General features: G+C 68.0%; 48 protein-coding genes, 4 tRNA genes and 2 pseudogenes. 21 read left to right on the top strand and 33 right to left on the bottom strand.

The features are described from left to right. The first annotated feature begins 152 nt into the window (after positions 1-152). From FGX59_RS18930 to FGX59_RS18915, 4 genes are all read left to right on the top strand, one after another. Positions 153-380: a ribbon-helix-helix domain-containing protein gene (locus tag FGX59_RS18930; RefSeq protein ID WP_138468696.1), complete on the top strand. Its 228-nt coding sequence runs from the start codon at positions 153-155 to the stop codon at positions 378-380. A 63-nt stretch (positions 381-443) separates the two neighbouring features. Next, complete coding sequence (locus tag FGX59_RS18925) at positions 444-1,565, top strand: hypothetical protein (RefSeq protein ID WP_138468695.1); 1,122 nt, start codon at positions 444-446, stop codon at positions 1,563-1,565. Continuing rightward, positions 1,562-2,668 (top strand): hypothetical protein, encoded by a 1,107-nt coding sequence (locus FGX59_RS18920; protein WP_138468694.1) that lies wholly within the window; start codon positions 1,562-1,564, stop codon positions 2,666-2,668. The genes FGX59_RS18925 and FGX59_RS18920 overlap by 4 nt, the downstream gene beginning before the upstream one ends. After that, positions 2,661-3,779 carry a hypothetical protein gene (locus FGX59_RS18915; protein ID WP_138468693.1) on the top strand — a complete coding sequence of 373 codons (1,119 nt, stop codon included), beginning with the start codon at positions 2,661-2,663 and terminating at the stop codon, positions 3,777-3,779. Before FGX59_RS18920 ends, FGX59_RS18915 begins: the two co-directional genes overlap by 8 nt. On the opposite strand, the gene FGX59_RS18910 is transcribed toward FGX59_RS18915, so the two are convergent. From FGX59_RS18910 to FGX59_RS18900, 3 genes are read right to left on the bottom strand one after another with little or no spacing between them, the layout of a single operon-like run. Beyond that, positions 3,748-5,130 carry a cytochrome P450 gene (locus FGX59_RS18910; protein WP_240722567.1) on the bottom strand — a complete coding sequence of 461 codons (1,383 nt, stop codon included), beginning with the start codon at positions 5,128-5,130 and terminating at the stop codon, positions 3,748-3,750. The genes FGX59_RS18915 and FGX59_RS18910 overlap by 32 nt on opposite strands. After that, positions 5,127-6,257, bottom strand: coding sequence for a hypothetical protein (locus FGX59_RS18905; protein ID WP_138468692.1), 1,131 nt, complete (start codon positions 6,255-6,257; stop codon positions 5,127-5,129). The genes FGX59_RS18910 and FGX59_RS18905 overlap by 4 nt, the downstream gene beginning before the upstream one ends. A 3-nt stretch (positions 6,258-6,260) precedes the next feature. After that, positions 6,261-7,004, bottom strand: a complete 744-nt coding sequence (locus FGX59_RS18900; protein WP_138468691.1) for a cytochrome c biogenesis CcdA family protein — start codon at positions 7,002-7,004, stop codon at positions 6,261-6,263. A 92-nt stretch (positions 7,005-7,096) separates the two neighbouring features. On the opposite strand from FGX59_RS18900, the gene FGX59_RS18895 reads away from it, so the two are divergent. Then, a complete protein-coding gene (locus tag FGX59_RS18895) occupies positions 7,097-7,348 on the top strand; it encodes a sulfurtransferase TusA family protein (protein ID WP_138468690.1) in 252 nt (83 codons plus the stop codon). A gap of 1,627 nt (positions 7,349-8,975) precedes the next feature. On the opposite strand, the gene FGX59_RS18890 is transcribed toward FGX59_RS18895, so the two are convergent. The 6 genes from FGX59_RS18890 to purC all read right to left on the bottom strand — a co-directional run bounded on the left by FGX59_RS18890 (position 8,976) and on the right by purC (position 17,615). Then, entirely contained in the window at positions 8,976-12,194 is a 3,219-nt protein-coding gene (locus tag FGX59_RS18890) for a ribonuclease E/G (protein WP_138468689.1), read from the bottom strand. Between the two features lie 415 nt (positions 12,195-12,609). Continuing rightward, entirely contained in the window at positions 12,610-13,944 is a 1,335-nt protein-coding gene (locus tag FGX59_RS18885; RefSeq protein WP_138468688.1) for a sigma-54 dependent transcriptional regulator, read from the bottom strand. A gap of 3 nt (positions 13,945-13,947) precedes the next feature. Beyond that, a complete protein-coding gene (locus tag FGX59_RS18880) occupies positions 13,948-15,726 on the bottom strand; it encodes an ATP-binding protein (protein WP_240722566.1) in 1,779 nt (592 codons plus the stop codon). 92 nt (positions 15,727-15,818) lie between these two features. Then, a complete protein-coding gene (gene purQ, locus FGX59_RS18875; protein WP_138468687.1) occupies positions 15,819-16,490 on the bottom strand; it encodes a phosphoribosylformylglycinamidine synthase subunit PurQ in 672 nt (223 codons plus the stop codon). Next, positions 16,490-16,729, bottom strand: coding sequence for a phosphoribosylformylglycinamidine synthase subunit PurS (gene purS / locus FGX59_RS18870; RefSeq protein ID WP_138468686.1), 240 nt, complete (start codon positions 16,727-16,729; stop codon positions 16,490-16,492). The genes purQ and purS overlap by 1 nt, the downstream gene beginning before the upstream one ends. 127 nt (positions 16,730-16,856) lie before the next feature. Beyond that, positions 16,857-17,615 carry a phosphoribosylaminoimidazolesuccinocarboxamide synthase gene (gene purC, locus FGX59_RS18865; RefSeq protein WP_138468685.1) on the bottom strand — a complete coding sequence of 253 codons (759 nt, stop codon included), beginning with the start codon at positions 17,613-17,615 and terminating at the stop codon, positions 16,857-16,859. Between the two features lie 158 nt (positions 17,616-17,773). Here purC and FGX59_RS18860 point away from each other — a divergent pair, with 158 nt between their 5' ends. Together FGX59_RS18860 and FGX59_RS18855 are read left to right on the top strand one after the other, a co-directional pair. Beyond that, positions 17,774-18,088: a DUF1476 domain-containing protein gene (locus FGX59_RS18860; RefSeq protein WP_138468684.1), complete on the top strand. Its 315-nt coding sequence runs from the start codon at positions 17,774-17,776 to the stop codon at positions 18,086-18,088. A 117-nt stretch (positions 18,089-18,205) separates the two neighbouring features. Further along, entirely contained in the window at positions 18,206-20,173 is a 1,968-nt protein-coding gene (locus FGX59_RS18855; RefSeq protein ID WP_171060716.1) for a phosphatidylglycerol lysyltransferase domain-containing protein, read from the top strand. Between the two features lie 5 nt (positions 20,174-20,178). Here FGX59_RS18855 and FGX59_RS18850 read toward each other — a convergent pair. Next, positions 20,179-21,018, bottom strand: a pseudogene (locus FGX59_RS18850) (PA0069 family radical SAM protein); the annotation flags it as partial. 101 nt (positions 21,019-21,119) lie between these two features. Between FGX59_RS18850 and FGX59_RS18845 the strand changes: the two are divergent. Further along, a pseudogene (locus FGX59_RS18845) lies at positions 21,120-21,272 on the top strand (ATP-binding protein); the annotation flags it as partial. 293 nt (positions 21,273-21,565) lie between these two features. Here the strand turns inward: FGX59_RS18845 and FGX59_RS18840 are convergent. The 14 genes from FGX59_RS18840 to FGX59_RS18775 form a co-directional block, all read right to left on the bottom strand. After that, entirely contained in the window at positions 21,566-22,678 is a 1,113-nt protein-coding gene (locus tag FGX59_RS18840; RefSeq protein WP_138468681.1) for a caspase family protein, read from the bottom strand. 18 nt (positions 22,679-22,696) lie between these two features. Next, complete coding sequence (locus FGX59_RS18835) at positions 22,697-25,183, bottom strand: effector-associated domain EAD1-containing protein (protein ID WP_138468680.1); 2,487 nt, start codon at positions 25,181-25,183, stop codon at positions 22,697-22,699. A gap of 18 nt (positions 25,184-25,201) precedes the next feature. After that, on the bottom strand, positions 25,202-26,035 hold the full coding sequence (locus FGX59_RS18830; protein WP_138468679.1) for a hypothetical protein: 834 nt from the start codon (positions 26,033-26,035) through the stop codon (positions 25,202-25,204). 2 nt (positions 26,036-26,037) lie between these two features. Then, positions 26,038-26,994: a hypothetical protein gene (locus FGX59_RS18825; RefSeq protein ID WP_138468678.1), complete on the bottom strand. Its 957-nt coding sequence runs from the start codon at positions 26,992-26,994 to the stop codon at positions 26,038-26,040. After that, entirely contained in the window at positions 26,994-28,319 is a 1,326-nt protein-coding gene (locus FGX59_RS18820) for a GTPase-associated system all-helical protein GASH (RefSeq protein WP_138468677.1), read from the bottom strand. The genes FGX59_RS18825 and FGX59_RS18820 overlap by 1 nt, the downstream gene beginning before the upstream one ends. A 294-nt stretch (positions 28,320-28,613) precedes the next feature. After that, positions 28,614-28,898 carry a DUF4268 domain-containing protein gene (locus FGX59_RS18815; protein WP_255471607.1) on the bottom strand — a complete coding sequence of 95 codons (285 nt, stop codon included), beginning with the start codon at positions 28,896-28,898 and terminating at the stop codon, positions 28,614-28,616. Positions 28,899-29,209: 311 nt separating this feature from the next. After that, positions 29,210-30,736: an ATP-dependent RecD-like DNA helicase gene (locus FGX59_RS18810; protein WP_138468675.1), complete on the bottom strand. Its 1,527-nt coding sequence runs from the start codon at positions 30,734-30,736 to the stop codon at positions 29,210-29,212. After that, positions 30,654-31,106: a hypothetical protein gene (locus FGX59_RS18805; RefSeq protein ID WP_138468674.1), complete on the bottom strand. Its 453-nt coding sequence runs from the start codon at positions 31,104-31,106 to the stop codon at positions 30,654-30,656. Before FGX59_RS18805 ends, FGX59_RS18810 begins: the two co-directional genes overlap by 83 nt. Then, positions 31,103-31,564 (bottom strand): hypothetical protein, encoded by a 462-nt coding sequence (locus tag FGX59_RS18800; protein WP_138468673.1) that lies wholly within the window; start codon positions 31,562-31,564, stop codon positions 31,103-31,105. Before FGX59_RS18800 ends, FGX59_RS18805 begins: the two co-directional genes overlap by 4 nt. A 43-nt stretch (positions 31,565-31,607) precedes the next feature. Beyond that, on the bottom strand, positions 31,608-32,078 hold the full coding sequence (locus tag FGX59_RS18795) for a hypothetical protein (RefSeq protein ID WP_138468672.1): 471 nt from the start codon (positions 32,076-32,078) through the stop codon (positions 31,608-31,610). Next, on the bottom strand, positions 32,053-34,479 hold the full coding sequence (locus FGX59_RS18790) for a hypothetical protein (RefSeq protein WP_138468671.1): 2,427 nt from the start codon (positions 34,477-34,479) through the stop codon (positions 32,053-32,055). Before FGX59_RS18790 ends, FGX59_RS18795 begins: the two co-directional genes overlap by 26 nt. A gap of 3 nt (positions 34,480-34,482) precedes the next feature. Then, a complete protein-coding gene (locus FGX59_RS18785) occupies positions 34,483-36,336 on the bottom strand; it encodes a hypothetical protein (RefSeq protein ID WP_138468670.1) in 1,854 nt (617 codons plus the stop codon). 65 nt (positions 36,337-36,401) lie between these two features. Then, a complete protein-coding gene (locus tag FGX59_RS18780) occupies positions 36,402-37,640 on the bottom strand; it encodes a tyrosine-type recombinase/integrase (RefSeq protein ID WP_138468669.1) in 1,239 nt (412 codons plus the stop codon). A gap of 164 nt (positions 37,641-37,804) precedes the next feature. Beyond that, positions 37,805-38,065, bottom strand: a complete 261-nt coding sequence (locus FGX59_RS18775) for a hypothetical protein (protein WP_138468668.1) — start codon at positions 38,063-38,065, stop codon at positions 37,805-37,807. A gap of 112 nt (positions 38,066-38,177) precedes the next feature. On the opposite strand from FGX59_RS18775, the gene FGX59_RS37630 reads away from it, so the two are divergent. Continuing rightward, positions 38,178-38,339 carry a hypothetical protein gene (locus FGX59_RS37630; protein WP_171060714.1) on the top strand — a complete coding sequence of 54 codons (162 nt, stop codon included), beginning with the start codon at positions 38,178-38,180 and terminating at the stop codon, positions 38,337-38,339. A 3-nt stretch (positions 38,340-38,342) separates the two neighbouring features. On the opposite strand, the gene FGX59_RS18770 is transcribed toward FGX59_RS37630, so the two are convergent. Further along, entirely contained in the window at positions 38,343-38,768 is a 426-nt protein-coding gene (locus tag FGX59_RS18770; RefSeq protein WP_138468667.1) for a SufE family protein, read from the bottom strand. A 113-nt stretch (positions 38,769-38,881) separates the two neighbouring features. Here FGX59_RS18770 and FGX59_RS18765 point away from each other — a divergent pair, with 113 nt between their 5' ends. Next, entirely contained in the window at positions 38,882-39,325 is a 444-nt protein-coding gene (locus FGX59_RS18765; RefSeq protein ID WP_138468666.1) for a hypothetical protein, read from the top strand. A 59-nt stretch (positions 39,326-39,384) separates the two neighbouring features. On the opposite strand, the gene rnd is transcribed toward FGX59_RS18765, so the two are convergent. From rnd to purM, 3 genes are all read right to left on the bottom strand, one after another. Next, on the bottom strand, positions 39,385-40,539 hold the full coding sequence (rnd, locus tag FGX59_RS18760) for a ribonuclease D (protein WP_138468665.1): 1,155 nt from the start codon (positions 40,537-40,539) through the stop codon (positions 39,385-39,387). Positions 40,540-40,609: 70 nt separating this feature from the next. Beyond that, positions 40,610-41,203: a phosphoribosylglycinamide formyltransferase gene (purN, locus tag FGX59_RS18755; protein ID WP_138468664.1), complete on the bottom strand. Its 594-nt coding sequence runs from the start codon at positions 41,201-41,203 to the stop codon at positions 40,610-40,612. Continuing rightward, positions 41,200-42,246: a phosphoribosylformylglycinamidine cyclo-ligase gene (gene purM, locus FGX59_RS18750; RefSeq protein WP_138468663.1), complete on the bottom strand. Its 1,047-nt coding sequence runs from the start codon at positions 42,244-42,246 to the stop codon at positions 41,200-41,202. Before purM ends, purN begins: the two co-directional genes overlap by 4 nt. Positions 42,247-42,362: 116 nt before the next feature. Between purM and FGX59_RS18745 the strand changes: the two genes are divergently transcribed. Together FGX59_RS18745 and FGX59_RS37625 are read left to right on the top strand one after the other, a co-directional pair. Next, positions 42,363-42,438: transfer RNA gene (locus tag FGX59_RS18745), tRNA-Ile, on the top strand. Positions 42,439-42,660: 222 nt separating this feature from the next. Next, on the top strand, positions 42,661-42,870 hold the full coding sequence (locus FGX59_RS37625) for a hypothetical protein (protein ID WP_171060713.1): 210 nt from the start codon (positions 42,661-42,663) through the stop codon (positions 42,868-42,870). Positions 42,871-42,883: 13 nt separating this feature from the next. Here the strand turns inward: FGX59_RS37625 and FGX59_RS18740 are convergent, their stop codons facing one another. After that, entirely contained in the window at positions 42,884-44,200 is a 1,317-nt protein-coding gene (locus FGX59_RS18740; RefSeq protein WP_138468662.1) for an ATP-binding protein, read from the bottom strand. 72 nt (positions 44,201-44,272) lie between these two features. Here FGX59_RS18740 and FGX59_RS18735 point away from each other — a divergent pair, with 72 nt between their 5' ends. From FGX59_RS18735 to FGX59_RS18715, 5 genes are all read left to right on the top strand, one after another. Further along, positions 44,273-45,187: an MBL fold metallo-hydrolase gene (locus FGX59_RS18735; protein ID WP_138468661.1), complete on the top strand. Its 915-nt coding sequence runs from the start codon at positions 44,273-44,275 to the stop codon at positions 45,185-45,187. Between the two features lie 70 nt (positions 45,188-45,257). Further along, positions 45,258-45,332 (top strand) — tRNA-Asn (locus FGX59_RS18730). A 104-nt stretch (positions 45,333-45,436) separates the two neighbouring features. Beyond that, a tRNA-Asn gene (locus tag FGX59_RS18725) sits at positions 45,437-45,511 on the top strand. A 440-nt stretch (positions 45,512-45,951) separates the two neighbouring features. Further along, positions 45,952-47,265, top strand: coding sequence for a DUF5930 domain-containing protein (locus FGX59_RS18720; protein ID WP_255471605.1), 1,314 nt, complete (start codon positions 45,952-45,954; stop codon positions 47,263-47,265). Next, positions 47,249-47,755: a polymer-forming cytoskeletal protein gene (locus FGX59_RS18715; protein ID WP_138468659.1), complete on the top strand. Its 507-nt coding sequence runs from the start codon at positions 47,249-47,251 to the stop codon at positions 47,753-47,755. The genes FGX59_RS18720 and FGX59_RS18715 overlap by 17 nt, the downstream gene beginning before the upstream one ends. Before the next feature lie 350 nt (positions 47,756-48,105). On the opposite strand, the gene FGX59_RS37620 is transcribed toward FGX59_RS18715, so the two are convergent. The 4 genes from FGX59_RS37620 to FGX59_RS18700 all read right to left on the bottom strand — a co-directional run bounded on the left by FGX59_RS37620 (position 48,106) and on the right by FGX59_RS18700 (position 51,793). Then, positions 48,106-48,279: a hypothetical protein gene (locus tag FGX59_RS37620; protein WP_171060711.1), complete on the bottom strand. Its 174-nt coding sequence runs from the start codon at positions 48,277-48,279 to the stop codon at positions 48,106-48,108. Between the two features lie 48 nt (positions 48,280-48,327). Beyond that, entirely contained in the window at positions 48,328-48,909 is a 582-nt protein-coding gene (locus tag FGX59_RS18710) for a helix-turn-helix transcriptional regulator (protein WP_138468658.1), read from the bottom strand. Between the two features lie 170 nt (positions 48,910-49,079). Beyond that, on the bottom strand, positions 49,080-49,733 hold the full coding sequence (gene fsa, locus FGX59_RS18705) for a fructose-6-phosphate aldolase (RefSeq protein ID WP_138468657.1): 654 nt from the start codon (positions 49,731-49,733) through the stop codon (positions 49,080-49,082). 1,244 nt (positions 49,734-50,977) lie between these two features. Next, complete coding sequence (locus FGX59_RS18700; protein WP_138468656.1) at positions 50,978-51,793, bottom strand: alpha/beta hydrolase; 816 nt, start codon at positions 51,791-51,793, stop codon at positions 50,978-50,980. 138 nt (positions 51,794-51,931) lie between these two features. Here FGX59_RS18700 and FGX59_RS18695 point away from each other — a divergent pair, with 138 nt between their 5' ends. From FGX59_RS18695 to FGX59_RS18680, 4 genes are all read left to right on the top strand, one after another. Next, positions 51,932-52,627 (top strand): DUF484 family protein, encoded by a 696-nt coding sequence (locus FGX59_RS18695; protein WP_138468655.1) that lies wholly within the window; start codon positions 51,932-51,934, stop codon positions 52,625-52,627. Continuing rightward, positions 52,624-53,544, top strand: coding sequence for a tyrosine recombinase XerC (locus FGX59_RS18690; protein WP_138468654.1), 921 nt, complete (start codon positions 52,624-52,626; stop codon positions 53,542-53,544). The genes FGX59_RS18695 and FGX59_RS18690 overlap by 4 nt, the downstream gene beginning before the upstream one ends. Before the next feature lie 80 nt (positions 53,545-53,624). Continuing rightward, a tRNA-Gly gene (locus tag FGX59_RS18685) sits at positions 53,625-53,698 on the top strand. A gap of 151 nt (positions 53,699-53,849) precedes the next feature. After that, positions 53,850-55,190 (top strand): DUF6538 domain-containing protein, encoded by a 1,341-nt coding sequence (locus tag FGX59_RS18680; RefSeq protein ID WP_138468653.1) that lies wholly within the window; start codon positions 53,850-53,852, stop codon positions 55,188-55,190. Positions 55,191-55,951: the final 761 nt, after the last annotated feature.

Here is a 55,951-nt window from a genome sequence, read left to right as displayed (position 1 = left end):
CACCTGGACGACGAGCGGCTGAAGAATTGGCCGAAACGCAGTTTCGCCCTAATTCTGGATAATGGGAGCAAGCCCATGCAAAATCATGGCCAATGCCCGTTCACACAGCCACCCCGGCTGCCGGGGAAGCCGCCGAAGGAGAAGCACGAAGTATGAGTAGTCGTCCGAAAAAGAGATCCTTGACGCTGAAAGGGCACCGGACAAGCGTTTCCCTCGAAGATGATTTCTGGTCGGCCTTCCAGGAGATCGCGGCAGAGCGGCGGCAGGCCGTCAATGCCCTCGCAGCCGAGATCGACGAGATGCGCGGCAACCAGATGGGGCTTGCATCTGCGCTGCGCCTGTTCATCCTGAAGCACTATCGAGATCGCGCCGGGAAATAACGCCCTTGCATGAGGGCGGGAAACTTGCTGAACCCCGGAGGCGAAGCTGTCCGGAACCTAGCGATGCCCGAACCCCTCTGCCTCAGTCTCGCCGGCGCGGTCCTGCCCGAGAAATCGGAGCTCCGCCGCCAGCACGTGCGCAAGCCGCCGCGCCAGAGCGAGCACTATCTCGAACGCTATGACCGGCGGACGCTGTTCTATGACTGCGTCTATCACAAGGCGGAGGGCCGCTACCTGTTCACGGCCCCCCGCTTCCTCAATCTCTGGCCGGAATTCCGCGACCGCCTGAGACTCGACGGCGAGCCCGTCCGGGGCCTGTCGCGGCACTGGTCCGGGAAATACGAGCAGGTCGCCATCGAGGCGCCGCGCGGCACGGTCTCGCTCGACTGGCCCGGCGGCTGGCGCATCGCCCCCCGCCCCGACATCTCCGACCGCTTCGCCGGGCTGAATGCCGTGGTGACGATGAACCGCGACAACGAGATCGGCTGGATCCGCGACTGGCTGGGCCACCTGGTCCGCAGCCACGGGCTGGAAGCGGCGGTGATCTACGACAACGGCTCCACCGCCTACGCGCCCGAGACGCTGGCTGCGGAAATCGCCGCCGTGCCCGGGCTGAAGGCCACGGCCGTGCTGAAGGCCGACTATCCCTACGGCCCGCGCGACAGCGGCAAGGGCTTCGAGGTCCGGCCGAAATTCCTGCAGCCTGCGCTTTTGAACCTGGCGCGCACCGACGTCCTGCGCTCCGCCCGTGCCGTGCTGAATGCCGATATCGACGAGATCGTGCTGCGCCGGGGCAAGGCGACCGTGTTCGATGCCGCCTGCCGCAGCCTGCTCGGCGCGGTGCACCTGCCGGGCAGCTGGGCCTATCCCGGCGAGGACGACCCGGCGCCCTGCGGCCACCGCTTCCATGTCTGGCAGCCCGCCGCGCCCAAGCGCTCCAACCCGAAATGGTGCGCAAGGCCGCGCGGCCCGATCAGCCGCGCCGGCTGGTTCGTCCACCATGTCGGCGGCGAGCTCTTCCGGCTGCTGCCGCCACGCCGCGACCTGGCCTTCATCCATTGCCGCGGCACCTCGACCGGCTGGAAGGGCACCGGCACGCGCTTCGCCATGCCCGAGGGCCTGGCCCGCAATCCCGAGCTGGAGGCGCTGATGCAGGCCGAGTTCCCGGCGGAGCCCGGCGCATGAGCTTCGTGCTGATCGACCGGCTGGAGGGGCTGTCCCTGCCCGCAGACGGCCCCCTGCGCCGCGATCCGATCGTGCCGCCCGAGCAGCAGAGTGCCGATTACCTGGCCCGCTATGACGACCGGACGCTTTTCTATGACGCCGTCGCGCTCGGCCCGAAGCACGTTCTCGTGACCGCGCCGGCCGCCTTCAACCTCTGGGACGGGCTCCGCCGCGGCTTTTCCTGGGAGGACGGCAGCCCGGCGCGGCTGTTCTCGCGCCAGCGCCTGCCCGCGACCGAGCTCCTGACCTTCCGCCGCCGCCCCGGCGCGCTGCGCTTCCGCCTGGGCCAGATCGACCGGCCGGTGCGGCTGCGCGAGAGCCCGGCCGCGGAATTTGCCGGGCTCAACACGCTGGTGACGCTGAGCCGGGACAATCCGCTGCCCTGGATCCGCGAATGGCTCGACTTCTATGTCCGCGCCCACGGGCTGGAGGCGCTGGTCTTCTTCGACAACGGGTCCGAGGCCTACCCGCCCGAGGCCATTGCCGAGACCGCCCTGGCCGCCGGGCTGAAGGCGGTCGCGGTCTACCAGGTGCCCTTCCCCTACGGGATCACCCTGCGCAGCCCGGACGGGCGCCGCAGCGGCATCCTGCTGCAGCCCTCGCTGCTCAACCTGATGCGGCGGGACATGGGGGCGCAGGCGCGCGCGGTGCTGAATGTCGATATCGACGAGATCATCCGCACGCCCGGCGACCGCTCGATCTTCGACCTGGCCTCGGAAAGCTGGCACGGCATGGCCAAGGTGCACGGCTCCTGGGTCTATCCCGATCCCGAGGCGGAGCTGCCCGCGCCGCAGCACCTCCATGTCCGCCGCGCCATCCCCAACGCCCGCTGCAACCAGAAATGGTGCGCCCGGCCCAACGGGCTGCTCAGCCGCTTCGGCTGGTCGGTCCATTTCATCGGCGAGCGGCTGAAATCCGTTGCCCATGCCGTGCCCGGCGCCGAGCTGCTGCATTGCCGCGCCACCACGACCGGCTGGAAGGACACCCGCCACCGGATCCCCGAGGAGACCGCGGCCGATCCCGACCTGGCCGACTATTTCAGGACCTGGCTACCCCATGACTGACCCCATCGTCACCGTCGTCCCGCTCAGCGGCTACCGCCTTCCCGAGACGGCGGCGCTGCGGCGCAACTTCACCCGCCCGCCCGAGCGGCGCAGCGACTACTACCTGCAGGCATACGACGACCGCACCGTCTTCTACGACTGCGTCTATCTCGAGGAGCAGCAGGGCTATCTCTTCACCGCGCCGCGCTTCCTCAACCTGTGGAAGCCGTTCCGCAGCGGGCTGCGCCTCGATGGCAGGCCCGCGGGACGGCTGCGCCGGGTCACCTGGCTGCGCTGCGAGCAGGCCTTCCTGAAGGCGCCCAAGGGCCGGCTGACGCTGGAGATCGCGGGCGAGACCGTCGAGATCGCCCCGCGTCCGGGGCTGGCGGCGGAATTCGCCGGGATGAACGCGCTGGTCGCGGTGTCGAAGAACAACCGGCTCGACTGGATCGCCAACTGGGCGAAGTTCCATGCCGCCGACCATGGCGCCGAGGCGGTGGCGCTCTTCGACAACGGCTCGACCGACTACACGCTGGAGGCGCTGGCCGCGGCCTTCGCCGGCACCGGGCTGAAGCGCGTCGTGGTCTATTCCGCGCCCTTCCCCTATGGCCCTGCCGACAAGTCCGGCCGGTTCGACGTCTCGCCGCGCTTCTTCCAGTCGGCGATGCTGAACCTGGCGCGGCGCGACGCGCTCGACCGCGCCCGCGCGGTGCTCTCGATCGATATCGACGAGCTGGTGCGCGGCCCCGAGGGCGCCTCGGTCTTCGACATGGCCGCGGGCCATCCGCTGGGCATGGTGACAATCCAGGGCAGCTGGGCCTATCCGGCCGAGGGCACCGACGGGCCCGCGCCGCAGGGCGCCCATGTCTGGCGCGCCGAGCCCGACCGCAAGTGCAACCGCAAATGGTGCATGGCGCCCCGCGGCGCGATGAGCCGCACCTTCGGCTGGGCAGTCCACCAGATCGGCGGCATCCTGCAGAACCTCTTCACCAGCCAGGGCAGCTTCCGGCTGGTCCATTGCCGCGCCTGCTCCACCGGCTGGAAGGCGAACCGCTTCCGCTTCCCCGAGACGATGGTGAAGGATCCCGAGCTCGTGGCGCTCATGTCCCGTCACTTCGGCGGCGGGGCGTAACCACCGCCATCAAGGGCGGCTGGCCGCGCAGGGTCAGCCGCGCCATCGGCCGCGGCGCGGGGCCTGCCGGGCGCAGCACCCAGTCGCGGCAGATCATCGCCGTCAGCAGCACCAGCTCCGCCATAGCGAGCCCGGCGCCGGGACAGGCGCGCGGCCCCGCGCCGAAGGGCATCCAGGCATCCCGCCGCGCCGCCGCCTGGGCGGGATCGCGCCAGCGCCCGGGACGGAAGGCGTCCGGATCGGGCCAATGCGCCTCGTGCCGCTGCAGATGCCAGGGCGACAGCACGATCTGCGCCCCCTGCGGAATCGCCCGTCCGCGGAACTGCTCGGGCTGCGCCGTCTGGCGCAGCAGCATCGGCAGCGGCGGATAGAGCCGCAGCCCCTCGCGCGCCACCGCCCGCGCCCGTTCGAGCCGCGACAGAACCGCATGGTCCACCGGCCCGGCCGAGAGCGCCGCCTCGGCCTCCTCGGCGATCGCCGCCTGCTCCGCCGGGTGCAGCGCCAGCAGGTAGAGCACCCAGGACAGCGCCGCGGCCGAGGTCTCGTGCCCCGCAAGAAGCAGCGTCACCGCCTGGTCGACCAGTTCCACCTTCTCCATCGGCTGCCCGGTCTCCGGATCGGTTGCGGCGAGGAAGCGCCCGACCAGATCGCCCGGCGGCTGCCCCTTCACCCAGGCGGCGCGATGGCGCGCCACCAGCCGGGCCACCATCTTGCGCAGCTCGCGCGCCGCCGCCCGCGTGGCGGGCTTCACCGCCGGCCAGCGCCCGCGCAGCCCGGGAAAGACCGCTGCCAGCGACACCAGCGGCGCGCTCGCCTGGTAGGCGTCGAAGACCGCGAGCAGCTGCCGCGCCTCCTCACCGGCCACGGGGCGGGAGAACATCAGCCGGAACATCACATCCGCGGTCAGGTGGCGGGCGAAGCCTTCGAGCGCCACCGGCGCGGCCCGGTCGGCACGCGCCTCCAGCCGCGCCAGCGCCGCCTGCCCCGCCCAGTGGAGATGCGGCAGCGCGCGGCGGGGCTCGATCTCCAGCAGGGGCGCCACCATCCGCGCCTGCCGCGCCCAGTCGGCCCCCTCGGACAGGAACAGCCCGTTGCCCAGGAGCGGCCCCAGCGCCCCGGCCAGGTGCGGTGATTTCGGGAAGTCGCCGGGCCGCTCCTGCAGCACGGTGCGGATCAGCCCCGGGTCGTTGATCACATAGGAGCGGAAGAAGGGCGTGCGGAATTCGGCCATCTTGGCACGGTAGAGCCGCGGCGACTGGGCCGAGAGGATGTCGCGGCGCAGGAGCCGCAGGAAGCGCAGCGCGCCGATCCGCCCGCCCCGCCCGTCGGGCTTCGGCGGCAGCCCGGTCACCCGCCCGCCTCCGCGCCGCGCCGCCCCGGCGAGTTCCCGCGACCCGCGAAGGTCTCTGCCAAGGTCTGCGGCCCGCAGGCCGTGCGGAAATAGTCGAAGCCCGAAGGATCGTCGAAGGCGCAGAGATACTGGTGGTGGCGGCGGAAGAAACGGAGCCTCATGGCCTTCAGCGTAGCCGCCGAGAGGCTCCGCGAATAGGCGGCCGAAAGGATCAGCGGACCGGGCCCTGCCCCCTCCGTCGCCGCCGGATCGCAGAGCGCGAAGCAGCAGGGATCGCCCGGCGCGGTGACATCGACCCAGGGCGTGCCGCCCGCCGCAACCTCCGCCAGATCCCGCCGCAGCTCCTCCGCCCCCGGCAGGAGCGCGACCATCGGCACAGACTGGCCGAGCGTCAGGAGCGCCGGGCGCGCCGCCCGCGGCAGCCGCGCCGCCAGCGAGACCGCCAGCCCCGCGCCGGAGGAATGGCCGATCAGCAGCATCTCGTCGGCCTCGCCTTCCGCGGCCGCGATCTCCGCGGCGAAACCGTCGAGCCGGGCGGACAGCTGCGGGTCCATCGCCCCGCCATCCCGGCACCAGTAATGGATGTCGGCCAGGAGGTAGGAGACATAGAGCCGCCGGTCGGCCCGCGCGAAAAGCCGCGCCTCGGCCCAGATCGCCAGCGCGGAAAGCGCCAGCCCGGTCCAGAGGCCGAGGATCCGGCAGGCCGCCGCCGCGAAAAGCGCCAGCAGGAGCGCCCTGAGCATCAGCACGGCGATCGGCCAGAGGCAGGCGAGGACCGGCCCCCGCCGCAGCCGCCACAGCCGCCCGGCCGTGCCGCTGCCCAGATAGGCGCGGAGGATCCGCAGGCTGCGTCCCGCCAGCACGCGCCAGCCGGTGGCCATTTCCGGACGCACCAGATCGGACCAGTCGAGCAGGCGGAATTCGGTCAGGGTCGCCGCGCCGTCCTCCGCGAAGCGCGCCTGCCAGCGGTCAGGGCCGGCACCCGGCAGCATCTCCAGGGCATAGCCCGCGATCGCCGCCTGGCGCGGCGCCTCGCGGCGGAAGAGCTCGCGGTAGCGCCTGGGCGGGTTCGGATCGAATCCCGGCAGGAAGAAAACCAGCCGGCGCCGGACCCGCCCGCGGGCCATGCGCTAGCCCAGGAGCGCGAGGCCCGGGAAGGTCTCGAGAAGCCAGAAGGAGAAGGCGCTGAACTGCCCCGTGAGCATCATCAGCCCGACCGTCCAGAGGAGCAGGCCCATGACCCGCTCGATCTGCTCCATGTGCCGTTTCATCCAGGTCAGAACGCCGCTCTGCGGGCCCAGGAAGGCCGCGACCAGCAGGAACGGGATGCCGAGCCCCAGCGCATAGACCCCGAGCAGGATCGTCCCGCGCGAGATCGAGGCCTCGGAGGCCGCCAGCGACAGGATCGCGCCGAGCTGCGGCCCGATGCAGGGCGTCCAGCCGAAGGCGAAGGCCAGCCCCAGCGCATAGGCGCCAAGCGCCGAGCCGCCGCGGTCCCCCGCCTCGACCCGGAATTCGCGGTTGAGGAAGGGCATCCGCAGGATGCCGAGGAAATGCAGGCCGAAGACCATGACGATGATCCCGGCGATGGTCGAGAAGATCTGCTGGTTCTGCAGGAAGAAGGCGCCGAAGGCCGAGGCGGTGAAGCCGAGGAAGAGGAAGACCGTCGAGAGCCCCAGCACGAAGAACAGCGCCGCCAGGATCACCCGCCCGCGCGCCTGGCCGAACTCGCCGACCGAGACACCGGACATGTAGGCCAGGTAGGGCGGCACGATCGGCAGCACGCAGGGCGACAGGAAGGACACCATGCCGGCGATGGCCGAGGCGAAAATGGCAGGCAGCAGCGCCGCGTCGATGATCTCGATTCCGAACATGCGACAGGTCTAGGGGGAAATCGCGAAAAGGTCACGGAGCGCGGCGTCACATTCATGTGGAATTCCGAAACACGGGGCGCTAGCGCAGGGGCATGAGCAAGCTGCCCCCGCCCGATCTCACCGTGGACGCCCTGGGACTGCGCTGCCCGCTGCCGGTCCTGCGCGCGCGCAAGCGGCTGGAGGCGCTGGCGCCCGGCCAGGTTCTGTGCCTTCTCGCCGACGACCCGATGGCGGCCATCGACCTGCCGCATTTCTGCGCCCAGGCGGGGCACGAGTTCCTGTCGGGTGAAGAGACCGCGGAGGGCCTTCGGCTTCTCCTGCGCAAGGGGCCGCCCGCGGCCTGAGCGGTCGCTGCCCCGGATGCCGGACCCCGAGGGCCGCCATCGGCCGGTGCCTGCCTCGGCCTCGGACGGCCATCCCGCCGCGCGGACCTATTCCAACCAGCTTGCAGGGCGCCGCCCGGTCCCGCCCCTCTCCGGGCAGCCGCGGAACCGGCACACGCGGCGCTAAGAGGCCGACGGGCTGTCAGGTAGCGCCCTGCCAAGCGAAGTCGCATATCAGCTGAGAAAGAGATCTTCCCGTGGAATCAGCGCTACCGGTCATGGCGCGTGCCGCCGCGCTCTCCCACGCCCTGCCGCAGGACGCACCGGTCAAGTGACAGCATGGCGCTTTCGGACCACCGGCCGGCCAGCATCTGGTGCGATCCCGAGATGCGCTGCCGAGCCAAGCCGATACGGACAGCGCTTGCCCGCAGGCACTCCCGGGGCCGCGCCAATCTGCTCCGTCCAAGCTTGAGGATGAAATTTGGCCTGACGTTTCGCCGAAGACCAATCCGCATGGCGCGTCCGGTTCGGGCCGAATCCGCACCGCCGCGCCCTCTGCGCGACATTGAGGTCGGCGGCGGAACGGAGCGGGTCAGGGCCGGAGATCAAGGTCCGCACTGCCGGGGAATGGCACCTGCGCAAGCGCCCCCCTCCGCCCGGCGTCCAGGAGAACGGTCGCTATCGCCTTGGCGAGCGGTGGCTCCACCGGCGCGGCGGGGATCACCTGCCGTCGGCAAAGGGACAGCCAGCCAAGTCCGGAATTGCCCGAGCGGCTCTCGCTAGGTCGGGAGTTTCGGCAAAAGAGGCCCGGCACGAAATCCCGAGGGCAGGATAGACGACATCCCGATCCGCCTCGCCGTCATGAACCGCATCCCGGCCCCGGGAAGGGTCGGAATCGTCCCCCCGCCCGTGTCCTCGAGGGATGGAACCCTTCAGAGATCGCAACGACTTGCGCGACAACGCCTCGCCGCGGCAGGCCGATCATCCCACCGATGGATGCAAAAGGAATGGCGGGTCACGGCCCAGCCATCCGGCAGCAGCCAGTGTCGTCATCGGAGACGGGAGGACAGTTGCCGATCTCGGAAGGTGCGAGGTCGGATGATCGACTTGCCTCCGACACGGTCCTTGATCGGGCTTGCGCGGCCCCACCGGGGCCACGGTCCCTCTCAAGTGCCCTGGATGATCTCGATCATGAGGGCCGTTTCCGGGACTTTCGCGGCCCCACTGGCGCCACGGTCCCCTTCATCTCCGCGTCGCCGTCCAACGCTTGATACGGCGTCCATCGTCCTGCTCATTGCGACATTCTCCCTTGTGGCATGCGCAGGTTGTCACTGGATCGATGCACCTCCGCGATCGGGAGAGGGCGGCGAGAACGGCCAGCGCGCTTGCGCAGACGGGCCGGACGATCGCCGATGGCAGCGCCCTTGCCGAGGCGCAAGGTCGATTGCCGCCCTTCCGGCGGGCATGGGCGCTGCATGGCGGGCACGCGGACAGCCGCCGCGGGGAACGAGCCGCCTGCGCTGACCCACGCCGCACAGCCATGCCACCTGCCTGGCGCCGGGATGCGTGGCGCCGCAGCCGGAACGCGAAGGGCCGCAGCGGTGCTCCGCTGCGGCCCTTGTCATGCTGTTCGTCCGGTCAGGTCAGGTCAGTCGACCGACCACCAGCCGCGGCGCTTCGGCTTGGCCGGTTCGGCCGACGCCGTTTCCAGCTCGGGCTCGGGTTCCGGCGCCGGGGCGGCGGGGGTCTCCGCCACTTGCGGTTCGGGCTCGGCCGGGGCCTCGGGAGCGGGCTCCGGCTCGGGCGCGGCGGGCTCTTCCGCCGCTTCCGGTGCCGCCGGTTCAGGCTCTGCCGGAGTTTCCGCGACCGGTTCGGCCGGGGCTTCGGCTTCGGGCTCCGGCGCCGTCTCGGCGACGGGCTCGGCAGAGACCTCCGCTTCCGGCTCTGCCGCAGCTTCCGCGACCGGCTCGGGCCGGGGCTCCGCCTCGGCAGGCGCTTCGGCGACAGGCTCTGCAACAGGCTCCGCAGGCGCGTCTGCGACCGGCTCGGCCGGAGCGTCCGACACGGCCGTCTCCGTCGCGGGCTCTGCCGACTCGGCCGGGGCGGCCGTCACTGCAGCAGCGGGCGCTTCGTCGTCCTCGCCGTTTTCGCCCTCGCCATCGGACTCGGACCCGTCCTCGCCACCCGGCCGGCGGCGGCCACGGCCGCCACGGCGGCGGCGGCGGCGCTTCGGCTGGTCGTCGCTGCCTTCGGTCTCGTCATCCGAGCCGGAGGCCTCGTCGTCCTGGCCGTCCTCGGCGCTGTCGTCGTCCTCGTCGCCGTCATAGGACTGGCTGTCGCTCTCGGCGCTGCCATCCTCGTTCGGACCGCCCTTCCGGCGGCGGCGGCGGCGGCGGCGGCGCTTCGGCTGGTCGTCCTCGGCAGCGGCCTCCTTCTCGGGCGCAGCAGCAACCTCCTGCTCCTGCTCCTCGGCCAGATCCGCTTCCAGCAGCTCCTCCTCGTCGATCTCCGGCAGATCGGAGGTGTCGACGGAGATCACCGGCGCGGACGGCACGGGCACGGCGCGGGTCGCGGTCTTGAACCGCTCCACCGTGAAGTCCGGATTGATCAGCGAGGGATCCGATTCCACCCGCACCGAGAGGCCGTAGCGCATCTCGATATTGGCGATATGGAGCCGCTTGTTGTTCATCAGGTAGTTGGCGATGCCGACCGGGCATTTCACCAGCACCTCGCGGGAGCGGCGGCGCACGCCCTCTTCCTCGATCTGGCGCAGGATCGACAGCGCCAGGCTGTCATCCGAACGGATCAGGCCGGTGCCGTGGCAGTGGTGGCAGGGCTGGGTCGTCGCCTCGATCATGCCGGGGCGCAGGCGCTGGCGCGACATCTCCAGAAGGCCGAAGCCCGAGATGCGGCCGACCTGGATGCGCGCGCGGTCGGTCTTCAGCTTCTCCTTGAAGCGCTTCTCGACGGCGGCGTTGTTCTTGCGCTCTTCCATGTCGATGAAGTCGATGACGATCAGGCCCGCCAGATCGCGCAGGCGCAGCTGGCGCGCCACTTCCTCGGCAGCTTCGAGGTTGGTGTTCAGCGCGGTCTGCTCGATCGAGCCTTCCTTCGTCGCCTTGCCGGAGTTCACGTCGATGGCGACCAGCGCCTCGGTGACGCCGATGACGATGTAGCCGCCGGATTTCAGCCGCACGACCGGATTGAACATCCCGTCGAGATAGCTTTCCACCTGGTGGCGGGCGAAGAGCGGCAGCGGATCGGTGTACTGCTGCACGTTCTTGGCATGGGACGGCATGATCATCTTCATGAAGTCCTTGGCGTTGCGGTAGCCCGCCTCGCCCTCGACCAGGACTTCGTCGATCTCGCGGTTGTAAAGGTCGCGGATCGAGCGCTTGATGAGGTCGCCTTCCTCGTAGATCTTGGCGGGCGCGAAGGATTTCAGCGCCAGCTGGCGGATCTGCTCCCAGAGCCGCTGCAGGTATTCGTAGTCGCGCTTGATCTCCGACTTGGTGCGCTTGGCGCCCGCGGTGCGGATGATCAGCCCCGCGCCTTCCGGCACGTCCAGCTCGGTCGCGATCTGCTTGAGCTTCTTGCGGTCAGCCGCCTGGGTGATCTTGCGGGAGATCCCGCCGCCGCGCGCGGTGTTCGGCATCAGCACGCAGTAGCGCCCGGCCAGCGACAGGTAGGTCGTCAGCGCAGCGCCCTTGTTGCCGCGCTCTTCCTTGACCACCTGGACCAGCATGATCTGCCGGACCTTGATGACTTCCTGGATCTTGTAGCGGCGGGGACGCGGCTTGGAGCGCGGACGGCGGGCCTCTTCGACCTCTTCCTCGATATCGTCGGTCTCGACGTCCTCGATGGTGTCGTCGTGCTCGGCTTCCTCGGGCTCGTTCTCGTGGAGCGGGACCTCGGACTGGCCGTCATCCTCGTCCGCGCCGGTGTCCGAAACCTCCTGGGAGGCGACGAAATCCGACGGGCCGGACGCAGCCATGTAGCTCGGCGGCGTGTCATCCGCGGGCTTCTCGTCCTCTTCGGCCTCTGCGGCAGGCTCTTCCCCGGCCGGCGTCTCCGCCTCGGGGGCCTCTTCGGCGGCGTCCGGCTCTGCCGGGGCCTCTGCCTCTGCCTCAGCCGGAGCAGCCTCTTCGGCCGCAGCCGGTTCGGGAAGCTCGGCCGGCGCCTCGGCCGCGGCTTCCGGAGCCTCGGCGGCCGGGGTCGCGATCGGGATCTCGACCGCGCCGGCAGGCGCTTCGGAGCTCACCGCGGCATCCGCGACGGCCTCGACCGGCGCTTCGGAAGTTTCCTCGGCGCTGACCACGGCCATGCCGCCCTGTTCGCCGACCGGCGACAGGAGGGGATCGTCCTCGGGATCGAGATCGACCACGTCCATGCCGGGGATGGCGCGGTCCTTGCCGGTCTCGCGGGGCGCCTCGGGCGCCTTCTCGGCGGCGTCCTTGGCCTTGGAACGCGAGCGGCTGCGGGCGGGCTTCGCCTCGTCGCCGTCCTTGGACTTGCGCGTGCGGCGGCGCGAGCGGCGCTGGCCGTCCTCGCCGTCCTCGTCATCCTTCAGCGATTCCGCATAGGCGCGCTCTTCGGCCATCAGCGCTTCGCGATCGGCCACCGGGATCTGGTAGTAGTCCGGGTGGATCTCCGAAAAGGCCAGGAAGCCGTGACGGTTCCCGCCGTAATCGACGAAGGCAGCCTGGAGCGACGGCTCTACGCGCGTGACCTTTGCCAGGTAGATATTGCCAGCCAGCTGGCGCTTGTTCTCGGACTCAAAGTCGAATTCCTCGACTTTGCTGCCGTCGACCACGACGACCCGGGTCTCTTCCGGGTGCGTGGCATCGATGAGCATTTTCTTTGCCATTATAACTCTTGCGACCTGCCGGGCACCGGAGGCTCTCACGCCGATAGGGCGCAGCGGCAGGATCTGGGGTCGAAGCAACGGCCGGAGCGGTGGATCGGGATTGCGGGTCAAGCGGCGTTTTCGCCCTCGCCTGCCCTGCCCTCAACCGATCCGGTTCCATCGCGTTTCATCCTTGGCCCCTGTCCGGGGCCGGTTCGTGGCCCGTCGGTCATGGCCGATGCGAGCGTTTGGGTCCCCGCAAAGGGGGGTTTCGACTGGCGTGACCCGGACCGTTTTTCGGCGCCAGAGGTCGAACCAGGGAAATCTATCGTCGGGACGCAGCCCGGTATCTCACTTAAACTGCACTTTGCCGGAATGACAATGGCAATTTGCGCGGGACAGGCCGCAAGGGCCCCGTCCCGCGCAAGTTCCGCGCTCAGGAAATGTAGTCGGAGCGGGACAGGCCGTATTTCTGCATCTTCTCGTTCAGCGTGCGGCGCGGCACGCAGAGCTCTTCCATGACCTTCGCGACCGAGCCCTTGTGGCGGCGCATGGTATTGTCGATCAGCATTTTCTCGAAGGATTCGACATATTCCTTCAGCGGCTTGCCCTCCTGGGTCATCGCCGGGGTCAGCGCCTCGTTGTCGGCCATCAGCAGCGAGGTCAGCGTCCCCTTCTCGCGCCGCGCCTGCAGCACCGCGCGGTCGGCCATGTTCGAGAGCTGCCGCAGGTTGCCCGGCCAGGGCGCCTGCATCAGCTGCGCGGCATCCTGCGCCGAAAGATCGGGCAGTTCGCAGCCGTATTCCTCGGCCGCGCGGCGCATCATCTGGTTGAAGAGCGTCAGGATGTCGTCGCCGCGCGCGCGCAGCGGCGGCAGCGCCAGGCGGTGGCAGCTGAGCCGGTGGAACAGATCCGGGCGCAGCCGCGCATCCAGCGGCTCGGTGCTGTCCTGCAGGTTCGAGATCGCGATCACCCTGGGCGCGGTCGCCTCGTCCTCGGCATCGAGCCAGGCGACCAGCTTGACCTGCGCGTCGGTGTCGAGCGCCTCGACATCCTCGAGGATCAGCGTGCCGCCGCGGGTCTCCGCCAGGATGCCCGGCGCGCCCGCCGCCTCGTCGCCGAACAGCGCCGCCGCCTGCTGGGCCGGGGAGATCGAGGCGCAGAAGAAGCGCTGCATCGGCTTGCCGGCCCGCGGCCCGACGGCATGGAGCGCGCGCGCCACCAGCGTCTTGCCGGTGCCGGTCTCGCCCTCGATGAGCACCGGCAGCGGCGACTGGCCGAAATCGAGGATGTCCTCGCGCAGCTGCACCATCTCGGCGCAGTTGCCCGCGAGCTGGCCGACCGGCGCCGAGCCGTCCGACAGCTCCTCGCGCAGCGCGCGGTTGTCCAGGTTGGCGCGGCGCGCCTCGACGCCCTTGCGCACCAGCTCGGTCAGGCGCTCGGGATCGAAGGGCTTCTCCATGAAGTCCATGGCGCCGATGCGCATCGCCTCCACCGCCATCGGCACGTCGCCATGGCCGGTGATCATGATGACCGGCAGGCCGCTGTCGAGATGCATCAGCCGCTTGAGGAAGGCCATGCCGTCCATGCCGGGCATCTTGATGTCGGTGACCACCACGCCCGGCCAGCCATTGCGCAGGACGGCGAGCGCATCGGCGGCGCTGGGGAAGGTTTCGGTCTCGAAGCCCGAGAGGCTCAGCCACTGGCTGATCGACTGGCGCATGTCCGCCTCGTCATCGACGATTGCGATCTTGATGACCTGCTTGCTCATTCACTACTCCGCCGCGGTGTCCGGTTGGCCGGACCTTGCTTGTGTTTCCGTTACTTCCGGATCGCCGATCAGCGGCAGATCCATCTTGAATATCGCCCCGCCGCCCGATCCGTTGCGGGCCGTCAGGCGACCGCCGAAGGACTTCACGATGGTCGAGGAAATCGCCAGGCCGAGCCCGACGCCTTCGCCGGGGGCCTTGGTCGTGTAGAAGGGCTCGAACAGGTTCTGCAGGTCCGAGATGCCCGAGCCGTTGTCGCGCACCGAAAGCGTCGCGACATCGCCCTGGCTCAGCACGATGTCGACCATCGGCTCCTCGACCGCCTGCGTCGCGTCGAGCGCGTTCCTCAGCAGGTTGATCAGCACCTGCTCGATGCGCACCGGGTCGGCCATCACCAGCACCGGATGCTCGGGCACCGTGCGGCTGACCCGCGCCGGGCTGCGGCTGAGCTGCGGCGCCATCATCTCCATGACCGAGGTGACGCATTCGCGCAGGTCGACCTCCATCAGCTCGTCCGCTTCCTTGCGGGCATGCGCCTTGAGCTGGCGGGTGATCGAGCCCATCCGGTCGATCAGCCCGTTGATGCGGTGGAAGGAGGACAGCGCCTCCTCCAGCCGCTGGCGCTGCATCAGCAGCCGCGCGCCCGCCAGATAGGTCTTCATCGCCGCGAGCGGCTGGTTCAGCTCGTGGCTGATCGCCGCCGACATCTCGCCGAGCGCCGCCATCTTCGAGCTCTGCGCCAGAGACTGCTCGGCCACCTGCAGGTTGCGCTCGGCCTTCTCGCGCTCGGCGATCTCGGCCTGCAGCCGCTGGTTCAGCCGCCGCAGCCGGTCGGATTCGCGCGCCAGCCGCGCCGAGCGGCGGTTCGACGACTGCGAAACCAGGAAGAAGACCAGCGCCAGCACGATGGCAAAGCCCATCACCTCGACCGCCAGCACCGCCGCCACGCGCTCGCGCACCTGGGCGAAGGAGGTGTAGGAGACCAGCCGCCAGCCCTGGAACGGCACCCGCGTCTCCTGCCGCATCATCGGCTCGCCGTCGATATAGCCGTCGCCGGGCGCGCCCGCGAAGCTGCGCAGGAAGCCGGTCGCGGGGCTGGCGGCGCCGAGGAAGTCGTCCTCCTGCAGACCGGTCCAGTAGGGCGTCGTCGACAGTACCACCCGGCCCGAGCTGTCGAGCACGAAGACCGAATCCGACAGCCAGGCCCAGCGGGGCAGGAATTTCCGCAGATCGACCTCGACCGCGATCACGCCGAGCGTATCGCCCGACTGCACGACCTTGCGGCTGTAGAAGAAGGCGGTGCTGCCCGACTCGGTCGGGCTCGCCGTGTAAATCGTGTCGCCCGAGCGCAGCGCCTCGATGAAATACGAGGCCGAGCGCTGGTTCTCGCCCAGGTTCGAGCGGTCCGACGAGGCCACCACCCGCCCGGCGCTGTCGAGCAGCAAGAGCCGCGCCGCGCCGATTTCCTCGCGGTACTTGATGAGAAGCTGCGAGGTCTGGGCGAAATCCTGCGAGGCCAGCGCGCCGAGGAGCAGCGGATCGCGCGACAGCAGCAGCGGCACCACCTCCTGGCGCTCGAGCTCGGAGATCAGGTTGCCCGAATAGAGCGCCAGCCGCACGTCGGAACGAGCCCGGCTCGACTCGGAGAAGCGCTGGCTGAGGATCTGGTTGGTGATCCAGATCAGCCCCATGGCCGCAACGAACAGCCCCAGCACGGCCGCGCGCAAGGCCCAGCTGCGGTTCGGGCCCGATGGCGGGCGCGGCTTGTCCTGTCTCTGTGTCACGCGGGGAAAATATGCGCGGGCGCGGGGAATGCCAAGCGCGCGGATGCGGCGCGCCGCCCGATAGGCGGAGCGCCGCGCGGCGTCCGTCCGGGTCAGGCCGAAACCAGCGACTCGGCCAGCGCCTTGAACATGGCCGTGCCGTCCGTGCCGCCATGCAGCGCGTCGACGGCGCGTTCGGGATGCGGCATCAGCCCCAGCACCCGGCGGTTCGCCGAAAGCACGCCGGCGATGCGGTCATCGGCGCCGTTGATGTCCTCCGCATAGCGGAAGGCGATGCGGTCCTCGGCCTCGAGCTGCGCCAGCAGGTCGCCGGTGGCGCGGTAGTTGCCGTCGTGATGCGCGACCGGAATCTCGATCCGCTGGCCCTTCTCGTAGCCCGAGGTGAAGATGCTGTCCGCCGTCTCCACCGTCAGGCCCACGGGCTTGCAGATGAATTTCAGGTTGGCATTGCGCATCAGCGCGCCCGGCAGCAGCCCGGTCTCGGTCAGGACCTGGAAGCCGTTGCAGACGCCCAGAACCGCCCCGCCCGCCTTGGCGTAGTCCACCACGGCGCGGCAGATCGGCGAATTCGCCGCGATCGCGCCGCAGCGCAGGTAGTCGCCGAAGGAGAAGCCGCCCGGAATGCCGACGATGTCGATATTGTCGGGAAGGCCGCTCTCGCCGTGCCAGACCATGGTGGTCTCGGCGCCGGTCACCTCGCGGAAGGCCACCGCCATGTCGCGGTCGCAGTTCGATCCGGGAAAGACGATGACAGCGGCGCGCATCACAGGATCTCGATCTGGTAGCTTTCGATCACGGTATTCGCCAGCAGCTTCTCGCACATGGCGGTCACGCTGTGGCGGGCGGATTCCGGATCGGTCTCGGACAGGTCGAGCTCGATCACCTTGCCCTGGCGGACGCCGCCGACGCCCTCGAAGCCCAGATTGCCCAGTGCCGTGCGCACTGCCTCGCCCTGCGGGTCGAGGACCCCGTTGCGCAGCATCACCATCACCCGTGCTTTCATGATCGTCCCTTGTGTTCTCAGTCCCGAAGCAGGCATCTGGGCCCGCGTCTAGGGGGTAGCCCGAGGGGATTCAACTCCCCTCTGAGGCTTTCCGGCGGAACAGAACGACTGTCCCGCCTCCCGGCTTTCAATTGATCAGCGTCGGCTTGATCGGGGTTGCCTGCACCGGCAGGACGCCGAGCCGCTTGGCCACTTCGGAATAGGCATCCGTGAGGCTGCCCAGATCCTGGCGGAACACGTCCTTGTCGAGCTTCTGCCCGGTCTTGACGTCCCACAGCCGGCAGCTGTCGGGGCTGATCTCGTCGGCGACGATCAGGCGCTGGTAGTCGCCTTCCCAGACGCGGCCGATCTCGATCTTGAAGTCGATCAGGCGGATGCCGACGCCATGCATGACGCCCGACAGGAAGTCGTTCACCCGCAGGGCGAGCGCGATCATGTCGTCCAGGTCCTGCTGCGAGGCCCAGCCGAAGGCGATGATGTGCTCCTCGGTCACGAGCGGATCGCCCAGCCCGTCATCCTTGAAGCAGAATTCGACGATCGGGCGCGGCAGCGGCGCGCCTTCCTCGAGGCCCAGCCGCTTGGCGAGGCTGCCCGCGGCGCGGTTCCGGACGATCACCTCGAGCGGAATGATCTCGACGGCGCGGATCAGCTGCTCGCGCATGTTGATGCGGCGGATGAAGTGAGTCGGCACGCCGATGGCGGCGAGCCCTTCCATGAAGAATTCGCTGAGGCGGTTGTTCAGGACGCCCTTGCCCTCGATCACGTCCTTCTTCTGGGCGTTGAAGGCGGTGGCGTCGTCCTTGAAGTACTGGACGAGCGTGCCGGGCTCAGGACCCTCGTAAAGGATCTTGGCCTTTCCTTCATAGACTTTCTTGCGACGTGCCATTGCGTGTTCCACCTGGGAGAGAGGCGCGCATCTGGCGCCGGGTGGGCGTCATATACGGCAAGGCCACACATCCCGCAAGGACGCCGGGAAAGGCCTTGTGCGACATCGCAAAAGACCGGAATATGTTGGTGGACGCGCACTAGGAGGGAGATGGTGCCATGACCACGTTTGACCAACGCGAAATGGGCTTCGAGTCCATGTTCGTTCGCAGCGAGGAGATGGCCTTCAAGGCAATTGCCCGCCGCGACCGCGCGCTGGCCCGCTGGGCCGGGGAACTGCTCGGCAAGTCCGGAGACGAGCTTGATGCCTACATCATCGAGGTGGTGCGTGCCGATATCGACGATCCGCGCCATCTGGCGGTGCTCCACAAGGTCCGCACCGATCTGGGCGACCTGACCACCGACGAGCAGATCAAGGAGAAGATGGTCGAGTTCTTCACCCAGGCCAAGGCCGACCTGGCCGCCGGGAACTGACGTTAACAACCCGTAAGGGCTGATCTCTTCCGGGCCGCGCCGGCGGCCCGGCGTTAGGCATTCCTTTGGATGCCCCGCCTATCGTTCCCCCGGGTCCAGGGACAGAGGGGAACGACCATGCCACCGATCTTGCCGGATGCGGCTCGGGCGCGGCTTGCCACGCCGCGGTCGCTGGGACGGGCGCTTGCCGCCCCTGCCCTGGCCGTGCTGCTCGTTCTCGCGTTCCGCGAGAAATTCCTCGACATCGACCTGGCCGCCGCGCGCGAAGCCTTCGCCCGGATCGCGCCGGCTGCCTGGGCGCAGGCGCTGGCGCTGTCCGCGCTCGGCTACTGGGCGCTCGGGCGCTTCGACGCCATCGCCCACCGGATGTTCCATACCGGCGTCGGCCAGCGGCTGGCGCGGCGCGCGGGCATGGCCTCGATGGCGATCTCGCAGATGCTGGGGCTCGGCATCCTCACCGGCGCGCTGGCGCGCTGGCGGCTGATTCCCGGGCTCAGCCCCGGGCGGGCGCTGATGCTCTCCACCGTGATGGCCGCGGGCTTCTTCGCGATCTGGGCCTGGCTCAGCATGGCGGCGCTGACCCTGCATCCAGAACTCCGTGCCGATGCCGCGCTGGCGGCGCGGGCCGGGTTCCTCGGCACCACCGGCCTCGCCGCCGTGCTGGCCTTCTGGCCGTCGCGCCTGCCGCTGCGGCTGCGGCGGCGGATGCGCAGCGCCGGGATCGGCATGCGCAGCATCGCCGCGATGACCTTCTATGCCGCGCTCGACATGCTGGCCGCGGCAGGCGTGATGCATGTCCTGCTCGACGGCGCCGCGGGCGTGCCGCTGCACATGATGGTGCCGGTCTTCCTGCTCTCGCTCGGCGCCGGGCTGATGTCGGGCACGCCCGCCGGGATCGGCGCGTTCGAGCTGACCATGCTGTCGCTCCTGCCCGCGGCGGATCCCGCGCTGCTGCTGGCGGCGATCACCGGCTACCGGCTGGTCTATTTCGCCCTGCCCGCCAGCCTCGCCGCGGTCGCGCTGGCCTGCCCGGCGCTGATCAGGCCGCGCCAGGGCGCGATCGAGCTGGAATGGCGCCGGGGCGCGGATCTGGCCTGCCCGCAGACCGGGCTTGGCCGCGCGCTGGCCGGATCGCCGCTGGCCGAGGCGCATCTGGCGCGCCAGCCGGGGCTCGGGCTGCTGTGGTCGGCCACCCGCGGCGCGGGCGCGGTGATCGGCGTGGCCGGGCATTCGCTGGTCATGCTGCGCGATCCCTTCCCCTCGGGCGCCATGGCCGAGGTCGGCGAGGAGTTCCTTCAGCTCGCCCGCGACCGAGGGCTGAGCCCCTGCCACTACAAATGCGGTGCCCGCATGGCGGTCAGGGCCCGGCGGCGCGGCCATCACGTGCTGCAGGTCGCGCGGGAGGCCTGGCTCGACCCGGCCGCCTATGACGTCGCCACCCGTGCCCGGCGGCAGCTGCGCCGCAAGCTGCGCCATGCCGGGAAGGAGGGGCTGGAATTCCTGGCCGCCGAGCCCGGCGCGCTGCCCCTGCCGCAGATGGCGCGGATCAACGCCGCCTGGGCGGAGGCGCATGGCGGCGAGCGCGGCTTCTCGATGGGCCGTTTCCACCCCTCGCTGCTGGCGCATCAGCGGATCTACCTGGCCTGGCAGGGGACCGAGCTCCGCGGCTTCGTCACCTTCCATGCCTCCGCCGGGGAATGGACGCTCGACCTGATGCGCCCGGCTGCGGATGCCACCGACGGCACGGCGCACGGGCTGATCCATGCCGCGCTGCTTGACGCCGCGGCCGAGGGCGTGCCGCGCCTGTCGCTGGCGGCCGCGCCCTTCATCGGCGGCCAGGACCAGGAAGAAAGCCGCGACAGCACGCTCGCGCGGCTGCAGACGCGGCTGGCCGGGCGGACCGGCGGGCTGGGGCTGGCCCGGTTCAAGGCGATGTTCGACCCGAATTGGGCGCCGCTCTATATCACCGCGCCGTCGCGCTGGAAGCTCCTGCGCTCGGGCGCGGAGATCGCCCGCGCCATCGCCCATCCCGAGCCATTCCGCGACCCGCGCGATCCGAAGGCCCGCCGCTTCCTGCGCCGCTGACCGGCTCAGAACAGGCTGAGCTGGTCGCCCGGGCGCGGCGGCACGCGGAACTGCGACAGGTCGAGCGGCGGCAGCGGCCCGTCGAGCCCCAGCCTGCGGCTAGCGATCTCGAAACGGCGCGCGACCAGATTGGCATGCACCCCCTCGCCCTTCATCCGCCGCCCCCAGTCGGGGCGGTAGTCGCGCCCGCCCTGGGTCTCGCGCACCCGGCCCATCACCCGCTCGGCCCGGTCGGGGAATTCCTCCTCCAGCCAGTCGCGGAAGAGCCCCGACACCTCGAGCGGCAGGCGCAGCATGATCCAGCTCGCCGCCTTCGCCCCGGCCGCCTTGCCCGCCTCGAGCACCCGCTCGATCTCGTGATCGGTCAGCGCCGGGATCACCGGCGACATCATTATGCGCACCGGCACGCCCGCCCGCGACAGCCGCGCAATGGTGCCGAGCCGCCGCGCGGGCGCGGGCACCCTGGGCTCCATCTTCCGCGCGATCGCGGGATCGAGCGTCGTCACCGAGATGCCCACCTGCACCAGATTGCGCTCCGCCAGCTTGGCGACCAGGTCGAGATCGCGCTCGATCAGCGTGCCCTTGGTGGTGATGGTCACCGGATGGCGGAATTCCAGCAGGATCTCGAGGATCCGCCGCATCACCTGGTGCTCTTTCTCGATCGGCTGGTAGGCGTCGGTATTGGTGCCGATGGCGATCGGCGCCGGCTCGTAGCCGCGCGCCGAGAGCTCGCGCGCCAGAAGCTCGGGCGCGTTCGGCTTGACCGTCAGCCGGGTCTCGAAATCGAGCCGGGGCGACAGCCCCAGATAGGCATGGCTCGGCCGCGCATAGCAGTAGATGCAGCCTGCCGTTATAACTAGCAGACTATGTCCAAAACGTATGTATGATTCAGTAAAATATCGGTAACTTTGGAATCAGCGTTAAAATTTGTTCATGTTCATCCTTCTCGATCATCGTGACGACCAACCTCGATTTCGGAGAATGGCCGTCGGTCTTCGGCGACGCCAAGATGACGACCGCGCTCCTCGATCGCCTGACCCATCACTGCGATATCGTCGAAACCGGCAACGAGAGCTGGCGCTTCAAGACCCGCGAATAGCCGAAACGCCGCTGGCCCGACGCGGCTGCGCTGTATGGTGGCTACACCGCATCGGGCCAGCTTCCGTGATGCCAGAAGGGGTCAATTTTGGACGCCGACAGGGGGTCAACTTTGGACGCCGATTGACACGCTCGAGCCTCTTCGCTGAATCCTCTTCAGATTGGGTTCATTCTTCGCGCCCCTACGCCACCCATCCGGTAAGCCAACGCCGACGTCATCCAGTTTACCCAGTCATGCCGCAACCTGCGAGTGGACGCTGTGCGCCTGCCAATTTTATGCGTAGCCGCAAAAGGTTAGCCTTGCTGCGACATTTGTGTCAGCGCATGGTGGTGAGGATAATCCTGAAGAACTGCTTGAACTAGGGTGTCCTGACTAATGTGGGCACCACCACCACCCTGTCGAAGAGTTCGAATCGCTGCGAACCAGCTGGCACGTCCCGTGCCGCTTAGACGAAGACGGGAAACATCACCCCCGGCGCGCGCCCAGATTTCTTGCTCCAAAGGACCTGCGGGGTACAGGTCGACCAGAATTTCCTCAAGCTCCCGCCAGATGCCGCCAGATACGGCGGGGTTCTGATCGGCGGCTATGCCCTTGGCTCCTCCTTGATCGAGCGCGACTGGAAAGTTGTCTTCCAGATTGCTTGCCTTGAAGATCGGGTGCTGCCGACCCGGCACTGCGCCACGGACCTTCTCGGCGACGTAGTTGAAAATCTCGAAAATGCGGATCAAACCGTCGCCATGCGTGCGAGCCGCCCCTCGCAAAGCGCCCACGAGGTGTTCGGTGAAGAGGCTGTTGCTCGCGCCTGCGAGCACAAGCGAGGTTTCGGATGCTCGCGATGATGCGATCAGGACGCGACCGATCCCCTGCGCCAATCGGTCCAACGACTTTTCGCTGAATCCAAGACTAGCAATGTTTCCGACTGCCTTGAAGCTGCCAGCACCACCGGAATGACAAGCGTCAATAAAGACGACGAGGCGTTGAACCTTGATGTCGGCTAGCAGAGAAGAGAACTCAGTCTCCAACAGAACGGTTGCCGTTACGTCGCCCGGATCGCAATCGACCGGAAGCAACGCACTCTCAGGATCGTTCGGATTGCCAAGGCGCGCACCGTGCCCAGAGAAAAAGATCATAACCGTATCGTCAGGCTTGGCGCGGTTTGCGAGCGCACCGAGTTCGCGACGGATAGCTTCAAGTGTGGCTTCGCTGTCCAGTAGCGTCGTCACGTTCTTCGGGTCGTAGCCGCAATGCGCAGAAGAGGCCAGGACGGCGCTCACCTCGCGTGCATCATTGATTACAGCTGTGGGCAATGACGATACCTTGGGGTAGGACGCGACGGCCACCAACAAGGCGTGCCCGCCCGAGAAGCCGGCCTTTTCGATTGGGTTTGATCGGGTATCGTCGCTCATATTCGCACTCGCAGCATATTACCTGTAATCGTTTCTGAGGTCGGGATCTCTAGCGAGATAGCGAACTTGGTCATTGAGTGGAAAATCTTGCCGCATCTTATCGAGCAGTTGAGCAGGTCGAAGTCCTCTGCCCTGCTTCATCTGCCCGATCGCATCCCGCCACCGGGACCGTCCGCTACCGGAGCTTTGCAGATCCGCGTCTCGTCCACCGGCCCGAGCCCAGATTTCGTTGTGATTGGGACCAGTCGGGTAGAGATCGGTGGCAAGATCCTCGAAGATTGTCCATTTCTCCTCGTAGGAAACCGCCGATAGCCCGAGCGTCCACTGCGTGAAGATGCCTATCATGTCATGGCAAACCCGGAGCGTCATCTTAACGTCGTCGCGCCCCATGCGCGCGATGCGAACAAGCTCATCCACGGTGCGGCGCCAGCGGCGATCAAGGATCAGGCGACCGAGCACCTCCGCATCACCCGACGGCAGCGATCCCCGTGCCGCCGCCCAGATCGCCAGCCAGCGGAGGAAGCGGTGCTCGTCGATCCCGGGCAGGGCGGAGGCGATCCGGACGACGGTACCGACGCCGATCGGCGCCAGCGCCTGCAGTGTGATGTCCAAGCGATCACCTGCGAGGATTGCGGCTTCAAGCTGCGGGTCCGGTGCGTAGGCGACGTCACCCGCCGAGGCAAGATCGAGCCAGCCACCGGCTGTTGCTTTCAGGAGGTTGGTCCGGGTGGGATCCGCGAGCCGCGGCCAGACCTCGGCGCGACGGGCATAGTCGCTCAGGTCGGCCAAGGGGCTCTCGGCGAGTGCGGTGATCAACTCTGGATCAACGGCACCCCCGTCGAGGTGCTTTTCAATAATCGAAATAAAGGAGCGCTGCGGGTCAGCTGGCCCCCGCCACGCTTCGGCGTTGGCGGTAAGGGCCTGAGCCCACAGCTGCTGCGCCGGCAGGGTGCTGAAATCGATATCTTTCAGGAGCTGAGGTTTTCGCGCGACCGCCTCAGCCGCGATGTGCAGGATGCGCGGCTCAGCCGTTTCGAGCGCGATCGCGAGCGCCTGTGGCGGCGTAGCGGGCCGCAACGAGGCTCTGAGCCCGTCAAGGTTGTCAGGATCGGTATCAACTGAGAGCTGTTGACGGATTGCCTCGCTTGGCGAGAGGCTCGCACCGGCAGCAGCCCCGTGTAGGAGAAGCCATCCCTTCGTGAGCGCAATGCCCGCAACCGCTTTGCCGGCGTCGAGACCGATCTTGCGAGGTACGGCGTCAGACAGGCGAGCCTCTAAACCCCCATCCTGATGGAGATGGTCGGCCAGCGTTTTCAGTGTAGCAGGTCGAATCTCAGCCCAACGCCAGAACGCTGCCGAAAACGCAGGCGAAGTCGAGCGCGAGGCAGCAGCGACTCCCGCGAGGACCGCCCTGCGCCAAGGCACGACCGCGGTCGTGGCCGAAAGGGCGTCGTCGATCGCGGACAGCATGGCCGGGTCATCAGATTGTAGGAACTTGTTTGCGCCCGTCCAGGATTCGAGGCCGGCCCATAACGTGCTCGCCGTCGGGAGTCCTGTTGTGCTCAGGTTTCTGAGCAGGAGGATGTCCGCCGCCGTGGCGCCGTGCAGTCTCGAGGCGAGCCGCCCGATCAGCTCTGCCTTGCCTGCCGTACCCATGGCGGGATCGGGCGACAGGCGCTCTACGAGCCGAAGGACGGCTACGCAGTCGTCGAAGCTCGGGCTCGACGAGGAGCCGAGCTCAAAGGCGCGTTCTAGCAAGGGTAAGTCGGCGAAACGGTCCAGCCGCGCCCCGATCTCCCGAGCGAAAGCGAGGATAGGCTCGGCCTCCGCGCTTCCGCTTAGGATCGCAGCCGCGCGCGAGACAGGTGCCGAACCAGAGGTCCCGATGATACGATGACCCATCCAGCGGGCCGTCAATACTTTGGGTGTGCAGACGAGCGACGGCTGGGGCGCATCGACCACATCATACGGACCGAAGCTCAGCCGAAACGCGAACCTGGCACGGAGTTCAGGCCAGAGGTGGAACCACAAGGCGACCACTAAGTTTTCAAACCCTTGAACGCCGATTCGCACCACGGGCCCAGTTCCCCTGCTAGTCAGGACCTCAGCTGCCGGTATCAAGTCCATGGCCGTAGGCGCCGCGAGGGTGGACTTCGTCATGTCGCACGCTTGAAGCGCATCGGGCGGCTCGGGCGCCGTGATCAGAAGCCTGATAAGCGGCCGCAGGTCAGCCGTCGTTGCCACTTCCCCGAGTGGAGCGATGATAGCATGAGACAGGACCATTCCGGCCCGAGATGCCGCCGGGTCGGCGAAGGTGCGGGCAAGGACGTAGCGGTCGCGGTGCGGGAAGCCGCTAATGAAGTGCGACCACTCCACCCCCGGAGGCGCTGTGTCGGGCAGGTCGAGGCGCGATGCCAGCTCGGCGGGAAGGCGGCTGAGATCGCTGGCCAGCCGCAAAGCATGCCCGCCGCGTACCTCACCGTATATCGCCTGCTCAACTTTCATAGATAGCGACCCTCTGCCTCAAAGTGTGTCGGCTAAGAGGCGCTGGATCGGTGACGTGAGGTCCGTGGAACGCTGGCCGCCCGGAAGAACGACGTAGCCGAATTGCTCGGGACCGCGCGCCGCGTATTCTATATCCGGATCACGGGGATTCAGTGGCCGCTCCAGCGCGGATAGGCCGAGCACGCTCGGTTCGCTCCATAAGCTATTCACGAAGCTCGAAAACATGGGGAGCCGTTGGTTTAGGACCACGGCGGGCTGATCATCGGTGCCTAACTCGTCCCAGCAACTCAGGAGAACACAGAGACGGGGGCTCTCCAACGGCTTCGTGCTAATCGCGCCCCGAATGTAGAGGAGCATCTGGAGCAATTCGATCAGCCGAGACTGGTCCGAAATCTGAACCTCGCGATTTTCAACTCCGGTGCCTTTCAGCGTGCTCAGCGGGCGCGAGAAGATGTCCTCGCTCACACGCGTTTGCTGCAGGCGGACCAACAGAAGCCAAGCAGGTGCGCCGACGACGCGCGCTTGCCAAGCCGCAGGTATGCGGCGCGTCGACGATATGGTCTTGATCTGCTCGCCGCCGTAGTCGGGCCAGACGAGCTCCGCCTTGCGTCCGTTGACGTCCACGATCGGCCAGATGCTGTCGACATAGGTGGTGGTGGGCGTGTGGCCGGCCGCCATGCCTTCGTTCAGGCTCTCCATTGCGGCCTCGAACGGCTCCAGGTTGGTGGCTGCACCGTCCATCCGCAGCTGGCCGTCGCCTTTCATCAGTCGCTTCAGGAGCTGTGCACCGTAGTGGGTCTTGCCGACACCCGACTCGCCGATGAGCAGGATAGATCTGTCGCTGGCGCTCATGATCACCTCGCCCCGAACATGAAGAGTGGGTCAGGACTTGCAGCCTCGACGGGCGGCAGGGACACGCGCTCGCGCCGAATCTCGAGCGTCCAGTTGAGGAGCTCGAGAAGACCTTGACCCGTGTCGGTGGCGTCGTCCCCGCTGGCTGTGATGCTCACCGAGAACTCATGAGCGTCCGGCATAGGGCCAAGCACGGCATCGCGGACCGCCTTCTCCATCTCGGGCGCCACTGCGACGTCCGACTTGGTCCAGACGAGCGCCACCGGACGCCCTGCGCGTTCGGCAACCAAACGGCGCGCCAAAATTTGAAGTGAACCTCGGGCCGACCCCTTGTTTGGGCCAGAAAGCGCTTCGCGATCCGCGACTAGCAAGAAGACGTCGGCGTGCTCCGCGACCCATCGAGCACCTTCGCCTTCGACAGCCTCGCGGTTTACTGCCCATTTCTGGAACCACTCGCCGGGAGCGTCGGTGAATGTATGTCCGCGAACCTCGCCGTTCGCGGTCCTGAACGCGAGGTGGAGGAGGCCAGGCGCTCGGCCGCTGCGGCTAGACGTGTGCGGTGGAAAGTTGGGCTGCTGCCCGGGTCTCCAACGTAGCGCACTTGCCACGGCTTCCCACCCGGCGAGCGAGTAAGAGCCCGCAAAGCGTCGCTCGTCGGATCCGGTCAGACCGCGGCCGACGAGCAGGTACCAGGCGGCCAGCAAGGTGGTCTTCCCCGCATTCTGCGCCCCTACGATGCCGACGACCAACGGCTTTGTTCGCCCGGCGATGAAGGCGAGGTCAACGAGACCTATGGCGCTTCCCGACCAAGGGAGCAGAAGTTCGTCGGTCTCCGATCCATCCTGCGCTGCCGCTGCCTCGTCCGGGCGCTTCCACTCTGAGCATTTGGCGCGATCCAAGAAGCCCAGGTCGCAAGTGCTTTCGGGCGCGAAGCACGTAGGTCGGGAGCACGCGGTCATCAGGATTCACTTCCTCGCTTCTTGGCCCCTGCCCCCATTTGTGTTGCACGAGCGGCCTGCAACTCTCTGAAGATCCAAGTCGCCCATTGAGGCACGGTCAGCGGCGTCGGTGCCGGAACACCGACGCGCGCACGAAATCCATCTTCATCGAGAGTCGAGCGGCCGGAGCCGTGTCCGAGAAGTGTCAATACCGGCCCACGGCCTGCCAAGTCGTGAACGAGCTGCGCCGCAGCTTCCCGCAACGGCGCGAGCTCCGGAGAGACCATGGCCTCCTCCAAAAAGCCAAGGATTGGTCGCCCTGCGGCGGGATCGAGGGAGGGAATGCTCAGAACCGCCTCATGAAGAAAGGCGGAGACGCTAGCCGGGGAGAAAGTTGGAACCTGCTGATGCAGATCGAATGCCATCAAAACTGCCGCGGTCGATGTCGGCAGCTCGCGATAGCTCACGCGAGCGCTTGGTGAAAAAAGGCTTTCCTTCCACCAGATCAGGTTCGTACGTCGCTGAAGACCAGCTGTGGCGCTGGTTACCGCTTGCAATGTTTCGGCAACATGCTCCGTCACGGCTTGAGCAAGGCTCTTCAAGGGGTCGGAGAGGTCGATGGGTTCGACATTCGCCTCCTCCCCGGCCGCATCCACCACGTCGGCGATGGCGTCGGCCAAGCGTGTACTGAACTCCTGGCTCCAATTCTGGTTACTGTTGGGCCAGTGAGGGTTACCTTCGGTCGGTTGCCCTCGGCCATTGCTGGGACCGGCAGCCGCCAAAACGTGCGTTTTGAGCGCCTCTCTATCGACTTTTTCAATCGGCGCTACCACGGAGACAGCTTTAGGAGCCTCGAAGGACAGGGCAGGCGCAGTGATCGAAGATGGCATTGCCCATTCTGCTTCGGCTCGCGCGTCGACGCTCCGTTCGATATCCGCGACCACATCGATCCAAATCCCGCGCTCGTTGCCGGCCTCCATGAACGGCAAGGCATTGCGGGCAGAGGTCACGAAGGCGACACCAATCTTGTCGTCCTCGGCCGCTGCGTGGACAAGAGCGTCGAGCAGTATCGCCCGGATCACGGCGACCGGCGTTCCCGAGAAGGTGTTGACGTAGGTGGCCCAGCGTTTCTGGAGTGCTTCGGCGGCTTCCTTGATGATCGGGTCATCTTCTGGAGCCTCTGGGTCAAAGGCTATGAGGGCGAAAGCAGAGGCCTTGAACGGCATTTTCTTAAGGGTGACCGCGAGGTCACCCACTGTTTCCTTTAGCCGGTCAAGCTTCGCGTCGTCACCACCTACGTTAATGAGACCGGCACCTAGGAAGCGTATCAGAATATCGGAGGCCACAAATTCTCCCTTGGGCAATTCTTCCGCCCAGCTTTTTCCTGCGATTCAGACATATAGATTTGAGTTACTTAGGTCAGATTTCCCCCGTTGGCCAAGTACAAACTTCAACCATAAGGAAGCGGGCTGCAATGTCTATCGCAGGAGATAGCTGCTACCATTCACTCCTCACGCCTTGACGAATGGCAGCCAGGGATCGAGGCTGGCCGGCGAGCAGCCGGAAAAAGCGCCTGTCCGACATTTACCCGCCATCGCTATGGATGGTTCCTCCTGTATGGTCGTGGACCCTGAGCTGGTTCATGCCATCTCAGTTCTGGCGATCGCTACTGTCGAAGCCTTTCTTGCAGGCCAGTTCAGCTGCGCGCCGAAGGCAGCCTCGACCTCCGCGCGGCAGGCATGCAGGTGCTGGAAAACTTCGCCGTTTCGGGAGCGGTCCGCGTGGTCCAGTCTCAGCTCGACCTGCGCGAAGGTCTTGCCGACCTCCAGGCGCAGACTGATGCCGGGCGCGCCGCACCTGGCGGTGACATGCAGGGCGTCCGAAGGCGGCACGCCCGATAACAGGGGCATGGACGCGGCCTGCATCCTCGCCAAGACATAGGTCTAGAATTCTTTCCGGAGACTGGCAATCGCCGCCGGAACCTGGCGCTGCGCGGTACCTGAGGGATGGTGCCAGGGTGTGGCGATTGACGGCGGCAGACCCGGCGGATGCTGGCGATGGCGGCGTGTCGCAGACACGGTGGCAGAGGTCGCAGGCCGAGCCGGGCCTGCCGCCGTCAACCCCTCACTACCCTAGCCCGGAGGCCTCCGCATGGCATGGAAAGCCGAAGGAATGCCCGCCGAGGCCATAAGGGCGGGATCCGATCGGGCAGCGGGACCGCGTCAGCATTCCGCCATCACGGCGGCGCCGCATCTTGGGGCTGTCGTCTGCCGGCGCCACTACAAGCCGCTCCTGATGCAATATGTGCCCTAGCAAGGGACAGCCAGTCGCCGAAGCCGACGTCCCGCCGCGCCACGACGGAGGCACGATGAACCGCCTGGTCGAGGGCGCTGCGATCCCCGAGGAAGATCACCTGCTCCTCGGCGCGGGTCAGCGCGGTGTAGATCAGCGAGCGGTCGAGGATCCGGCTTGCGAACACCGGAACTATCACCCGGCGCCACTGGCTGCCCTGCGCCTTGTGGACGGACACCGCATAGGCCAGCTGCAGACACGGCCCGTCGGCGGGCGGGAGCTCGTGCAGCACCCCGTCGAGCATCGCCGTGATGCAGGCGGGACCGATCCGCAGGACCCGGCCCATGGAGCCATTCGTCAGCCCGCGCCCGGCGTCGTTCCGGGTCCAGATCACCGGCTCGCCCTCGGCAACATGTCCGCTCTCCGGCAAGGGCCTCGCACCGCGCCGCAGGGCGATGCCGTGGAAATAGCCGTTGATCGTCGCGATCTCGCGGTTCGTGGGGGCCACGATCTGGATGTCGTCACGATCGGTGCCCGCGCCGGCGAGGGCCCGGCCGATGGCGTGGAGTTCGGCGGTCAGCCGGTCCGGGCTGCAGGGTGTGAAGGTCACGCCAGGTTCGGCCCCGGCAAAGCCGGGAAGCTCCGCGATCTCCCCATGACGCACGCCCTCGGCAAGGGCCGGAATGCCGGTCCTTTCGTCCTGGCGATGGACCCGGTCGAGGATGACGCGCGCCACGCCGCGGTCCGTTGCGAGCAGGTGGAACACGACCCCGGGGCTGACCGGGGGCAGCTGTGCGGGGTCGCCGCAGAGGAGGAGCGATGCCCCCCCGAGCCGTCGCAGCAGACGCCAGATTTCCACCAGCCCCAGCATAGAGGCCTCGTCGGCGATGAGCGCGATGCCCGCATCGAGCGGGCCTTTGGCCTGTTCCTGCTCGAGAAGAAAGCGGGCGACCGTGATCGCCCGGCGGCCCGTCGTCTCTGCGGCGCGCTGTGCGGCGCGTCCCGAGAGCGTCACGATGAGCGGGGTGCGCCCGACCGCTTCCAGCGTCTCGCAGATGCCGCGCAGCACGGTGGTCTTGCCGGACCCCGCATATCCCGCCAGAACCATCAGGCGATGCCGGTGGGCCATCCGTATTGCCTGACGCTGCGCCTCCGTCAGGACAAAGTGCCGGGCCGCGTCGCAGTAGGCAAGCAGCGAGTCCAGCGCCCTGTCAGGCGTGATGCCGGTCATCGGCGGCACGGTTGCGAGGCGCGAAAGCTTGATGGCGCATTCGGCTTCCATATGCGCGGTACCGGGCGGCTGCAGCGCACCGGCAAGCCGGACAGCGCCGCCGGAGGTGACGGCCGCCTCTGCCAGCCCCGCCATCGCCCTGCGCCCCAGCAGCCGTTCAGCCGCGCGCAGGGCGGTGCTTGCGCCCAGCCGGGTGGAGCCGCGCCCAAGGCAGGCGGCGCCGGTCAGCACAGCTTCCATCGCCGCAATGTCGCGGCGGGGGTCGTCGGCCCCGATCCCGACCGCCCGGGCTATGGCGTCGACGGAGGGCCAGCCGGATCGCCACGGCGAGCGGCATGCCGGCGCCGATCCGATGCAGCCAGTCCAGCAGTTCCGCCTCTACCTGCCGCACCTCCAGGGCGGCCGCGGCGGCGATCGCGGGCTCCTCTCCGACGATTTCGACAACACGCTCGTCCAGCGCGAGGATCGCGTCCCCGAGCCCGTCTCCGAACGCGACTGCCAGGGCCGCGGCCCTGCGTGGCCCGATGCCCCGGAATGCCTTCTCGCGGGCGATATATCCGGCCAGCAGGCTGGTCTCGCGAGGCAGGCTCGCCGGTGCGAGCTGCGTCACCGCTGCCCCGGCGGCGCGAACCGGCCCCCCAGGGCGATCAGTTCGGCCACGTCGTCGCCCCGCAGGATCTGCGCCCGGAGGCTCGCGATCTCGGCGCGCATCTCGGCCAGTCGCCGTTCGGCCTGCGCCAGCTGTCGCTGCACCTCCAGCAGCCGCGCGGCCGGGACCATTTCGGCCGTGTCGACACGGGCGGGCGGCACATCTTCTTCGGGCGCAACGGCCCCGCGCCGGCTGAAGGCGATGCCGTGCCTCCCGGCATGGTCCAGGAGCAGGGCGCGGATCGCGGCATTGCCGTCGATCTGGCCGTTGCTCAGCCCCGCCAGGCGCTTGATCTCGGCATGCCAGAGCGCGCCCTTCCTGGTCGGAAGGGTCGTGCCGCCCGCCTCGCAGGACGCGATCAGGTCGCGAACCCGGTTCTCCGCGTCCCGCGCAATCTCGGCATTGGTCTTTCTCGCCATGGCTGGCCTCCCTTGCGATCGTGTCCGGGATCTCCGGCAGCAGTCATTCCTCCGGGCGGAGAGCCACCACCGTGCCGGCGGCGTCCCTTTTCGTTCGCAGACGCTCCAGATGCGCCTTGCATCGAAGCAACTCCTTCTCCGCCTTCTGGCGTTCCAGGAGGTGCCAGGCTGCGTGCTTCCGGGCGTCGTCGCGCTCCGCCTTCAGTTCGGCATTCTCGGCGCGCAGCCGCTTGATGACATCGTTCAGGTTGCCAGGCTCGACACCCTCCTGCCCTGCCGCTGCAAGGACACGGTTGCGTAAGGCGGGGAAGGCACAATTCTCCATGCCGATCAGCGTGCGGGAGCGTCCCGCCTCCTTGGCGACATTGGCGATGTTGACCTTGACCGGCTTGCCGCGCCTGAGCCGGTCGGCAAGATCGGGGTGCCGCGGCTTCCCGGCTTCGAGGCGGGCGAGCGCGTCGAGGATGTCGCGCTCGATGATGGATGGATCACTGCTGCGCCGGTGACGAGGCATCGCGCATCTCCTGCATCTGAAGGTCGACCCGCGCGTCGAGGGCAGCGATGTCCGAGCCGAGCTTGCGGCACAGCGCAGCGGCCTGACGGGCACGGGCGTTCATGATTTCACCATAGACTGTGTGCTCTTCGAAAGCTCCGGGGTCGCGCAGCGCGACCTGGCTCTCGACATAGCGGTCTTCCCAGAACGGCAGGTGCCAGCGCGCAATGGCGAAGGACGCGCAGCCGGCGCAGAGGCCCGGCGTCCGCGTCGCGTAGTTCGGGATCAGGTCCGGGCGCCACCGCGCAAGCTCGGCGGTCCCGGCTTCGGTGTGGCACGCCATTTCCGAGGCGCTGCGCGCCCCGCAGATGCCGTAGGGCTCGAAGAACATCCGGTTCAGCCCGGCCTCCTCGACATAGGCGAAGGCGGAGCGGTACGCCTCTTCCGTCGATGCGCCCGCGATCTCCGGCCCGAGGTCCTCCCGGATTTTCTCTTCAAGCCAGTCACCGTTGCGCCCTGCGAGAGCGACACCGCCCCGTGCGATCTCCAGCGTAGCCGCGGCCAGTTTCTGGCGCTTCACGTCGTTCATGTCGTCGAGCTGGAGAACGTGGCTCAGATACCCGCCATCGGTCATCGCGATCGACACGTGATGGTAATGGGCCTGCAGGACCGGCAGCATCGACGGGTCCGTCATATAGGCGAAATGGGCGAAGCTCTTGCGCCACTGGTGGCTCTTCAGGATGCGGCCATGGCTTTCCCGCCAGGGAACCAATTCCCGGTCCATCGTCTTTCGCGCCGCCTCGTCCGGCAGGCCGGTCAGGTCCACCCGGCTGGCCACGAATGTCCGCATGTTGTCCACGAGGTACTCACTTGTGACGCGGCTGACGCCGTTCTCGGCCTTCGGCAGGCCGCGTCTCGCGGAAAGGTTGACGAACAGATCATTGACGCCGAGCATCTGCCGGTAGGGCGCGAGGAGCCGATCGACGACCAGGATCGCAGTCACCGCCGGCGGCAGCTGGCCGGACCCTTTCGGCCGGTATCCGATCGTCCATTCCGCCTCGCGCGGCGTCTCCTCCGTCTTCGAGAGATCGGTCCGGACGATGAAGACCTCGGCGAGCCCGGTCACCGAGTCCCGGACCTGCACGCAGGACGGCAGTCCGGTCCCGGGATCGACCCCGGCCTGCAACCCGCAGACCTCGCTGATCCGGAAGCCCACGCTGGCCTGGATCACGACATGCGCCGCCGATGCGATCATCTTGACCAGCCGAAGGAGCGCGTCCATCGGGCCGACGAACGGGCAGGAAAGCCCCTCGCGCCGCGCGCGCTCGTCCAGGAGCGCATGCAGTTCCGGAGAGGAGGACAGGAAGACTTCATGTCCCGGCGGACAGCCCATCGCCAGTGCGATCTTCCGGGTATCGACGTGCTTGTGTCCCCCGACGGGAATCGACGGCAGGGCGTCGCAGGCGTCGAGATAGCGTGCAAGCGCCCGCGTCATGCCGGCGCGCATGTTTTGGTCCCAGGCCGCCGGATCCAGAGGCGGATGCCAGGGCGCGCCATCCGGTTCCGAGAACCGGAACGCCTCGGCTGCCGCGCGCTGGAGCTTTTTGCCGTTATTTCGGATTGTATGAGCACTCAGACCCTCCACCTCTGCCGAGGCGAAGGCTTGCGCGCAAAGCGCCTGAAGCCGGAGAACGTCCTCGGCCGGGGTGCCCAGCATCCGCATTGCCGTATTCAAAATGGGCAGACCGACTTCATTCGGCACCGGCCGGTAGGACCCCGCCGCGATCGCGCCGATCTCCCTGAACACGGCAATCACGCCACGCCGGCCGAACGGCGCCTCCGGCATCGGCGCGATGCCCGCCCGCTCCAGCGCATGACGCTGGCGCCAGACGAGGCCGAAGATGTTCAGACGCTTGCAGGCCACGGATTCGGTCAACGCCCCGTCATCGCCCTCCTCTTCCGCCAGGGTCCGCAACTCGTCGACATATTCTTCGATCAACGGTCGCGTCATCCGGGACGGCCAGAGCACGCCGCGATCCACGCACCAGGGCACGACCGCGCGCAGCCCGGAGCCAAGGGGGCCGAGGCTTCCCGGCTTCAGCCGGCCCGCCCCGTCGCCCGGCGCCGCGAAGGCCGACCAGACCAGGCGCCGCAGCCAGTCGAGCAGATCGGCGTTCCCCGGGTCGCACAGGTTCGATCCATCAGGCAGATCGAGGTCCCAGGAGATGCCGCTCTGGCTCCGTTTCACGCCCCGCGTCGTGTTGTCGAAGTTCCACCGCCGGTCCCCCCAGCGGCTGCGGCTGGAAACCTGCCTTTCGGGCAACATGTCGCGGGGCAGCAGATGCAACGGGAGCGCGGCGCTGGCCTCCAGAATGGCGTCGGTGGTCCCGGTTCCGGGGATGGCGCTGCGGACAGGCTTCATGGGTCAGCTTACGATCGGCAGGGTGATCCGCAGCCGGCGGGCGGCGTCCATCACCGGCTGCGGGACATGCGCGAGGAGCGCGTCGAGGTCCGCCAGGACCGGCTGCCATTTCTGCCGCCATTGTTCGGCCGACACCCGTCCCATGCTGGCCGCGATGATCGCCGCGCGCAGAGAGAGATGCCGCGCCACCGGCTCATCGCTGGCCAGATCGGCCGCCATCAGCGGGCAGGACGGGCACTCGCCATAGGCGGTGCAGAGCGCGCCGGAGCGCTGTCCCGGCCGCGGGCTGTGAAAGGGATCGAGGCAGAGGAAGCCCGGGGTCGCCGCGGCCTGACGGCCATTCGCGCCGAGGCCACGGGGGTCGATCACGCCCCGGGTTTCGGCCATGCGATGGTAGAGAACCTGGGTCTCGCCGATCCGGTCCTGGCCTTCCTTCCGCACCCAGTCGGAGGTGTAGAAGGTCCGGGTTGTCTGCGGGCTTTGATGCCCCATCTGCTCCGCCTGCGCGAACAGGCCGTACCTGCGCCGGGTCTCATCGCCGCCGGTGGCCCGAATCATCTTCAGCGAGAAGGGGGTGAGGCCGTGCGCGGCAATGAAACGCCCCAGCGCCCCTTTCCACATCGTGTCGACGGACGGTCCCATTGGGTGCTGAAACGCCTTGGCGGCGGACCCGCCCTGGATCGGCGCGGCGACGAAGAGGCGACGGCTGTGCCCGGGGTCTGCGACGATGGCCCGGGTGCGGGCGGTGAGGCGATCGAGGATGTCGAGAAGGTTCCCCAGCCCCAGCGGCACCCCGGCTTCGTCCGGCAGCCGACAGCTGACGACGTCCTCCGTCTCGTCATGGGTGCTGGTCTGCGTCCGCGACGATCGGGGCTTCTGCCCGTGGAAAATCACCACGTCTTCCTCGTGGCTCGGGGTGATCGAGTCCCAATCGAGCGAGAGCAAGGTATCGGGATTGAACACCGTCTTGAATGCGAGCAGCAGGATGAACGGCACCAGATCGTCCGCGCTGTTGTAAAGCGTCTCGCGGATGGCGGTCATTCCGTGCAGGAACTCCACTTTACGGCCGAGGTCCGGATCGAGGCGATGCAGGTCGTCCAGTGTGGCCAGGCGGTCGGGGAAAGCCTCTTCGATGCGCGCGGCGCAGACCGGGATCCGGCTGTGATCCGGGGCAATTCCCGCAAGGCGCGCCTCCTCCAGCTCGCTCCGGCCGATGGCCAGCAGATCCGCGTTGCGATCGAGCCGCGCCTCGATGCCTCTGACCGCTGCGAGACAGGCCGTTATGATCCGGTTGACCTCCTGCGGGAGGATGATTTCGGTGGGGACTGTCTTGCGCGACCGCCCCGACCAGGGATTTTTCGGCATCCCCGAGTGATAGATCAGCCGCTTCGCCGGTTCTGCCCGATCTGGGTGATCCTCCAGCGCATGGAGGCAGGCCTTCACCGCACCAAGCGCATAGGACCGTGTCGAGGGCGCCCAAGGCTGTCCCGAGGATTTCGGCGCATCCAGAAAGCGCAGGAATCCTGTCCAGAAAGCCTCATCGATTGCCTCCGGCGTCACAGCGGCGGTGCAGGTCGCAAGAAAGGCGCCAAGGCCACGGAGGAGATTCCCATGAGTGTCAGATCGGGAAGTCGCCGCAACCCCAATGGCCCATCCACGGAACCCCTCGGCAATCAGCTCCGCGAGGTCGGGATGGCGCAGGAAGACCGTGAAGCAATAGATTTCCGGCGACTTCCCGCCGGGGATGACCACCCTCAGTCGCGACGCCCCTGACTCAGGATCGGCCGAGCGGTCGATCCGCGCATGCAGCAGCTCGCGGACCGCGGGCAGATCCGTCGCAGTGTCGTCGATGCCCAACCCTGCGCGGGCCTGCGCCTGCGCGAGTACTGAGGCAACCGGACTCGTCTTCCCGCGCTGCGCCACTACGATAGCCCCTTCAGCTGCATCCCCTTTCCGGGGCTCGCCCAGACACTGACATGCTTGAGGTAAATCTCCATGGTCGTCGCAAGCTTGAGGTGACCGAGCTGGTGCTGGATGTATTTCCAGCGATAGGACTCATCGTGTCCTGCCGCCCGCAGCGCATGCCAGGTCATCACCGCGTAGGTGTGCCGCAGGCAGTGGTCGCTGAACATCGCGGCAGCCTCAGCACTCTCCTCGCCGGTCTCCGGATTGATCTTCCGCCGCTTTTCCACGAGCATGGCGCCGCAGCACGCTCGGTGCATGAGCTTCTCAACGCCGCCTTTAGTCATGGGGAATCCAGCCCTGGCCGACGAGGTCGATGCGTTGAGCAGCAGCTGGGCCTCGCGCGCGGTTCTCCCCCGTCGGCGCAGGTCGTCCTTTCGCTCTCCTTCAATATATGCCTGGATGTCCTCGACCAGCCACACGGGGACGTCAACCTGACGTATCCTGCCCCCTTTGCCCAGCACCTGCACCTTGTGGTGCGGCTGAGACCCGTCCGGCGTCATGGCCAGGAAGGGATATATCGTCAGGCCGAGCTTTTCGCTCATCCGGAGGCCAACAGCCCAGCCGAGATCGAAAACGATGCGGTCACGGGCCAGCCCGGGACTGTCGGCTGTCCGCTCGGACGGCCGTGGCCCAACCCACGCCAGCAAAAGATCAAGTTGCCTGCGCGACAGGACACGCACCTTGTCGGCAGACCCTTTCGGCATCAAGCCATTCGGCCGCCCCAGCGAAGAACTCCCCTTTCGCGTGTGCGCCAGCGCATCCTCATCGATCGGAGCCTGCCGCGACAAGCTGCCAACGCGCTCCGCCACCAGAGGCTCGAGCATCCATCCTTGGCCAAAAGAATAGTCGAAGTACGAAAAGATGAAGGCGAGCCTAGTGCGAACCGTCCCTGGCGAATATCGCTCGCCTGTATGCGGCGAGATCGCGCCCAAGTAGGCGTCTCGATACCCCGCCAGGTCATCGCGCGTCGCGTCGCGCCAATCCAGATTCAGCGCATCACACCACTCGAGCCAGTTGACCAGGGCGCGGGCGGCAGCCTCCCAAGTGTTCCGCGAGCGCGAATTCGGGACAACCTGCATGTTGAGCCACTGGCAAGCCGGCTCATCAAGCGTGCCGTCAACCCAAATCGCGGGATGCCCAGCACTCATGCTGCCCACCCCGTCAGGAGCTAAAAAGACAGAAATTGACTTGTTCATGCCGCATCCTGACCGCGCCCAAAGATGCTGTCATTCTGAAATAATAAAATTCCTTTAGTCAATGGTTTCTTCTCTCAAATGGACATTTTTTCCAATAGTACAATAAATTTCGAGCAACCCGACGTCGGCGGGACTATCCCTTTGAGAACAAGGTGACCGTCAGCTTATGGGTCAGTATGCATAACATGCTCGCAGCCGCGATAGGGATTGACCGAGCGGTCGAAGCCGATATCGGGCGAGCGGTTGCGGGTGAGGATCTTGCGCGCGTCCTCATGCACAACATGGGTCCGCAGGAAGGGCAGATCCTCGGGGATGTCCCAGCCGTCATTGAAGGGCACATGCGCCAGCGTCTCGAAACGCGGCGTGTCATTCGTGGCCGCCCCGCGGCCGCGGCGCCGTCCCGGCGCGATGTCATGTCTGCGCATGCTGTTCTCCATGCCGCGAAACATGGAACATTACCGGAACATTTACAAGATGCGGCGCTTGGCCCCTGGCAGGATGCGGCGCCCTGCCCCATCTGGGAGGCAGGAGGATCCGATGCCGCTGAAACAGTTCCTGATCGTTCTCGGGCTCGCCATCGCCGCGGCGAGCGTGACCATCGCGCTGGCCTGGGCTTTCTTCGGCGCGCTGCCGGGCTCGGCCTTCGCCGTCGCCCTGCCCCTGACCATCGCGCTGGCGCTGGCCGTGCCGCGGCGGTGAGACTCAGGCGGCGACGGCCGCCGCCTGCTCGCGGATGCGCTGGACCATGGCGCGCACGCCGTTCGAGCGCTGAGCGGAAAGATGCTCGTCGAGGCCGAGCCGTGCCAGTTCCGCATGCGCATCAACCTTCAGCACCTCGCCGGCCGGAAGCCCGGAATAGAGCGCGTGCAGCACCGCGATCAGCCCGCGCACGATCATCGCGTCGCTTTCGCCCTTGAAGCTGTAGATCGCCCCGGGCCCGCTGCCCTGGATCTCGGGATGCAGCCAGACCTGGCTGGCGCAGCCATCCACCTTGGTCGCCGGGACCTGCAGCGCCGGGTCGAGCCCGTCCATCGCCTTGCCCAGCTCGATCACATGGCGGTAGCGGTCCTCCCAGTCATCGAGGAACTCAAAGGTTTCCGCAATCTCTTCGAACGCTTCGCTTGCCATTCCGGCCTCCATCTCGATCGGCCGAGAGGTAGGGGTTTTCCGCCCCTGCGTCCAGTGCGTCGCAAGGTCCGAAGCGGCTTCCCCCCTGTCCGGTTTTGGGCTATCGGACTGGCATGACACGCATCCTGACGACCCGCCGCGCCACTCTCCTGTCGCTTGCTGTCCTCGGTCTGGCCGGGGCCTGCGGCCGCGAACCGCCCAAGACGCTGGAGCCGGAAGGCGGCTATCCCCCGCTGGTCTCCGACGACCGCCAGCTGATCGGCGCCGTCGACAGCATGACGGTGGAGCCCACCCCGGGCGGCGTGATCGTCACCGCGACCGGGCGCGTCATCCCCGGCTACTGGGACATCGCCCTGGCCGCGCCCGCGGGGCCGCGCGCCGTGCCCGACGAGATCCGCCTGGAATTCCGGGTGCGCCCGCCCCTGACCCCGCCGCCCGCCGGATCGAGCCCGACCCAGCAGGTCAGCGCCGCGCGCTTCATCAGCAATCCCGAGCTTGCCGGGGTGCGCATGATCATCGTCGAGGGCGCCACCAACAACCGCAGCAGCCGCCGCTGAACATGCCAAGGGCGCCCGCAGGCGCCCTTTTCCGTCCGGTATGATGCGGGAGCCGGGCGTCAGAGCTCGACGATGCGCACCCCGCCCTCGGAGGCCGAAAGCGCGATCCGGCCCTCGCAGAGCCGAAGCGCATCCTCGCCGAAGACCGACCGCCGCCAGCCCTTCAGCGCCGCCAGGTCGCGCTCGCCCGAGGCGATCGCATCCAGTTCGGCCGTGGTCGCGATCAGCTTCTGCGCGACGCCCGACCCTTCGGCCTTGGCCTTCAGCAGCACGCGCAGCAGTTCCGCCAGCGCCTGGTTCACATTCGCCTTGTCGGCCTCGGCCTTGCGCGGCGCCGACTCGGGCGGCAGCTCCATCCCGGCTTCGACCGCGGCAAGGATGCCGTCCGCGATGTCGCCCTTCCTGGCCTCGCGCAGCAGCAGCCGCGAGCGCGACAGGTCGCCCGCATTCTTCGGCTTGGTCGAGGCCAGCTCCAGCAGCGCGTCATCCTTGAAGACCCGGCTGCGCGGGATGTTGCGCTCCTGCGCGAAGCGCTCGCGGAACTCGGCCAGCGTCGCGACGACACCCATGAACTTGCCGCTCTGGGTGCGCGTCTTGACCCGCTTCCACGCCTCTTCGGGGCGCGAGATATAGGTCTCGGGATCGGTGAGGACCTTGATCTCCTCTTCGACCCAGCCCTTGCGCCCGGCCTTCTCCAGCTCGGCGGAGAGGTATTCGTAGATCACCCGCAGATGGGTGACATCGGCCAGCGCATAGACCTGCTGCGCCTCGGTCAGCGGCCGGCGGCTCCAGTCGGTGAAGCGCGAGGACTTGTCGAGGCTGGCCTTGGCGATGCGCTTGACAAGGGTCTCGTAGCCCACCTGCTCGCCGAAGCCGCAGACCATCGCCGCGACCTGGGTGTCGAAAAGCGGCTCGGGGATCACCCCGCCGTCATGGAAGAAGATCTCGACATCCTGGCGGGCGGCATGGAAGACCTTCACCACCGCGGTGTTGCGGCAGAGCGCATAGACCGGCTCCAGGTCGATCCCTTCGGCCAGCGGGTCGATCAGCACGGCCGAGTCCTCGTCCTCGCCCGGATAGGCGATCTGCAGGAGGCAGAGCTTCGAGTAGTAGGTCCGCTCGCGGAGGAATTCCGTATCCACCGTCACGTAGGGGTGCTGGGCGGCCTGGTCGCAGAATTCGCGCAGCTCTTCCGTCGTGGTCAGGGTCTTCATCAGGCGTTTCTTCTTTGCATTCTGAGGGCTTGGCACAATGGCCAAGGATGCGGCGCAGGTCCGCGAGATGTCAAGTGAGCGTGAAGCGGCGGTGATCGCCTTCGGCAAAGCGGCGCAGGGCCGCCGGATAGAGCCGGTGCTCCATCGGCAGGAGCCGCTCCGCCAGGCTCTCGGGCGTGTCGCCGGGCAGGACCGGCAGCTGCGCCTGGCCGAGGATCGGGCCGCCGTCGAGTTCCAGCGTGACCTCGTGCACGGTGCAGCCATGTTCGGCATCCCCGGCCTCGATCGCCCGCGCATGGGTGTCGAGCCCGCGGTATTTCGGCAGCAGCGAAGGGTGGATGTTCAGCATCCGCCCCTGCCAGCGGGTCACGAAGCCTTCGGTCAGCACGCGCATGAAGCCGGCCATGCAGATGATGTCGGGATCGGCCGCTTCCAGCACGCGGGTCAATTCGGCCTCGAAGGCCGGGCGGTCCTTGCCGAAGGGCCGGTGGTCGACCACCGCGGTCGGGATGCCGCGCGCCGCGGCCTTCTCCAGCCCGCCGGCATCGGGCCTGTTCGACACGACCAGGCAGGGCCGCGCCGGATGGTCGCCGGTCATCGAGTCGGCAAGGGCCACCATGTTGGAGCCCCCGCCGGAGATCAGGATCGCGACGCGCTTGCTCAAGCGAGGGTCCCTTCGTAGGTGACGCCCTCGCCCGCGGTCACGGTGCCGATGCGGGCGACGGTCTCGCCCTCGGCTTTCAGCAGCGCCTCGATCTCGTCCGCGCGATCGGCCGCGACGGCAACGACCATGCCGATGCCGCTGTTGAAGGTCTTCAGCAGCTCGGACTGCGCCAGCCCGCCTGCCTGGGCCAGCCAGGCGAAGACCGGCGGCAGCGTCCAGGCGCCGAGGTCGATGGAGACGCCCAGCCCCTCGGGCAGCACCCGCGGCACGTTCTCGGTCAGCCCGCCGCCGGTGATATGCGCCAGCGCATGCACGCCGCCCGCCGCGATCGCGGCCTTGAGCGGCTTGACATAGAGACGGGTCGGCGTGAGCAGCGCCTTGCCCAGCGGCGCGCCGACGAAGGGCGCCTGGTCGTCCCAGGAAAGCCCGGCCGACTCGACGATCTTGCGCACCAGCGAATAGCCGTTGGAATGGACGCCGTCCGAGGCGAGGCCCAGCAGCACGTCGCCCTCCGCCACGTCCGCGGGCAGATGCGCGCCGCGCTCCATCGCGCCGACGGCGAAGCCCGCCAGGTCGAAATCGCCGGCCGGGTACATGCCCGGCATCTCGGCCGTCTCGCCGCCGATCAGCGCGCAGCCCGACAGTTCGCAGCCCTTGGCGATGCCTTCGATCACCTGGGTCGCGGCCTCCAGCTCGAGCTTGCCGGTGGCGAAATAGTCGAGGAAGAACAGCGGCTCGGCACCCTGGCAGATCAGGTCGTTGACGCACATGGCGACGAGGTCGATGCCGACGGTGGAGACATGGCCGGTATCGATCGCGAGGCGCAGCTTGGTGCCCACGCCATCGGTGGCCGCCACCAGGATCGGGTCCTGGTAGCCCGCGGCCTTCAGGTCGAAGAGCGCGCCGAAGCCGCCGAGGCCCGACATGGTGCCCGGACGGGCCGTCGCCGCGGCCGCGGGCTTGATCCGCTCCACCAGCGCATTGCCTGCCGCGATATCGACCCCTGCCTCGGCATAGGTCAGCCCGTTCTTTCCGTCGCTCATGTCCGTGATCCTTCGCTGCGCGGGCTCCGCCTATAGCAGTCCCGGCAACAGTGCAATCGTCTCGCGTCCTGCGACCCCTTGACGCCGCCCGCCGGTCTGCTAGCCATTTCCGCGGCGGGCCTGTAGCTCAATGGTTAGAGCAGAGTGCTCATAACACTTTGGTTGGGGGTTCAAGTCCCTCCGGGCCTACCAATCCGTCCCCGTCCGCCGCGGCCGCCGAGTCTCCGGATGGCACGCCCTGCCGGTGAAAGCGTTTCCTCCATGCAACTTTTGCGGGCAATCCCGCCCGAAGTTTCGGCACGGCCCGCGGAGGCTGCCCGCCGGGCGCCGTGTTAACCATCTGCTGGTTTGCCGGACGTAGCGTTTCGGCAGAGACCGGGCCCTGGGAGGACCTGGGTTCCGATGGAGATGACCATGGTTTACCTGCAGCTCGTACTATTTTCCCTGCGCCAGCTCAGCGCGCTCGGCATGTGGCAGTCCGGCGCCGAACTCGGCGGCAGCGAAGAGCTCCGCCGCCGCGCCGACCGCCACCGCCGCCTGCAGGTCGCCGCCGCCGAGGCGCTGCGCCGCCAGCTGCGCCAGGATCTCGCCCGCCTGCCCCTGCCCGGCCTGGCCGAGCGCTGAGGCAGGCCAGGCGCTAGCGGGCCAGTACCAGCTCCGCCAGCAGCCCGCCATGCGCCGCGCTGCTGCCGAGACGCAGCTGGCCGCCATGGCTGCGGGCGATATCCGCGGCGATCGACAGGCCCAGCCCCACCCCCGGAAGGTTCTGGTTCCGCGCCGGATCGAGCCGGGCGAAGGCCTTCACCGCCTCGTCATGCTGTGCCTCGGGAATGCCCGGCCCCGCATCCTCCACCCGGATCGTCAGCGAATTCCGCCCCGCCTCGAGGCTCAGCCAGGCATGGCTGCCATAGCGCACCGCATTCCCCACCAGGTTGTCGAGCGCGCGGCGCACCGCCATCGGCCTGAGCTGCACCGGCCCCGTCTCGTCGCAATGCCCCAGCGTCACCGGCTGCCCCGCCCGCTCCGCCTGGGCGGCGATGTCGCGCAGCAGCTCCGCCGCGTCGACCGGCTCGGCCGCCTCCAGCGCGTCGCCGCGAGCGAAGGCCAGGAACTCGTTGACCAGCCGCTCCATGTCGGCGACGTCGCGGATCAGCGCCTCGGTCTCCTCGGTCTCCTCCATCAGCCCCAGCTCCAGCCGCATCCGCGTCAAGGGCGTGCGCAGGTCGTGGCTGATCCCCGAGAGCATCAGCGTGCGGCTCTCGATCTGCCGCTCGATCCGGTCGCGCATGTCGAGGAAGGCCAGCCCCGCCATCCGCACCTCGCGCGCGCCCGAAGGCTTGTAGGCCGCGTGCCGCCCCTTGCCGAAGGCCTGCGCCGCCGCCGCAAGCCGGGTGATCGGCTTCAGCTGGTTGCGCAGGAAGAGATAGGCGATCAGCGACATCAGCAGCCCGGTGAAGACCATCAGCACCAGCAGCTGGTGCGGGTTCGCGGCCGAGACCCGCTGCCGCGGGAAGCGCAGGTCGACATTGCCGTAGCGCGTCGGCACCCGCATGTGCACGCTGCTCTTCGAACGGATGAGGTCGACGGCCAGCGTGTCGGGCAGCCCCGCGCGCAGCGCCTCGATCACCGGCCCGCCGGCCAGGTCGTACCAGTGGTAGCCGTCCTGCATCTCGCCGCGCGCCGGGATCGTCACGCGGATCTCCAGCTCGGGGCCGAGATCGCGGGCGACGAGCCGCGCCGCGGCCAGGGTCGGCGCGTCGGAGATCTCGTCGAGCAGGTAGTCGATCTCCAAGAGCAGCCCCTCGGTCATCTGCGCCGTGACATCGTCGACATGGCGCTGGATGAAGACGATCGAGACGACCAGCTGGAGGATGACGACCGGCAACAGGAGAATGAGCGTCGCGCGCCAGGCAAGCGTCTGCGGCAGATAGGGTTTGAGACTGAGGCGCTTCATGGCCTAGCTCTAGCAGAAGCTCCCGCGGCAGGAAGCTGCAAAACGCGAAAGGCACGTGACGGCATGGGCGGCATGACAGAGATCGAGGCATTCGACCCGGTTCCCGGCAGGGCGGAGGAGCTGGCCCCGGGCATCCGGCGCATCCTGGCGCCGAACCCCTCGCCGATGACCTTCCGCGGCACCAACAGCTACCTGCTGGGGCGCGGGCAGCTGGCGCTCGTCGATCCCGGGCCCGACGACCAGGCGCATCTGGGCGCGCTGATGGCGGCGCTCGGCGGGCGGCCGCTGTCAATGATCCTCGTCAGCCATGCGCATCGCGACCATAGCGGGCTCGCCCCGGCGCTGGCCGCCGCCACCGGCGCGCCGGTCCTGGCCTTCGGCGGACCGTTCTCGGGGCGCAGCGAGACGATGAAGCGGCTCGCCGCGGTCGGCGCGCTCGGCGGCGGCGAGGGCGTCGATGCCACCTTCCGCCCGGACCGCTGCCTTGCCGACGGCGAACGGCTCGATCTCGACGGCTGCCCGCTCGAGGCGCTGCACACGCCGGGGCACATGGGCAACCACCTGGCCTTCGCCTGGCGCGGCGCGCTCTTCACCGGCGACCTGGTGATGGGCTGGGCCAGCTCGCTGGTCTCGCCGCCCGATGGCGACCTTGCCGCCTTCTACCGCTCCTGCGCGCGGCTGCGCGCGCGGGGCGAAACCGTGCTCCATCCGGGCCATGGCGCGCCGGTCGCCGACCCCGCCGCGCGGATCGATGCGCTGGTCGCCCACCGCCGCACGCGGGAGGCGCAGATTCTGGACGCGCTGGCCGCCGGACCGGCCGCCATCACGGCCCTGACGGCCCGGATCTACCACGATACCGACCCCGCCCTGCACCCTGCCGCGGCACGCAATATCCTGGCCCATCTGGTTGAAATGACGGAAAGAAACCTGGTCCTGGCAGAGCCCGCCCTGGCCCCGGATGCACGGTTCTCGCTGCGGCACGCGTAAAAATGCGACTTTCGCCCGAAATCCCTCTTGCACCCCCCCGAGGGCTTGGTTAGACAGCCCTCCACAGCGTTCCGGCGTAGCTCAGCGGTAGAGCAGTTGACTGTTAATCAATTGGTCGTAGGTTCGATCCCTACCGCCGGAGCCAAATCAGCCTGACTGGTTTGGAGCTGTAGATGCCCCAGGCATCACCCACCAGAGACGGGAAGCAGATGGCGCTTTCCGGCCTCCCGGACCCAGGGTCCGACATGTTCCGGCGTAGCTCAGCGGTAGAGCAGTTGACTGTTAATCAATTGGTCGTAGGTTCGATCCCTACCGCCGGAGCCATCCTCCTCCCCCACGCGATCCGAAAGACCCGCTGACCCGCCCCGCGGGTGCGCGTTGCGGCGATTCCTCCACAGGTACGATCCTACCCGGCCCGGCGCGGGCTGCCACTTCGGCAGGCAGTCTGCGGATCCGCGCCCCCGCAGCACGACCGGAGGCCGATGTTGCTGCATTGCAGCATGGCACGAGGCTGCTCTGTCCGGTTAACCAACTGAATTCCCCGGTTTTGACCCGACCTTTCCCGGACGGCACGGCGCGTCGCTGCACCCAGGGGCCGAGTCGGCTCAATCGGCAAGTTCTTGCCGATTTCGGCCCCAATATATCAACATCCGGCCCTGCGACGCATCTAGATATTGCTGCCCCGGTAATCAGCCGTTATGCGTCCGGCCCGAGCATCACGAGCATGTCAAGTCGAGAAAGTCCGACCAGCAAGGAGTGTGTTGATGAAGACGCTCAATCTAGAAAACGCGTCCAGACAGCAGCGGTCGGGCCTATTTTCCGAAAAACGGATCTTCCTGAAGTCCGATGGCGGGACCCGGTTCGTCCGATTGCGATCGCGGGACCAGGTCCTGGCCTGGGCGGGCGGCATCATGCTCGTCGGCTGGTCCGTGACCGCCACCGCGCTGGTGACCGTGCAGTTCCTCCAGGGCGCCGCCACCCGCGAACAGGCCGAGGCCGACCGCGCCGTCTACGAGACCCGGATCAACGCCCTGGCCGCCGAGCGCGACAGCCGCCACATGGAAGCCCTCGCCGCGCAGGAGCAGTTCGCCACCCTCCTCGGCCAGCTCTCCACGCTCCAGACCCGCATCTTCGACGCCGAACTGGCCGCCAAGGAGAAGTCGGACGAGACCGAGATGCTCCGGCAGAAGCTGCGCACCGCGCAGGCCGGGCTCGACAATGCCACGGAGCGCCTCGCCTCGATGGAGAAGGGCGAAGCCGCGGATGCCGCAGACAATGCCGCCATCGCGCTGATGACCAACGCGCTGGGAGACATGGCAGAGGAACGCCAGGCTCTGGCCGACCAGCTGTCCCGCAACGAAGCGGAGCTGGCCGACCTGAACCTGACCCTGCGGCTCGAGGACGAGAAGAACGACCGCATCTTCGCCAAGCTCGAGGATGCCGTGACGGTCTCGATGGAGCCGCTCGACAAGGTCTTCGCCAAGGTCGGGCTGAACCCCGACCAGCTGATCGACACGATGCGCAACCGCTATGACGGCAAGGGCGGCCCGCTGGAGCCGATCTCGATGTCGACCAGCGGCGAGGCCAGCCCCGAGACGACGCGGGCGAACAACATCCTGACCCACATGCAGACGCTGAACCTGTACAGCATGGCGATCGACGCGCTGCCGATGGCGATGCCGATCAACGTCAAGTACCGCGAGACCTCGCCCTTCGGCTATCGCCGCGACCCGATCCGGGGCGGCGGGCGCATGCATGAGGGCGTCGATTTCGCCGCCGCCTACGGCACGCCGATCCATGCCACGGCCGACGGGGTGGTCACCCATGCGGGCTGGATGAACGGCTACGGGCGGCTGGTGACCATCCAGCACGAATTCGGAATCGAGACGCGCTACGGCCACATGTCGAAGGTCAACGTGAAGGTCGGCCAGAAAATCTCCAAAGGAGACGTGGTCGGTGCTATGGGGAGTTCAGGCCGTTCCACTGGCACGCACCTGCACTATGAGGTAAGAGTCGGCGGCAAGGCGACCAACCCCATGACCTATATCACGGCAGCAAGAGATGTTTTCCAAGAATAAACTGACTGACCAGGCGCCGAAGCCGCCGACCGATTCCGACAAGCCGCATTCAGAGGTGCAGGGCTCGGCCGCGATGACCAGTCCGGTGCCCGCCGCGCCCGCCCCCAAGGCCCCTGCCTCGGTCCTGTCCTCGGATCTGACCGTGATCGGCAATGTCCGGACCGCCGGCGACATCACCGTGCAGGGCAAGGTCGAGGGCGACATCCGCGCCCAGCTCCTGACAGTCGGCGAAGGCGCCGTGGTCTCGGGCGAGATCGTCGCCGACGACGTCGTCGTCAATGGCCGCGTGATCGGCCGCGTGCGCGGCCTGAAGGTCCGCCTGACCTCCACCGCGAAGGTCGAGGGCGACATCATCCACAAGACCATCGCGATCGAGGCCGGCGCCCATTTCGAGGGCTCGGTGCAGCGCCACGAGAACCCGCTGGCCGAGGCCAAGGAAGCGCTGCCGCCGCCCCCGAAGGCCCCCGAACCGCCCGCCGACCAGGGTTGATCCGGCCGGCAGGCTGCCATGGACGGGCGTGCGGCTTCCGCGCGCCCTTTTTCGTGCCGCCTTCTTGCGCGCATGCCGGAGGCCCCCTGCCGCGGCAATCGCGCTATGCGGGAAAACCGGCGGGAAAATTCGCCCTCCGACCCCCTGACATTGATCTCGATCAATGAGGACGCAACGTTCTCTCCGGTATCAGCCTGTATCGGACGGTCCCGGAGGGAGACATGACGGCGAGCGCCTCGCTGGCGTGGCCGGGACCGCACCCGATCGCCGGAGCGCGGCCCTGTGGCCGGACCGGCAGGGATTGCGGCAGGCGGCCCCCTGGGCTGGCCTGCCCGCCCGCCCCCGGCCTTCTAGTCGCTGTCGATGCACTCCGGATCGAAGGGCAGATCCGCAAGCTCGCGCCCGCTCATCCGCGCCAGGTCGGGATGGGCCAGCGGATCGCGCCGCGCCGCCGTCTCCGCGGCTTCCGCCCGGGCCTGCCGCCAGCGGCGGCGCCACCCTGATATGATCTGCCAGAACGCCATGGCCGAGCGATAGCGCGCGGCCCGGCCTGCGGGCAGGGGCTGAATATCTTATGCAGCCCGCGCCGGACCCCGCCGCCCGTCCCGCACCAGCCGCGCCATCGTGCCGTTCGACAGCGGCATGCGCGTCCAGACGATCACCCCCTCGTCGATCCGGCCGAGCCTGCAGACATGGGCGCCGGTCTCGACCTCGAGCTCCGCCGTGGCGCGGTCGTACCAGCCGATCCCGGCCAGGCTCAGCTCGGCACGGGCAATGCCCTCGGAGGCGGCCGGCCAGAGCGAGGTGCCCTGCAGCCGGTCGAAGCCGTGGCGCCAGCTGGCGAGCCGCCCGGGCGAGGCGGCCAGCAGCCGGTGGGACAGGTCGCAGACCAGGTGCACCGGCTCGCGGGATTGAGAGACCAGCGCCAGGAGGGCCCGGTCGGCCGGGCCGTCGGGACGCGCGCCGAGCAGCCGGCAGAGCCGTTCCTGCTCGCGCTGCGAGGGCTGGGTGATCCCCGCCTCCCAGCGCGACACCGTGGCCTGCGAGACGCCGAGCGCCTCTGCCACCGTCGCCTGCTTGACGTCGTTCACCCGCCGCCAGCGCCGGAGCGACCGGCCGGTGAGCGAGGGGCAGACTGTCAGGTCGATCTCCATCCGGGCCTCCTCTGCCGTTCCGGCGCGATCCTAGCCGGCATGGCCCCTCCGGGGAACACCGCGCCGCGCAGGCCCGGCCCTGCGCCGCTCCGGGCTTGACGGGCGCCGCGCATGAAAAAGGGCCGGCGCCACGGAGGCCCGGCCCTGTCGCGTCTGCAGATCCAGCCGGATCAGAGGATCTTCTGGCCGGTCTTCTCGATATCGGCAAGGAAGGCCGCCAGGCCCTTGTCGGTCAGCGGATGGCTGGCCAGCGCCTTGATCACGGAGGGCGGCGCGGTGATGACATCGGCGCCGATGCGCGCGCTTTCCGCGACATGGTTGGCCGTGCGGATCGAGGCCGCGAGGATCTGGGTCTCGAAGCCGTAATTGTCATAGACCTCGCGGATATCCGCGATCAGCTCCATGCCGTCGAGATTGATGTCGTCGAGCCGCCCGACGAAGGGCGAGATGAAGGTCGCGCCCGCCTTGGCGGCCAGCAGCGCCTGGTTCACCGAGAAGCAGAGCGTGACATTGACCATCTTGCCCTCGCCCGAGAGCACCTTGCAGGCCTTCAGCCCGTCCCAGGTCAGCGGCACCTTGACGGTGATGTTCGGCGCGATCTCGGCGAGCTTGCGGCCCTCGGCGATCATCTTGTCGGCTTCGGTGGAAACCACCTCGGCCGAGACCGGCCCCTCGACCAGGGCGCAGATCTCCTTGGTCACTTCGAGGATGTCGCGGCCCGACTTCATGATCAGCGACGGGTTGGTGGTCACGCCGTCGACCATGCCCAGGTCGTTCAGTTCGGCGATCGCGTCGATATCGGCGGAATCGACAAAGAATTTCATGCGCTCTCTCCTTTGGCCTCCCCCCAAGGGGTCCCCGCCCTGTTAACGCAAACAGGGCAGCGGGGGGAGTCCCTGCGCTGATAGGCCGCCCGCGTCCCGAGGGAAAGCTGCTTTCCGCGCCCCAAGCTCCGGACCACCCGGTCAGGCGGCCGCGATCATGTGCCAGAGCGGCATGCGGGCCCCTCGCCCCGGGCCGCCACAGCGCTCCCTCCGGACGGTTTGCCCGCTTTCCGGAGGCGCCCGAACGTCGCCCCGGCAATGCCCCTGCTCTACCCGGCGGCAGCGACGGCGCTTCCCGTCCCGGCTGGCCCGTCCCGGGGCGCCAGCCCGGCAGGGACGGCCAGCAGCAGCCGGTGATTGAGGCGCCGGGCGGAACCGATCCTGCATCCCGGCCGGACGGTACCCGCTTGGCGCAGGCCCGGCCCTGACGGGCGCCGCCATGGAGCACAGGACGGGGGACGGGACCGCTTCGCGTCCGGAGAAGGACGGGGACCGCTGGCTGGCCGACGCCCTCTGCCGCCCCCCGGAGCCGTCATGGCCTGAAGATCACCGTGGCGGCCGCCAACGGGAAGACGCGCGGATCTCGCCCGCACCGGCTCGCCGATCCTCCGGACGACCGGACGGGACGGAGAACGTCCCCAGCCCGAGAGCACCGGCGCCCCCATTCGATCCGAAGGCGCCGCGTGGCCTGCAGGATTGCCACCCTGAGGCAACGCCTCGACGGGAAGCGGACCCCCGATTGCCAATGAACCCAATGCTCACTCGCCATGCCGCCCGGAGCGATGGCGCTCCATGGCACGCGCCGCCCATCCTCCCGTGGCGGGGCGGCCGGCCAGGTCGCCGCACCCCTGCTGTTGCCCGTCCCGGCGCGGCATTGCCCGGCAATGTCCTGGGAAGCTGGCCCGCTGTCAGCGAGACGCTCGCCGGGCGGCTGCACCTGACGGTACCGGCAGGCAACGTGGCGCCCATGCGCCCCGCTCCGGGGAAAACGCGCTCCCTGAGCGCTGACTGATCCTCGCCGCGGGCCGACCCGGCCGCCGGCCCGCATTTTTCCGGGCGGACCGTCCTCTGCGGGTCACATGCAGCTAGAACGGCGGTCGAGCCCGGGCCGCGGCCGTCCGTGCCACCAAGCGCGCAGGCCTCCAGGCGACAGCGCAGAGAACGGACAGGACCGGGCTTCAGCCAAACAGGACCCGTCTCGGGGGCGGTCCCGGATCACGCGGAGCCGGAACCCCCAGAGCCCCCTAGGACGCTCCCGCCTCCAGCCGCCGGTCCATCCAGCCCAGGGCCAGGTCGCTCCAGACCGCGTGGCTGCCCGCCCGGTCGCGCAGCGCGAAGCCGTGCGGCGCGCGGCCGAAGACATGGGCGTCGACATCGAGCCCCGCCTCCGCCGCCGTCTCCACCAGCCGCAGCGCGTGCTGGACCGGCACCGAACGGTCGCCGAGCGCATAGGCCAGGAAGAGCGGGATCCGCGGCACCGCTTCGGGATGCGCCGCCAGCCCGACCGGCCAGGCATCGTAGAAGGCCTGCTTCTGGGCCGGCGGATAGTCCGGCTTGCCCGCCGGCACCTTGTGGTCGCGGTGATTGGCATTGAGCGGCGCATAGCCGATCAGCGCCCCGGCCGCCTCGGGCGCGTGGCAGGCCAGCACCCCGGCCAGATGCCCGCCCGAGGAGAGCCCCAGGATGAAGAGCGGCAGCGGCGGCAGCTCGGCGAGATGCCCGAGCGCCGCCAGCCCGTCCTGCAGCGCGATCTCCGCGGGCCAGGCGCCCCCGGCCCCGTCGGGCTGGCCCGGCAGGCGGTGGACCAGCAGATGCGCCTCGATCCCCGCCGCAGCGAGCCAGAGCGCCACCTCGCTGCCCTCCTTGTCGTACATCAGCTTCGTGTAGCCGCCGCCCGCCAGCACCAGCGCCCGCGCGCGCGGCGCGCCCGCAGCGGCGAAGCGGTGCAGCTCGGGCCGGGTGATCCCGGCCAGCACCCGGTCGGGCCAGGCGCCCTCCTCGCGGTTCGCGGCGCCCTCCCCCAGGGCCAGGATATCGGGGCGCGGCAGATCGTTGGACATGGGTTACTCCTCCCTCGGGCGATCGTGACCGGCCGACCCTAGCCGCCCTCCGCGCCGCCGTTAAGGGATCCGAGATTCCCATGCGGCGGAAAATGCGCTAGCCTCGCGGCAAAGAAGAAGCCCGAGGCACCAGAGCAGATGACCCAGATCGACACCGCACCGGCCGTCAAGCCGGATGTGCGCGACCAGATTCTCTCCAACCCCAGCGCCGTGCTCGAAGATCCCGAGCTGATCGCCGCGCTGATCTCGGCCGATGACGGCCGCCGCGGCGGCAATGTCGTCGATCTGCGCGGGCTGGCGATCTCGCGGCTCGAAGAGCGGCTGACCCGGCTCGAAGGCACCCATCAGAGCGTGCTCTCCGCCGCCTATGACAATGTCTCCACCACCAGCCAGGTGCACCGCGCCGTCCTGGCGATGATCGCGCCCCTGCAGCTCGAGGCCTTCCTCGACTGCCTCGGCAGCGACGTGGCCGACATCCTGCGCGCCGCCTCGATCCGCATCCTGGTCGAGGGGCGCATGCCGATCGAGCATCCGGTGCTGGTGCCGGTCGGCGCGGGCGACATCGCCCGCTACATGGACCTCTGGCGCTCGGGCCGCACGCTGCCGATCGTCCTGCGGCGGGTGCCCGCGGAGATGCCGCAGCTGCATGACGAGCGCCATGGCAAGGTGCGCAGCGAGGCGCTCTTCCGGCTGGAGCTGGGCGACACCGCGCCCGCGGCGCTGCTGGCGATCGGCGCGGCCGCGCCCGACCAGTACCTGCCGAGCCACGCCACCGACCTGCTGGAGCTCTTCGGCCGCGTCTGCGAGCGGACGCTGCGCGGGCTGATCTCGTGATCGGCCTGCCCGCGGCCACGCGCGACCTGCTGGAGCGCTGGCTGACCTCGCTGAAGGCGCTGGACGACGCCTCGGACGCGACCATCACCGCCTATTCGGGCGATCTGCGCGACTACCTGGGCTTCATGGCCGGCTATCTGGAGGGCGGCGCCGCCCCGGCCGAACTGCGCCGGGTCGACCTGACGGCGATGCGCGCCTGGCTGGCGCACGAGACCGGCAAGGGGCTCTCGGCACGCTCGCGGGCGCGCGCGCTCTCGGCGGTGAAGAGCTTCTACAACTGGTGGTCCGAGCGCGAGGGCTTCGACCCGACCGCGGTGCTCTCGACCCGCTCGCCGCGCTATACCCGCAAGCTGCCGCGGCCGCTGACCGAGGACGCCGCCAGGGCCGTTCTGGAGACGGTGGAGCTGCAGTCGCGCGAGCCCTGGGTGGCGGCGCGCGACGTGGCGGTGGTGACGCTGCTCTATGGCTGCGGGCTGCGCATCTCCGAGGCGCTCGGCCTCGATGCCGGACAGGCGCCGCTGCGCGACAGCCTGCGCATCCTCGGCAAGGGCGGCAAGGAACGGGTCGTGCCGGTCCTGCCGGTGGCCCGCGAGGCGGTCGAGCGCTACCGCCGCCTCTGCCCCCTCGACCTCTCCCCCGGCGGACCGCTCTTCCGCGGCGCCAAGGGCGGCGCGCTGAGCCAGAGCGCCATCCAGAAGGCGATCCGCGCCACCCGCATGCAGCTTGGCCTGCCGGCCACGGCGACGCCCCACGCGCTGCGCCACAGCTTCGCCAGCCATCTGCTGAACCGCGGCGGCGACCTGCGCACCATCCAGGAGCTACTGGGCCACGCCAACCTGTCGACCACCGAGGCCTATACCTCGCTCGACGCGGCGCGGCTGATGGATGTCTACCGCGACGCCCATCCGCGCGGCTGAGACGGCCTGCAGGGCATTGCGATGCCCTGCACAATCCCGCTTGACGGCCTCCGCCGGGGCTTGTATCCGGTGGCTCCGAGGCGGGTGTAGCTCAATGGTAGAGCAGCAGCTTCCCAAGCTGACGACGAGGGTTCGATTCCCTTCACCCGCTCCATCGGATTCATGCGCTGTGAACAATAATATAGAATAAAAACAGCCGCTTGACCTGCGAATTCCGCGAAACTTGACCTTCCCGGAGTTCCAATTCCCGTAACAAATCCCGTAACATTCGACTTGACCGCGAGCCCCGCGCTGCGACTATTCCGATGTCTGAATACAACGGGGTCGCGATGCCGAAATCACGCAAGGCCCCCGGCGTCACCTTCGACCGGGGACGGTACTACTGGGTCAAGCGGGTCCCCAAGGCAATGGCCGGACTTGTGCTGGGGGCGGATGGCCTGCCGGTCAATTTCGTGAGGATTGCCCTGCATACCGACAGCCTCGCCGAGGCGAACGTAAAGGCCGGGGACGTGGCGAAACGCATTGCCGCCGAGTGGGAAGCCCTGGCAGCTGGCAAGACCGGCAACGCGCGCGAACACTATATGGCCGCACGCCGCCTGGCGGAAGCAAGGGGCTTTGCCTACGTACCGCTCGACGCGCTGGTGGCACCGGGCGCCGATCCGAAAGAGGTCATCCGAAGGACCATGGCCGCCGCTGCGGAGATCGGCAGACCCGCTGTCGCTAGTGCAATCCTTGGCACCGTCCCAGCCGCCCTTCCGAACATGAAAGGGCTATGGGCCGAGGTTCAGGAGCTGTCCAAGGCAGACCACCGCCACAAGAGCGCAGCGCAGCTTGAAAAATGGCGCAATCCCAGGACCCGCGCCCTGGACGAATGGGAAGAGATTACCGGCGACCCGCCAATCGACCAGATCACCAGGGCGCAGGCCCTCGCCTTTCGGAAATGGTGGGCGGAGCGGATCACCGCGGGCGGGCTGACGCCGCAATATGCGAACAAGATGTTCGGCCATCTGTCGGCCATCTTCGCGACCTACGCCCGCGCCCATGACCTAGATATCGCCAACCCCTTCCGGGGGCTAAACCTCAAGGAAGCGCCCGAGAACAGGCGCCCACCCTTCTCGCTGCCTTGGGTACGCGACAAGCTTCTGGCGCCTGGTGCCTTGGGGAACCTGAACCAGGAGGCTCGTGATGTCCTCTTGGTGATGGTCAATACTGGCGCGCGCCCTTCCGAGGTCACCGACGCCCCTGCCGAGGACTGGCGTGTCGAAGCCCAAATCCCCCATCTTGTGATTGCAGCGAATGGCCGCGAATTGAAGGTCGGCCACACCGCCCGGGAGATCCCGCTTCTTGGCGTTTCCCTCGAAGCCGCGAAACGACTGGCAAGCGCTGGGGGCTGCACCCGGTATCATCACAAGGCGTCTGGCTGGTCCGCGCTGGTGAATAAATATCTTCGCAACAATAGCCTCGTGGAGACACCGCAGCATTCTGCCTATTGCCTGCGCCACTATGTGGAAGACCGGCTCTTGATGACCGGTGCGGATGACCGTGTGCGAGCTGACATCATGGGCCACGACTACAAGCGCCCCCGCTATGGCGAAGGCGGCGCACTTGAGGGACGCCGGAACGCACTTGAGCGAATTGCCCTCTAGCGCTCGGCGCCGACGACGCGATATTTTCCGACAAAGCGCAAGCCCATGCTGCACCAATCACCCTCACCGTTTACGTTCAGACCTAGTCACGGTCACCGCCCGTTGCGCGGTGACAATTGAGCCCTGAACAACGTCGTCTCCGCTATGGTGGGGTCGATAATGCAATCTGCAGCTATTCCTATTGCATGGTATTCGACCGGTCTCGGCCCTTCGCCATCAGTCGCGACGACGCCGCACTCGCGACGCCTTCAGCGGACATCGATGGGAAACAGACTGGCAGCACCGCGGTGAAGCCTAGTCGGTAATTTGCAGAAGCGGCAGGTCGCACCGGTCAGCAGTTGGAAAGTTCCAACCAGGCCGGGGCACCCCAGCCCAGCTACTCGCGGCCGGTCCTGCCAACATTCACAGAGCTTAGGAAGTAGTCGCTCAAAATCCATAGGCCCTCGTGCCCGGCATTGATGCCGCTCTCTCCAGGCCGGTCACTCACGACCTGGAAATGCTGCCTAGCGGCGCGCCGGAGACCGGCCGTTTGCCGCTCCTCAGCACCCACTACCGGTCGAGCTCACCCTTAGCGCACATAACGGACGCTCGCCGTTCAGCCGCCAACTGGTTGGGTCGGCCCTCTGCGGACTTTCACCAGGTTCGGCCTCGCTGCGGCGCAGCCGCCCGAACCCGATGGGGTGGATGGCTCCTGCTCCAACCGGCGTCGCAATGCGCCATAGTGCAGTTGTCGTGACTGCTATGAGAGGAGCCACCCAATG

Source organism: Poseidonocella sp. HB161398, assembly GCF_005870025.1.
Lineage (GTDB): Bacteria > Pseudomonadota > Alphaproteobacteria > Rhodobacterales > Rhodobacteraceae > Mangrovicoccus.
This window is presented reverse-complemented; position numbering and strand designations above follow the sequence as displayed.

What these genes read in the sequence shown, in the direction of transcription:
- purM (WP_138468663.1), bottom strand. Translation starts at nt 42,246, where the DNA reads ATGAGCGACGGAAAGAACGGGCTGACCTATGCCGAGGCAGGGGTCGAT.
- FGX59_RS18695 (WP_138468655.1), top strand. Translation starts at nt 51,932, where the DNA reads ATGACCCAGATCGACACCGCACCGGCCGTCAAGCCGGATGTGCGCGAC.
- purC (WP_138468685.1), bottom strand. Translation starts at nt 17,615, where the DNA reads ATGGCACGTCGCAAGAAAGTCTATGAAGGAAAGGCCAAGATCCTTTAC.
- FGX59_RS18715 (WP_138468659.1), top strand. Translation starts at nt 47,249, where the DNA reads ATGTTTTCCAAGAATAAACTGACTGACCAGGCGCCGAAGCCGCCGACC.
- FGX59_RS18770 (WP_138468667.1), bottom strand. Translation starts at nt 38,768, where the DNA reads ATGGCAAGCGAAGCGTTCGAAGAGATTGCGGAAACCTTTGAGTTCCTC.
- FGX59_RS18815 (WP_255471607.1), bottom strand. Translation starts at nt 28,898, where the DNA reads ATGCAGGCCGCGTCCATGCCCCTGTTATCGGGCGTGCCGCCTTCGGAC.
- FGX59_RS18680 (WP_138468653.1), top strand. Translation starts at nt 53,850, where the DNA reads ATGTCTGAATACAACGGGGTCGCGATGCCGAAATCACGCAAGGCCCCC.
- FGX59_RS18890 (WP_138468689.1), bottom strand. Translation starts at nt 12,194, where the DNA reads ATGGCAAAGAAAATGCTCATCGATGCCACGCACCCGGAAGAGACCCGG.
- FGX59_RS18810 (WP_138468675.1), bottom strand. Translation starts at nt 30,736, where the DNA reads ATGGAAGCTGTGCTGACCGGCGCCGCCTGCCTTGGGCGCGGCTCCACC.
- FGX59_RS37630 (WP_171060714.1), top strand. Translation starts at nt 38,178, where the DNA reads ATGCCGCTGAAACAGTTCCTGATCGTTCTCGGGCTCGCCATCGCCGCG.
- FGX59_RS18860 (WP_138468684.1), top strand. Translation starts at nt 17,774, where the DNA reads ATGACCACGTTTGACCAACGCGAAATGGGCTTCGAGTCCATGTTCGTT.
- FGX59_RS18840 (WP_138468681.1), bottom strand. Translation starts at nt 22,678, where the DNA reads ATGAGCGACGATACCCGATCAAACCCAATCGAAAAGGCCGGCTTCTCG.
- FGX59_RS18835 (WP_138468680.1), bottom strand. Translation starts at nt 25,183, where the DNA reads ATGAAAGTTGAGCAGGCGATATACGGTGAGGTACGCGGCGGGCATGCT.
- FGX59_RS18855 (WP_171060716.1), top strand. Translation starts at nt 18,206, where the DNA reads ATGCCACCGATCTTGCCGGATGCGGCTCGGGCGCGGCTTGCCACGCCG.
- FGX59_RS18925 (WP_138468695.1), top strand. Translation starts at nt 444, where the DNA reads ATGCCCGAACCCCTCTGCCTCAGTCTCGCCGGCGCGGTCCTGCCCGAG.
- FGX59_RS18795 (WP_138468672.1), bottom strand. Translation starts at nt 32,078, where the DNA reads ATGCCTCGTCACCGGCGCAGCAGTGATCCATCCATCATCGAGCGCGAC.
- FGX59_RS18735 (WP_138468661.1), top strand. Translation starts at nt 44,273, where the DNA reads ATGACAGAGATCGAGGCATTCGACCCGGTTCCCGGCAGGGCGGAGGAG.
- FGX59_RS18885 (WP_138468688.1), bottom strand. Translation starts at nt 13,944, where the DNA reads ATGAGCAAGCAGGTCATCAAGATCGCAATCGTCGATGACGAGGCGGAC.
- rnd (WP_138468665.1), bottom strand. Translation starts at nt 40,539, where the DNA reads ATGAAGACCCTGACCACGACGGAAGAGCTGCGCGAATTCTGCGACCAG.
- FGX59_RS18920 (WP_138468694.1), top strand. Translation starts at nt 1,562, where the DNA reads ATGAGCTTCGTGCTGATCGACCGGCTGGAGGGGCTGTCCCTGCCCGCA.
- fsa (WP_138468657.1), bottom strand. Translation starts at nt 49,733, where the DNA reads ATGAAATTCTTTGTCGATTCCGCCGATATCGACGCGATCGCCGAACTG.
- FGX59_RS18930 (WP_138468696.1), top strand. Translation starts at nt 153, where the DNA reads ATGAGTAGTCGTCCGAAAAAGAGATCCTTGACGCTGAAAGGGCACCGG.
- FGX59_RS18775 (WP_138468668.1), bottom strand. Translation starts at nt 38,065, where the DNA reads ATGCGCAGACATGACATCGCGCCGGGACGGCGCCGCGGCCGCGGGGCG.
- FGX59_RS18700 (WP_138468656.1), bottom strand. Translation starts at nt 51,793, where the DNA reads ATGTCCAACGATCTGCCGCGCCCCGATATCCTGGCCCTGGGGGAGGGC.
- FGX59_RS18780 (WP_138468669.1), bottom strand. Translation starts at nt 37,640, where the DNA reads ATGAACAAGTCAATTTCTGTCTTTTTAGCTCCTGACGGGGTGGGCAGC.
- FGX59_RS18895 (WP_138468690.1), top strand. Translation starts at nt 7,097, where the DNA reads ATGAGCAAGCTGCCCCCGCCCGATCTCACCGTGGACGCCCTGGGACTG.
- FGX59_RS18765 (WP_138468666.1), top strand. Translation starts at nt 38,882, where the DNA reads ATGACACGCATCCTGACGACCCGCCGCGCCACTCTCCTGTCGCTTGCT.
- FGX59_RS18790 (WP_138468671.1), bottom strand. Translation starts at nt 34,479, where the DNA reads ATGAAGCCTGTCCGCAGCGCCATCCCCGGAACCGGGACCACCGACGCC.
- purQ (WP_138468687.1), bottom strand. Translation starts at nt 16,490, where the DNA reads ATGCGCGCCGCTGTCATCGTCTTTCCCGGATCGAACTGCGACCGCGAC.
- FGX59_RS37620 (WP_171060711.1), bottom strand. Translation starts at nt 48,279, where the DNA reads ATGGCGTTCTGGCAGATCATATCAGGGTGGCGCCGCCGCTGGCGGCAG.
- FGX59_RS18800 (WP_138468673.1), bottom strand. Translation starts at nt 31,564, where the DNA reads ATGGCGAGAAAGACCAATGCCGAGATTGCGCGGGACGCGGAGAACCGG.
- FGX59_RS18905 (WP_138468692.1), bottom strand. Translation starts at nt 6,257, where the DNA reads ATGGCCCGCGGGCGGGTCCGGCGCCGGCTGGTTTTCTTCCTGCCGGGA.
- FGX59_RS18830 (WP_138468679.1), bottom strand. Translation starts at nt 26,035, where the DNA reads ATGAGCGCCAGCGACAGATCTATCCTGCTCATCGGCGAGTCGGGTGTC.
- FGX59_RS18740 (WP_138468662.1), bottom strand. Translation starts at nt 44,200, where the DNA reads ATGAAGCGCCTCAGTCTCAAACCCTATCTGCCGCAGACGCTTGCCTGG.
- FGX59_RS18900 (WP_138468691.1), bottom strand. Translation starts at nt 7,004, where the DNA reads ATGTTCGGAATCGAGATCATCGACGCGGCGCTGCTGCCTGCCATTTTC.
- purS (WP_138468686.1), bottom strand. Translation starts at nt 16,729, where the DNA reads ATGAAAGCACGGGTGATGGTGATGCTGCGCAACGGGGTCCTCGACCCG.
- FGX59_RS18720 (WP_255471605.1), top strand. Translation starts at nt 45,952, where the DNA reads ATGAAGACGCTCAATCTAGAAAACGCGTCCAGACAGCAGCGGTCGGGC.
- FGX59_RS18915 (WP_138468693.1), top strand. Translation starts at nt 2,661, where the DNA reads ATGACTGACCCCATCGTCACCGTCGTCCCGCTCAGCGGCTACCGCCTT.
- FGX59_RS18710 (WP_138468658.1), bottom strand. Translation starts at nt 48,909, where the DNA reads ATGGAGATCGACCTGACAGTCTGCCCCTCGCTCACCGGCCGGTCGCTC.
- FGX59_RS37625 (WP_171060713.1), top strand. Translation starts at nt 42,661, where the DNA reads ATGGTTTACCTGCAGCTCGTACTATTTTCCCTGCGCCAGCTCAGCGCG.
- FGX59_RS18825 (WP_138468678.1), bottom strand. Translation starts at nt 26,994, where the DNA reads ATGACCGCGTGCTCCCGACCTACGTGCTTCGCGCCCGAAAGCACTTGC.